Below are 54,526 nucleotides of genomic sequence, written 5' to 3' on the forward strand. Positions count from 1 at the left end.
CCCGGAGACCACCCCGCCCACCACGTATTCCGGGCGGAAGCGGCCGTCGCGCACCCACTGGTCGGCCCACGCCCACCCGTGGGCGCTGAACAGCCTGGCCAGCTCCTTGTAGGCCAGCAGCGGCGACACAGCGGGGTGGTCGACGCGTTTCAGCTCCCATGACCTGGTCGTCTTCAGCGTCACCCCCGCCGCCTTGAACGCCTTGACCAGTTGCTGCACCGAGTCGGGGTTGACCGGGTGGCCGAACGCCGCAGCCACCTCGGAGGCCAGCGCCTGCAGCTTGGCCGGCCGCATGCCGTGCACGGGCCGCGGGCCGAGCAGCTCGGTCAGCAGCTCGTCGTGCACGTCCGCACGCCACGGCATGCCGTCGTGCGCCATTTCGGCCGCGATGAGCGCCCCGGCGGACTCGGCGGCGACCAGCAGCCGGAACCTTCCTGGCTCGGGCAGCGCCGCGATGCGCCTGAGCTGGTCGGCCAGCACCTCCGCCACCGCCTCCGCGCCCGGCGGCTCGGGCGAGAACAGCGTGCCGGGCGCGCTCGGCTCGTCGTCGGGGACCGCCAGCCCGTGGAGCCTGGCGTACGCGGCCCTGGCGGAGCGCGCCTCGCCGTAGCGGCCCTCGTGCGCGAGCAGCAGCCCCTCGGTGAGCGCGATGTCGTGGCAGCGCGCGACCCGCACCCCGCGCGCCACCAGGGGCGCGTAGTCCTCACGGGCGTCGGCCCAGACCCAGCGCGGGCGCTCGGACGCCTCCAGCTCGGCGACCGCCCGCGCCGGATGGGCGGGACGGCGAGGGGCGCCACCGACCGGGAGCAGCGTCTCCCCCGCGACCACGACATGCACGTGCTCAAGAGTGCCAAACGCCTCCGACAAAGCCGGGCCCGGGCCGGTCTCACCCCAGGCTGATGCGTACCTCGTCCTCCAGCGGCGGGTCCAGCTCCTGCCCCAGGCACCCGGTGGCGGCGTAGCAGCGCAGCGTCAGCTCATCGGGCGTGACCGTGACGTGCATCAGCTGCTTGAAGAACGGCGGGGTGTCCCAGTCGGACAACTCGGACAGGTAGCGGTGGAACACCCTGTCCACGGGCAGCCGGAACGGCCACGGCCAGCCGCCGAGCAGCCGCGCCGCCCACCGCATCCTGCGGGTGAGCGCGACGGTTCCCTCGGGTGTCCTGACCGGCTGGTTCCTGACGTGCTCCGACATGACGCACGCGGCCTCGGCGGGGGTGAGGTAGAGCCATTTCATCCGCAGCCTGGTGGCGTAGAGCTGGCTGTAGAACGACAGCGAGTCGCCGCGCAGCGGGTAGCACCGGAAGTCGTCCTCGTGCACGCCGGCCACGTCGACGCGCTGGATGGTGTGCGTCGCGTGCATGAACGCGCCGCCGCCTCCCGACACGATGTACTGGATCACCCGGTCACCCACCTTGACCGGATAACGCTGGTAGTTGTGCACGTCTCCGCCGATGGCCGCGACGTACCGGTGTGCGGGGTCGCGCACGATGTCGTCGATCGTGCCGCCCTCCTCCAGCGGCGACGGTTTGTACGCGTTGGCGGTGTAGATGGGCTTGCCCGTCACGAGGACCTTGGGACGGGGGTCGAGCGAGACCCGCCGCAGCCACGCGGTCTGCCCCTTGTCGATGGTGTTCCTGATGCCGGTGTCCACCCCCACGATCAGCAGGCTGTCGCTCTCGATCACCCAGTACGGCCCCGGCTGCTCCGCCTGCTGGGACGGCCTGCCCCTCAGCTCGCGCGCCTTGGCCAGCCGCGCATCGTCGATCGGCTCCGGTCTGCGCCACAGCAGCCCCCGCAGCCCGCGGTCGGGCTTCGGCTTGAGCCGGGCGTCGCAGAAGACCCGCATGAACCCGCCGAGGCCGTCGTACCAGTCGTGGTTGCCGGGGATGGCGTAAATGGGGGCGTCATAATCCTTGTACGGACGGAAGAACTTGTCTTCGTACTCGTTGCCCGATCCCGTCGGATAGACCACATCACTCGCGATGACGGCGAACGATGTCCCCTGGCCGACTTTTAACATCCCCGGAACAACGGCGTACTGGGAGGCATCTCCCTCACCGGTATCACCGAGCAGCAAGAAACTGAAATTTCCGCCAGCGGGTGCCTTGATGCGAAATTCCGGATCTATCCCGCGCGCTTCCTGAGCCTCCACCCACTGCGCCCGCACCTGCCCGGACGGATCACCGAACAACCCGGCCAGCACCTCGTTACGCGAGCGCCACAACGTCCGTAAATTGAGCCAGCTGAATCCCCTCCTGTCCGGTCTGAGCTGCGTGAACGTCCCCACTTGCGGACACGCCCATCCGGCGCCCGCCTCCGACACCCGCGAGGAGAGCTGCTTTGCGCGTTCGGCCGCGACTTCCACCATGTCAACATCTTTACCGGGATCTACCGATCACGCATCTTGAACGCTCCGTGCAGCCAGGGACGCGGAGGGTGCACCATGGTGTACCCTCACCACCCCAAGCAAGCGGTTGGGACCGCCGAGGGGAGGCTCCCATGACCCGTAACGGCCCTGATGACGCGACCCGCAGAGGCACATCCGAAGTGGACGCTATTGAGGGTTTACTGGCTTATGCGCAGACTCGGCCCCGATGGGGTGGAGCGGCGTTCAAGAGCCTGAGCGAAGCCATCGCGAGGAGCCGGGTTCTGGTCGGGGAGTCTCCGGAGGAATACTCGGGTCTGCTGGCCAGGTGCCTGACCACGGGGGCTCGGCTGATGCTGCGGCGGGGGCGGCCCATGGAGGCGCTGCCGCTGGCGCAGGAGGCGGTGGCACTCACCCGTCCGGCGGGCGGCGCCCCGCTGGTGGCCTCGCTGCACCGGCTCGCCGCCGTGCTGGAGGCCCTCCACCGCTACAGCGAGGCCGCCGCGCTGGTGGCCGAGGCCGACCGGCTCCTCCCACCCGACTGACGGCCCCCCGACACCGGCCGGGAGGCTCAGCGGCCCCCGGCCGGGGGCACGAGCACGCCCGGGTTGAGCACGCCCGCGGGATCAAGCCGGGACTTGACCGCCTCCAGGACGCTCACGCCGACGGGACCCAGCTCGGCCGCGTACGCGTCGCGGTGGTCGCGGCCCACCCCGTGGTGGTGCGTGATGGTGCCGCCCGCCTCGACGATGGCCGTGTTCACCGCCGTCTTGGCCCGCTGCCACTGGGCGACCGGGTCGGCGTCCTGCGGGGTGACGACGGTGAAGTACAGGGAGGCGCCGGTCTCGTACACGTGGGAGATGTGGCACATCACCAGCGGTGAGCCGAGCGCCCCGAGCAGGGCGAGCCGCACGGCGTCGTAGAGGCGCGGCAGATTCGCCCAGAACCCGGCCGTCTCCAGTGTCTCGACCGTGGCGCCGGCCGCGAGCAGCGAGTCGCGCAGGTACGGCGCGGAGAACCGGCCGCGTTCCCACGCCACGCCGGGGTCCGCGCCGAGCGGCTCGCCGCCCAGCCGCGCCAGCACGGCGGCTCCGGCCGCCTGCCGATCCCCCTCCGAAGCGCCTTCGTAGCCGGCGATCAGCAGGCAGCCGGAGCCGCCCGCTCCGATGGCGTCCGGCTTCGCCGGCCCGATCATGGTCTCGGTCTCGTCGGACAACCGCAGCACGGCCGGAAGGGGCCCCTCCTGCGCCAGCGCCCGCACGGCCGCGGAGCCCGCGGCGAACGACGGGAAGCGCCATCCCTCGTAGCGGCGCTCCGCGGGCGCGCGGCGCACCCGCAGGCGCAGCGACGTGATGACCCCGAAGGCGCCTTCCGAGCCGAGGACGAGCTGCCGCAGGTCGGGCCCGGCCGCCGACCTGGGGGCGCGGCCGAGGTCGAGGGTGCCCGCCGGGGTGGCGACGGTGAAGCCCATGACCATGTCGTCGAAGCGCCCGTACCCGGCGGAGGCCTGGCCGCTCGAGCGGGCCGCCGCGAAACCGCCGAGCGTGGCGTACTCGAAGGACTGGGGGAAGTGCCCCAGCGTGAGCCCGCGCGCGGCGAGCAGCCGCTCGGCCTCGGAGGCCCGCACGCCCGGCTCGAACTCGGCCACCATCGACTCCGTGTCGACCGAGCGCAGCCGGTCGAACCTGGCCAGGTCGAGCGCGACGACCCCGGCGAACCCGGCGCGGGCGGCGGCGAGCCCGCCCACGACCGAGGTGCCGCCGCCGAAGGGCACGACCGCGATCCGCTCGGCGGAGCACAGCCGCAGCAGCTCGGCCACCTCCTCGTGCGAGCCGGGCAGCACCACGGCGTCGGGCGCGTCGGAGCCGTCTCCCGCGCGCATCCGCAGCAGGTCGGGAGTGGACTTGCCGCGCGTGTGCCGTACGCGGGCCTCGTGCGTGGTGAGGACGTGCTCCGCGCCTGTCACGCCGGCGAGGGCCTCGACCAGCGGCCCCGGCAGGGCGACCGGCGGGAGCCGCACCGACTCCAGCGAGGCGGCGGGGCCGGCGGGCGCGCGTACGCCGAGCAGGTCGCGCAGCAGCGTGCGGACCTGCTCGGGCAGCTCTCGAGCGCGGGCGGGGTCGCCCCAGCCCGACCAGGACATGGGTTCTCCAGGCATGGGTACACTGTGACACATGAAGTCGATTCGTCACAATGACGGCATTCTGGACGCCGCCCGCGACTGCGTGCTGGCCTACGGAGTGCGCAGGACGACGCTCACGGACGTGGCGCGCCGGGCGGGGGTGTCACGGATGACGCTCTACCGCCACTGGCCGGACGTGCGCACGCTGGTCGCCGACTTGATGACCAGGGAGTGGGTACGAGTGGTCGCGGAGCTTGACATGTCCGACCCTGTCCGCGCGGTCGTCGCGGGCGTGCGGGGGCTGCGCGCGCACCCGCTGTGGCGCAGGATCGTGGAGGTGGATCCCGAACTGCTGCTCCCCTACCTGCTCGACCGGCGCGGGGCGACCCACGAGGCCGTGCTGGAGGTGCTGGAGCGAGGATTCGGCGATGCGTGCAGGGCCAGAGCGGTGCTGCTGGTGGCCCAGTCGTTCCTGCTGTCGGCTCCGACCATGCTCGGCCCCGTGACCATGGACGACCTCGACACCGAACTCGCCGCCTTGCTGGAGGGATACCTTGACCGACGAGAGAGCCGCTGAACGTGCCGCCGCCGCGGTCGGCACCCGCAGCGCGGGAAAGGTGACGGGCTGATGGCCGAGCCTGCCCCGGGGAGTTCGCTGAACGCCCGCAGACGGGGCCTTGAGCTGCTCCGGGTCGCCGAGGAGCGGGTGGACGTGCTGGTGGTGGGGCTCGGCGCGACCGGCGCGGGCGCCGCGCTCGACGCCGCGTCCCGTGGGCTCCGCGTGGCCGCGATCGACGCCCACGACCTGGCGTTCGGCACGTCGAGATGGAGCTCGAAGCTCATCCACGGCGGGCTGCGCTACCTCGCCAGGGGGCAGGTCGGCGTGGCCTGCGAAAGCGCGGCCGAGCGTGGCGTCCTGCTCCGTACGACGGCTCCGCACCTGATCAAGGCGCACCCGTACGTGCTGCCGCTGACGCCCGCCGTCTCGCGGGGCCAGGAGCTCATGGCGGCGGCCGGCTACCGGCTGGGCGACGCGCTGCGGGCCGCCGCCCGCACCCCGCGACGCCTGCTGCCGGGCCCCACGCGGCTGACCGCGGCCCGCGCCCGCACCCTCGCGCCCGTGCTCGACGGCGGCGGCCTGCGCGGCGCGCTGCTGTCGTGGGACGGCCGGGTGCTCGACGACGCGCGGCTGGTGGTGGCGATCGCGAGGACCGCAGCCGCGCACGGCGCCCGCGTGCTGACCCGCTGCCGCGCGCTGCGGCTCACGCACGAGGGCGCCGACGTACGCGACGAGCTGACGGGCGAGGAGTTCGCCATCCGGGCCGGAGCGGTGATCAACGCGACGGGGGTGTGGGCGGGAACGCTGGATCCGCTGGTCAGACTGCGTCCGTCGCGCGGCACCCACGTCGTCCTGTCGCCGGGGACGCTGCCCGGGCTGATCGCGGGCATGCACGTGCCCATCCCGGGCGAGAGCAACCGGTTCGCCGTCGTGCTCCCCCAGCACGACGGCCGCATCCACGTCGGGCTCACGGACGAGCCGGTGGACGAGCCGGTGCCGGACGTGCCCGAGGCGCCCGAGGAAGACGTCAGAACGCTCCTGGAGGTGCTGAACGGCGTTCTTGAGGCTCCGGTGACCAGAGAGGCGGTCGCGGGCGCGTACGCGGGCCTCAGGCCCCTCCTGGCGGCCGACGGGCGGACGGCCGACCTGTCCCGGAGGCACGCGGTGATGTCCGAGGGCAACGTCGTCACGGTCGTGGGTGGCAAGCTCACGACATATCGGCGTATGGCCGAGGACGCGGTGGAGCGGGCGGTCTCGGCCGCGAGGCTGCCGGGCCGGCGGAGCCGTACGAGGAAGATCCCGCTCGTGGGGGCGGGCCCGCAACCGGCGGGGGTGCCGGTGCGGCTGGCCGAGCGGTACGGCAGCGAGGCGGAGGCCGTGCACGAGCTCGTCAAGGCGCACCCAGAGGAGGCCGGGCTCGGCATCACCCAGGGCGAGCTGCTGTGGTCGGTCCTGCACGAGGGCGCGCTCGACGAGAGCGACCTGCTGGACCGGCGGACCAGGATCGGCCTGGTCGAGCAGGACAGGGAACGCGCACTGGCAGCGACACGGGACGTACTGCGCGGAACACCCCACGTCCGGTAGCACCAACCCGTTAGATTAGGCTTACCTAATCTAACGGGAAGGAGAACGGGCGTTGGCGAGGGGCTGCGAGCATCCCAGCGGGTGCCACACGGGGGAGGTGCCCACCTTGGCCAGTGCCACGGTGGGGGCCAGGCTCTGGCTGCTCATCGAATACACCGGCGCCTGGCCTTCCCGCCTGGAAAACTTCGAACTTCCTGAAGAAATCTCCGAACTCGTCCGCCGGGCGCTCGAACGCGGTATCAGACCCCAGCTGATCCGCCGCCCGGGAAAGCGGACCCGCCCGCAGAATCAGGGCATCCGTGTGCTACTGGGTCACGCCGCCGGTGATCGTCCGTGGCTCGCGGGGGGCGTCGTCGCAGGTCCCGACGATCTTGACCTGGACGCTTTCGTGACCGGAGTGGTCCCGGAGTCCTGCATACTTGAAGACGAGCCGGTATTTCTGGTCTGCACGCACGCCAAGCGCAATGTGTGCTGCGCCCGCATTGGACTACCCCTCGCTCGGTCACTGGCCGAATCTTTGCCGGACAGAGTGTGGGAAACGTCACACGTTGGCGGCGATCGTTACGCCGCCAACCTCGTGTGCTTGCCACACGGAATTTTCTACGGCAGCATGTCTCAGGCTGCTGCACTGGCAGCGGCTAACGCGTACCGGTCGGGCGAGATCATTCTCGACCGCTACCGGGGACGCGCAGGCATCCCTGAGCCATTGCAAGCCGTGGAGCACTTCGCCCGAGCCCATACGGGAGAGTGCTCCGTCGGCGCGGTGGCCGTGGAATCCTCCAGGTCGGACGGCGACGTCACCGAAGCCATCGTGCGCTGCGGCGACGTCCGGTTCCAGGTTGTGGTTGAGCCATCGGCGTTCACAGCGCCGTGTGGCACGGCTTGCGCCGAGACGATCACCACCTACCGGCTGGTTTCACTGGACAGGCTCACGCCTGTGCAGTACACCACGCCTGCTCTCGCCTGACCAGGGAACATCACGGCCCTACCTTGCGTTGGAACAGTGACGCCAAAAGCGTCCAATGCGGCTCAATTCCGAAATACCTCTCACGAAGGTGGTTTTCTCATGTCTCAGGTACGTCGGCAGCTCGCCCGCCCGCGCCCCAGCTGGGGTTGGCAGGATGATGCCGCGTGCCGGGGTGAGGACCTCGTGCTCTTCTTCGGCCCTGACGGGGAGCGGCAGCCCGAGCGTGACGTACGTGAGCGGAAGGCGAAGGCGATCTGCGCCCAGTGCCCCGTCCGCACCGAGTGCCTTGACTACGCGCTGTCCCGGCCCGAGAAGTACGGCACGTGGGGCGGTCTCAACGAGGACGAGCGCGCGAGCGAGCGTCGCCGTCGTATGCGCCGCGCGGCCAGCGCCGGCATCTCCGCCGCCTGACACACCCGGCTGCGTCACCGGCATCGCGTGATCACGCAGTTGTCCCGATGAACCAGAGCCTGGCCCTCCATGCCCAGGCTCTGGCGAACCCGGTCGGGACAACTGCCTGATCAGGCACCTCACCTGGCACCATCAGCATCACCCAGCGGTCCGGCCGGGCAACGCCCGGCCGGACCCGCGGCGACCGCCGGACAACCGGCGAGCCCGCCAGAACCCGACACCCGACACCCGGCACCCGGCGCGTCTCCGCGCGGGTCCGGGCTCGCTGCGTTGGAGCACACGCAGGCCGCGGCGACTGACGTTCGCGAACGCACTCCGGCCGCAGCGCACGCCGCCCGCGCCCGCACGTCCGAAGCTCAGCGGCGGCTCACCGACCGAAAAGAATCGCCGGGCAGGCCGTAACCCGGCCCACCCGGCGACGAAACCCCGCTTCAGACGATCAGGTCGTCGAACTCTCCGTCCTTCGCTCCGAGGACGAACGCGGTGATCTCAGCCTGCGTGTAGACGAGCGCGGGCCCGTCGGGAAAACGTGAGTTGCGCATCGCTATCTCCCCCGTGGGCAGGCTGGCGACCTCGACACAGTTGCCGTTGGGGTTGCTCTGCTTGCTCTTGCGCCAGTCGACGGGAAGGCGGCCGGCGGGCGTTCCGTTCCGGAACTCGTGCATGGGGGCGGCTCCTCGCGATCTTACGGATGCACGTGCATCCGCGCTTGCGAGTTGACAATACGACAGCCTGCCGAGGCGCATATACCGGACGACCAAAATCCTGGTATGCCGTGGATCACAGGCATACCAGCAGCTCAACCGGAAATGAGCTGCTCCAGGAAACGCCGGGTCGCCTTGGGCTTTTCGGCCTGGATGCTGAGCCGGTCCATGACCTCCATGTAGTGGTCGGAGTCGGCGGGTTTGTCCAGGTAGAGGGCGCTGGTCAGCTGCTCCATGTACACCACGTCGGGCAGCTCGCGCTCCGGGAAGCGCAGGATGCTGAAGGGACCGCCGGCCGCCGCGTGCCCGCCGCGGTCGAACGGCATGAGCTGCACGGTGACGTTGCGCCCGGCCGTGACGTCGAGGAGGTGCGCGAGCTGCTCGCGCATCGTCCCGGGGCCGCCCAGCGTGCGGCGTACGACGGCCTCGTCGATCACCGCCCAGAGCGTCAGGCCGCCGTCCAGCCGCTTCTGACGGGCCATGCGCAGCGCCACCCGGCGGTCGAGCTCCGACCGCGCGGCCTTCTCGTGGGCCAGTTCGATGACGGCCCTGGCGTAGGCCGGCGTCTGGAGCAGCCCGGGGACGAACTGGTTCTCGTAGGTGCGGATGCTGGAGGCGGCGCCCTCCAGGCCGATGTAGACCTCGAACCACGACGGCAGCAGGTCGCCGTACTGGTGCCACCAGCCCGGGGCGTTGGCCTGCTCGGCCAGCGCGAGCAGCGGCTCGCGATCGGCGGGGTCGGTGACGCCGTACAGGGTGAGCAGATCGGCCACGTCACGCTTCTTGAAGCTGACCTGGCCGAGCTCCAGCCGGCTGATCTTGGCGTGAGATGCGCGAATCGAGTACCCGGCGTCCTCGCGCGAGATACCCTTCTCGGTGCGGAGCCTGCGGAGTTGGGTGCCGAGCAGGATGCGCAGCACCGTCGGGCTCCCGGGGGAATGGCTGAGCAGCCTTCCCTCCGTGCTCTGTGTGCTCACTGCACCGCTCCTAGGTCATCTGCACGTGCAGATGCGATTCGCATCCGTAAACTACGAAAAGTCTTGCATCAGTAAGCACTCCCCGTAAAGATGGGCATTGGATCACCAGACCGCGCTTCGGGGGCCTGAATGACGACTTTCGACGCTCGGCCGCAAGCCGCCATCGGTTCCCGGCCTCCGCGCTGGCTCTGGTCTGTCCTGGTGGACGGCCGCGCCGGGGAGTGCGACGCCGTCTTCCCCTTCCACCAGCGCCTCGAGCCCTCGTGCGTGGCGACCGCGCGGCGGTTCGTCGACCAGACGCTCACCGCGTGGGGCGTGGTGGAGGTGGCCTTCGACGTCCAGCTCGTCGTCTCGGAGCTGGTGACCAACGCCATGCGGCACGGCGGCGGAGTGGCCCAGCTGCGCCTGCTCTCGCACGGCGCGGAGCTGGCCTGCGTGGTGGCCGACCACAGCCACACCGTGCCGGTGGCCGCCGCGCCCGACGTCTTCTCGGAGTTCGGGCGGGGGCTGCGGCTGGTGGACGCCCTCTGCACCGCCTGGGGCTGGCTCTCCCCCGGTGACCAGCGCAAGCTCGTCTGGGCCGTGCTCGTCGGCTGAGCCCGCCTCGCGCCGCCCACCGTGACCTCGCCTCCCGTCGCCCAGCTGCGTACGCATCACCCTAAGCCCGTACCCCACAGCCCACCGGCTCGGGCCCTCGTCATGATCGCGCCTCCCGGAGCAGTTCGAGCACGTCGTCGTCGCTGAGCTGGTCGAAGCGTTCGTACCACTGGCCGACGGCCCTGAAGTCGGCCGGCGTCAGCAGCACCTCCACCTCGTCGGCCTCCTCCCGCAGGGACGCGACGGTGTCGCGGGCCCCGACCGGAACGGCCAGCGTCACCCTGGCGGGCTTGGCCGTGGCGACCGCCCGGAGCGCCGCCCGCGCGGTGCCGCCGGTCGCCAGGCCGTCGTCCACCACGATCACCTCGCGTCCCCGCAGCGTGGGCAGCAGGCGCTCACCCCGGTAGGCCCGCACCCGGCGGGCCAGCTCGCGCCGCTCCTGCGCGACCACGTCGGAGATGGACTCGGGGGTCAGGCCCAGCCTGCGCAGCAGCGTCAGGTCGAACACGGGCTCACCGCCCTCGGCTATCGCGCCGACGCCCAGCTCGGGCTGCCCCGGGTAGCCGATCTTCCTGGTCACGAGCACGTCCAGCGCGGCACCGAGCCTGCGCGCGACGGGCACGGCCACCGCCACCCCTCCACGGGGCAGCGCGAGCACCACGGGATCGTGGGCATCCCGCAGCCGTTCGGCGAGCAGCGCTCCGGCCTCGGCCCGGTCTGCGAAAAGCATCATGCCTTTCGCCTACCCGCCGACGCCGCCTCCTCGCCTCCGCACGCCCGCACCTGGGCGGCGAACGGCCGCCCCGGCGGGGACCGGCGGTACCGGGCGTACCCGCTCGGCGACCCCGGCGGGGCCCGCCGGGGTCGCCGAGCGGGTCAGCGATGAGGTGCGGCCGGTGTCAGGGGCGGTTGCGGCCCGAGCGGCGCATCTCCTTGGTGATGACCTTCCACCTGTTCTGCTGCTCCTTGCGCAGCCGCGCATCGGTCCTCGCGGCCATCCACGCCGCCTCCCGCTGCAGCTTGCGCCAGCTCTGCAGGCGCCGCTCGGGCAGCTCGCCGCTCTCCAGGGCGGCCAGCACCGCGCACCCTGGCTCCCCCGAGTGCCCGCAGTCGCCGAACCTGCACTGCTCCGCGAGCGCCTCGATGTCGGCGAAGACCAGGTCGACCCCCTCGCCGATGTCGTAGAGGCCGATCCTGCGGATGCCCGGCGTGTCGATGATCAGCCCGCCGCCGGTCAGCGGGATCAGCTCCCTGTGCACGGTGGTGTGCCTGCCGCGCCCGTCGGCGGCGCGCACCTGCTGGGTCTCCATGACCGGCTCCCCGGCCAGAGCGTTGACCAGGGTGGACTTGCCGGCGCCCGAAGGGCCGAGGATGACGGCCGTACGGGAGCCTTCGAGGTAGTCGCCGGCCAGCCGCACGCCGTCGCCGTTCAGCGAGGAGACCGCGTGCACGTCGACGCCGGGCGCGGCCACCCGCACGTCGGCGAGCAGCTGGTCGAGGCCCTGCTCGAACAGGTCGGACTTGGTGATGAGGACGACCGGCGTGCCCCCGGACTCCCAGGCCAGGGCGACGAGCCGCTCGATGCGGCCGAGGTCGGCGAAGTCGGTGGAGTGCATGGACGGCTCGGCCACGAAGACGACGTCGACGTTGGCCGCGAGCACCTGGCCCTGGCCGTCGCCTGACAGGCCGCCGACGGAGGTCCGGCTGACGCCTCCCCGGATGAACGCGGTCGTCCTCGGCAGGACCCGGTCGAGCTCGTAGCGGCCCTCGTCGAGCCAGGACAGCGCGACCCAGTCGCCGACGCACGGGAGTGCCACCGGGTCGGCGGCGGCCGCCCGGCGTACGCGGGCGGTGTATCTGGCCTGATGCTGGCCGTCGGCCGCGATCACGTCGGCGGCGCCGCGGTCGACGCGCGCGACCCGGCCGGGGACGGTGCCGGCGGGCAGCTGGGTGGCGCGCTGATCGCTCCAGCCCAGCAGAGAAAGATCGTAAGACAAGGCAGTGAACCCTTTGATGCGAGAAGGTGCCGGGCAGCTCAGACGAGGGCCCGGAGGTGGACGGACGGCATGCCGAGCAGAACGGCCCGCATAGGTCCTCACCTCCTCGATCGGTTCTCGATGCGACTCTACGCACCCCGCCCCGACGTGCGCAATCACATTGAGTATCGCGATCTGTTGAACCGTGACATGGCGGCCGGCCGTACCACCTCCCGACGGACGCGAGAAAGGGGAATGATGCGGATCAGCACGTATCCCCCGCCCTCGGCCGAGGGAGCCCTCCCGATGGGCAGGCCGCGCCTACGACACTGGCTCCGGCGGGTGCGACCGGACGACCCGGTGGGCGACCGAACCGGCGACCCGATGGGCGACGGCGTGGCGCCGCACGAGGTGCCGGACGACGAGGTGCCGGACGACGAGGTGGTCGTGTCCGCGCTCTACCGGGAATATCACCGGCCGCTGCTGGCCTTCGTGATCAGGCTCACGGCCGGCGATCGGCAGTGGGCGGAAGACGTGGTGCAGGAGACCATGATCCGTGCCTGGCGCAGTGCGGAGCGGCTCGACCCTGACGCGGTCTCGCTCATGCCCTGGCTGGCCACGGTCGCCCGGCGTATCGTGATCGACGACCGGCGGCGCAGGGACGCCCGCCCACAGGAGTCGGGCGACGGTCAGCTGGAGAGCATGTCCGTGCCCGACGGGATGGAGGGACTGCTGCACCAGGTGGTCGTGGCAGAGGCGCTGAAGGCGCTGTCGCCGGCGCATCGCGAGATCCTCAACGAGACGATCCTGCGGGATCGTTCGGTCAACGACGCCGCGCGGACGCTGGGCATCCCGGTGGGCACGGTGAAGTCCCGTGTCTACTACGCCGTCCGCGCGCTGCGGGTCGCGCTGGAGGAGCGGGGGGTGACGGCATGACCTCCCGCGTCGAGCACACCGACGTCGGCGCCTACGCCCTCGGCCTCCTGGAGGAGGACGACAGGTTCGCCTTCGAGGCCCACCTGCTCGGCTGCCCCTCGTGCCGGTCCGAGCTGGCCGACCTGGCCGGGGTGGCGAGCGTGCTGCACGGCATCGGCCACCTTCCCGAGGACCCCCGCCCGCCTTCCTCCGGCGACTTCCTCGCCCAGAGCGACGCGTCGGGCCGGCTTCGGCGCAGGAAGGCGGCGCACAGGCGGCGGCGCAAGGGGACGTTCGCCGCCGGGATGGCGGCGGCGGTCACGCTGGTCGCCGGCGGGCTGACCATCGGCACGCAGCTGAGCGCGGGCGAGCCGCCGGTCGCGCAGGGTGAGGCGGAGAACATGGGCCCGGCCGAGCAGTTCTTCGCCGGCGGCACCCCCCTGGAGGGCAAGGGCGTCGACGGGGTGACGGGCGGGCTGGTCGTGGAGGCCAAGGCCTGGGGCACCCACGCGGCGCTCAAGCTGGCCGGGGTCAAGGGGCCGCTGGAGTGCGAGCTGATCTCGATCGGCAAGAAGGGAGAACGCCGGGTGATGACCGGATGGTCCGTGCCTCCAGCCGGGTACGGCGTGCCGGGCTCGCCCGACCCCCTCTACATGCACGGCGGCAGCGCCACGCCGCTGAAGGACGTGGACCACTTCGAGGTGGTCACCTCGACCGGCAGGAAACTGCTCACCATCGAGGCCTGACCATCGCCACCGCGAACGGGGCACTCCGGCCCGCCCCGTTCGCCCCGGCGCCCCGCCGCACCCCGAGCCCGTGCGGCGGGGCGCCGCTTCACGTCAGGGCGGCCACGTCCGACACCGGGAACAGGCAGGCCGCGGTGTGACCGGAATCGTCCTGGGGCGCCAGCTGCGGGCGGGTGGCCGCGCACTCGGCGCGGGCGGCCGGGCAGCGGGTGTGGAAGCTGCACCCGGACGGCGGGTCGGCCGGCGACGGCGGGTCGCCCTTGAGCACGATGCGCCGCCGGGTCCGCTCCACCTTCGGGTCGGCCACCGGCGCGGCCGACAGCAGGCTGTGCGTGTAGGGGTGGCGCGGCGCCGTGAACAGCGTCTCGGTGCCGGCCAGCTCGACGATCCTGCCGAGGTTCATGACGGCGACGCGGGTGGCGATCTGCCGCATGATCGACAGGTCGTGGGAGACGAACAGGTACGTCAGCCCGCGCTCGGCCTGCAGCCGCTTCATCAGGTTGACGATCTGGGCCTGGATGGACACGTCGAGCGCGCTGACCGGCTCGTCGCAGATAACCAGCTTCGGCTCCAGTGCCAGGGCGCGGGCGATGCCGATCCGCTGCCGCTGGCCGCCGGAGAACTCGTGCGGGAAGCGGTCCTCGCTGCCCGCCTCCAGCCCGACGGCGTCGAGCAGCTCGGCGACGCGCTCGCGGGCGGCGGCCGAGCGGCGGCGCACCCGGCCGTGGGTGACCAGGGGCTCGGCGACGATCTCGCCGACGCGCATGCGGGGGTTCAGGCTGGCGTACGGGTCCTGCAGCACGACCTGCATGTCCTCGCGCACCGCCAGCAGCTCCTTCTGGCGCAGGCCGAGGAGTTCCCGGCCGTCGAACCAGATCTCGCCGGCACTGGCCTCGACCAGCCGCAGGACGAGCCGGGTCAGCGTGGTCTTGCCGCAACCCGACTCGCCCACCAGGCCGAGCGTCTCACCCGGGTGCACGTCGAAGGACACGTCGTCCACGGCGACCACCTTCGAGCTGAACTCCTTGCGTACGTGGCGCAGCGACAGCAGCGGCTCGGCCATCTACGGGCTCCCTTCGAGCAGGCAGGCGGCGCTGTGCCCGGGCGCGCGCTCCAGCAGCGGCGGCACCTCGGTGGCGCACTCGGGCACGGCCAGGGAGCACCGGGGATGGAACGCGCACCCGCCGGGCGGCGCGAACAGGTTCGGCGGGCTGCCGGGGATCGGGTCGAGCGGCGCCCCGCCCGGCACGTCGGAGCGGGGCATGGAGCGCAGCAACGCCTTCGTGTACGGCATGCGCGGCGCGTCGAAGAGGTCGTCCACGGCGGCCAGCTCGACCGGGCGGCCGCCGTACATGACCAGGACCTGGTCCGCGGAGCGGGCCACCACGCCGAGGTCGTGCGTGATGAGCACGATGGCCATGCCGAACCGTTCCTGCAGCGCCGCGAGCAGCTCCATGATCTGAGCCTGGACCGTCACGTCGAGCGCGGTCGTCGGCTCGTCGGCGATGAGGATCTTGGGCCGGCAGGCGAGCGCGATCGCGATCATGACACGCTGGCGCATGCCGCCGGAGAACTGGTGCGGATATTCCCCCGCCCGCTGCTCGGGGTTGGGGATGCCCACCTCGCGCAGCGCCGGCACGGCCTGGGCCCTGGCCTCGGACCTCGACATGCCCTGGTGCAGGCGGAGCGACTCGGCGATCTGCGCGCCGACGGTCTTGAGCGGGTTGAGGCTGGTCATGGGGTCCTGGAACACCATGGCGATCTCGTTGCCGCGGATCCGGCGCATCTCCCGTTCGGGCAGCTTGAGCAGGTCGCGCCCGCCCGCGAGGATCTCGCCGCCGGTGTAGTGGCAGGGAGGGGTGGGGTGCAGGCGCAGGATCGACAGGGCGGTCGCGGTCTTGCCGCTGCCCGACTCGCCGACCACGGCCAGTGTCTGGCCGGCCTCGACCGACAACGACACCCCGTTGACCGGTTCGACCGTGCCCGCGTCAAGGCGGAACTCCACGTGCAGGTCGTTGATCTCCAGCAGGCTCATCCGGCGCCTCCCCTGAAGATCCGCAGCAGCGCGGCGGGGTCGGCCTCGACCGTTCCCTGCGGCGGGAGAGCGGCCTGGGCGAGGGCGCTCGGCTGTTTGAGCGCGCCGCCGGTGACCACGCTGACCACGGTGTCGCTCTCCGACACCCAGCCCTGGGCACGGGCGCGCAGCAGCGCGGCGGTGGAGGCCGCGGCCGACGGCTCGGCCGAGATGCCCTCCTCGCCGAGCAGCCGCATCGCCTCGAACAGGTCGTTGTCGTCGACGGCGACGACCCGGCCGCCCGAGTCGTAGACGGCGCGCAACACGCGCGAGCCGCCCTGGATGGGCGCGTCGCCGGCGATGCTCTGGGCGACGGTCTTGTTGGCGTCGCCGTGGCGGCCGGCGACCGTCTTCCCCTCGGCGAAGGCTCGTACGAGCGGCGCGGACGCGGCCGGCTGCACGCCCACCATCTTCGGCAGCCGGTCGATCAGCCCGAGCCGCCTCAGCTCGCGAAAGCCCTTCCACGCGCCGTACAGCCCGCCGCCGGTGCCGACCGGGTGCACCATCACGTCGGGCGCGCGCCAGCCGAGCGCCTCGCAGATCTCGTACGCGTACGTCTTCATGCCCTCGTGGCGCACGGGGTTGATGAAGTTGACGAAGCAGTAGAACCCGGCCTCCGACAGGGCGCTCACCCCGGCGAAGATCTCCAGGCTCGACCGGTAGCGCAGGCGCAGCACGCGGGCCCCGCTGAGGCTGATGGCCGCGATCTTGGACTCGTTGGCGACGTCCTCGACGAGGACCGTGGCCTCGATCCCGGCCCTGGCCGCGTAGGCGGCGAAGGAGGCCCCGGCGTTGCCCGAGCTGTAGGTGAACGCCTGCGTCACGCCCAGCGCCCTGGCGAAGCCGACCGCGACGGAGAAGCCGCGGTCCTTGAAGCTGCCGGTGGGCATGAGCGTGTCGTTCTTGACCAGCAGGCCCGGCAGGCCGATGTGGCGGCCCAGCCGCCTGGTGCGCATCAGCGGGGTGTCACCCTCGCCGAGATGGAGGGGCTCGGCGTGCTCGGGCAGCGGCAGCAGATCCGACCAGCGCCACAACCCCAGGTGGCGGCGGCTCGCCGCGTTGTCCAGGATGTCCTGCGGCTTGGCGGGACCGAGGTCGTAGTCGATCTCGAGCAGGCCGCCGCACGCCTCGCAGAGCAGGGCGGGAGTCTTCAGCGGGAAGGTGGCGTGGCAGTCGTCGCACCTGTAGTGCGTGGCGAGGTTCATCGGGTGTATGCCTTCGGGTCGGCGACGTCGCGAAGGAGGTCGCCGGTGACGTTGATCGCGAGTGTTGTCATCATGATGGCAGCGCCGCTGAAGACCGCGATCCACCAGGCGCTGCGCAGATAGAGCTGGCCGTCGGCCAGCAGACTGCCCCACGTGGGCACGTCGGGCGGCACGCCGAGCCCCAGATAGCTGAGCGACGCCTCCGCCACGATCATCGCGGCCACCTGGAGGGTGCCGATGGTGGCCAGGGGGGCGACGATGTTGGGGACGAGGTGGCGCACCATGATCTGCGGCCCGGTGTCGCCGATGGCCCTGGCCGCGGTGACGAACTCGCGTTCCCGCAGGGAGAGCACCTCGGCGCGGACCACGCGGGCGTACGCCACCCAACCGGTCAGCCCGAGCACCAGGATCATGAAGAGCAGGCTCGGCCCGAGCACGGCGATGATGGCCAGCGCCAGCAGGATCGACGGGAACGCCAGCTGCACGTCGGCCAGGCGCATGAACGCCTGCTCCCGCCAGCCCCGGTAATAGCCGCTGACGACGCCGATCACGGCGCCGACCACGCCGGACAGCAGGGTGGCGGCCAGGCCGACGAGGAGCGAGACGCGGGTGCCGTACATGATGCGGCTGAGCACGTCGCGGCCCAGTTTGTCGGTGCCGAGCAGGTACCCGGACTCGCTGCCGCTCATCCAGAACGGCGGCCGCAGTTTCAGCTCGAGGTTCTGCAGGTTCGGGTCGTGCGGGGCGATCAGCGGCGCGAACAGGCCGACGAACACGACGAGGGCGATGACGCCCACGGCGACCTTGGCGGCGTGGTTGCGGCGCAGCGCGCGCAGGACTGCGGTCGGCATCAGCTCAGCCTCACCCGGGGGTCCAGCAGGGCGTACGACAGGTCCACGATCAGGTTCACGACGACGAACACGGCCGCCAGGAAGAGCACCGTGGCCTGCATCAGCGGATAGTCCCGGTACGTGATCGCCTCCACGGTCAGCCGCCCGATGCCCGGCCAGGAGAACACCTGTTCGGTGAGGATGGCGCCGCCGAGCAGGCTGCCGACCTCCAGGCCGACGACGGTGACGACCGGCAGCGAAGCGTTGCGCAGGCCGTGCGAGGTGACGGCCCTGAACCCGGACAGGCCCTTGGCCCGGGCGGTGCGGATGTAGTCCTCGCCGAGCACGTCGATCAGCGAGGAGCGCAGCAGCCTCGCGATCATCGCGGCCGAGTAGAGGCCGAGCGTGATCGCGGGCAGCACCAGGTGGGCGGGCGAGCCGGTGCCCGAGGCGGGCAGCCACTGCAGGTGGACCGCGAAGACGAGGATGAGCAGGATGCCCACCCAGAACGCGGGCGTGGACTGGCCGACCAGCACCGAGGCCATGACGGAGGTGTCGGTCGCGCTGCCCCGCTTGACGGCGGCGACGATCCCGGCCGGGATCGACACGGCCAGGGTGAACGCCAGCGCGGCCACGGCCAGGTCGACCGTGAGCGGCAGCCGTTCCATGATGACCTCGAACGCGGGGCGGTGGAAGAACACCGACTGGCCGAAGTCGAGGCTCAGCAGGCCCGTCATGTAGGAGACGTACTGCTCGGGCAGCGGCCGGTCGAAGCCGAGGCTCGCCCGCAGCGTGGCCTCCTGCTCGGTGGTGGCCTCCGGGGGCAGCATCTGCTGCACGGGATCGCCGGCCAGCCGGACGATGAAGAACGAGACGGTGGCCACGCAGAACAGGACGAGCAGCGTGTGGCCGATCCGCCGGGCGACGAATCCGGTCATGAGGTCGCGAGCTTGGCGTTCGCCATCGCGAGGGTGCCGTTGGCGTTGGTCTTCCACTGCACCTTGTCGCTGACCGCGTACAGGATGCTCGCCTGATAGAGGTAGAGGAACGGCGACTCCTCGATCAGGATCTTCTGCAGCTCGGTGAACGCCTCCTTGCGCACCTCCGGGTCGACCGACTGCTCCTCCTTGTCGATGAGCGCGTCGGCCTCCGGGTTGTTCCAGCGGCTCTGGCGGCGGTCGTGCCGAACGAACGACTGCAGGTTGCTGGAGGCGTCCATGGTCCAGCCGGAGTTGCCGACGAAGTACATCGCGCCGAGCGCCTTGCGGTTGTCCGAGACCAGGCGGCCCTTGAACGTGGCCGGGTCCAGCAGCGACACCTCGGCCTTGACCCCAACCTCGGCGAGCTGGCCCGCGATCGCCTGGGCGATGTCCTTGTCGGCCGTGGAGGACGAGAGCTTCAGCGAGAACCCGTCCGGGTGCCCGGCCGCGGCGAGCAGGCTCTTGGCCTTGGCCACGTCGTGCTGGTACGGCTTGATCGCGGGGTCGAAGCCGAACGCCTGGCGCGGGATGAGGGTCGGGGTTCGTTCGGCGGCGCCGTTGAGCACCGAGGTGATGAGGCCGTCCACGTCGAGCGCGTGGTTGAGCGCCCGGCGCACCCGCTTGTCCTTCAGCGGCCCCTCCTCGGTGTCGAGGGAGACGAAGAACGTGCGCACGCCCGGCGAGGTGACGATCTTGAAGCCGGGGGCGTCGCCGAGCTGCTGGGCGGCGTCGGGGGTCAGGCCGGTCACGATGTCCACCTCGCCCGACTGGAGCGCGGCCAGCGACGACGACGGGTCCGGCATGACCTTGAAGACGAGCTGCTCGACGGCGGGCTTGCCGTTCCAGTGATCGGGATTGGCCTTGAGCGTGATCTGGCTGTCGCGCTGCCACTGCTCGAACGTGAACGGGCCGGTGCCGATCGGGTGCTCGGCGAAGGCCTTCTCACCCTTCTCCTTGATGTGCTTCGGCGGCACGATCACGCCGCCGAACAACGACAGCTTGGCCGGCAGGATCGGGTCGGGATCCTTGGTGACCAGGTCGACCGTGTGCGTGTCGATCACCTTCGCGCCGGTGACCAGGCGCAGCTCGACGATGGGCGACCGGGTGGCCGGGTCGATCAGGCGTTCGATGCTGTACGCGACGGCGGCGGCGTCGCAGGGCTCGCCGTTGTGGAAGCTGACGTTCTTGCGCAGGTGGAAGCGCCAGGTCTTGTCGTCCTTCGACTCCCAGCGCTCGGCCAGGCCGCCGGAGAGCTTGTCGTCGGTGTCCCGGACGGTGAGCGTGTCGAAGACGTTGATCAGCACGTTCATGGAGGGCAGGTCGCCCTGCTTCTGCGGGTCGAGGGTGGTGGCGTCGGAGGCGAGCGAAACTCGCAGGGCGGTCCCGGCGCTTCCCTGTCCGCCGCCGGAGGGCTTCGTGCTCGCGCAGGCCCCGAGGGAGGCCGTCGCCGCGGCCAGGCCGCCGATCTTGAACAGGTCCCGGCGGGCCAGCAACGCACGGTCGAACATAAGCCCCCGCCTCCCTTTCTTGCGTTTCACATGGTGAAATGGCGTATCACGTGGTTGAATATGACCCGTTTCGGTTATGTCCGTCAACCCTTTTGGGACAGTCACCATGAATTCCGTGGAGAAGACGCTCGTCGTCTTAGGAGCGCTGGCAAGCCACGACCAACCCCGCCGCCTCGCCGACATCGCCCAGCGGACCGGCATCAACAAGACGACCGTGCACCGGATCCTGCAGATCTTCATCGCCCAGGGGTACGCCGTCTCGCACGGCGACGGCACGTACGCGTCGGGGCCTGCCGTCCTCGCGCTGGCCGGGGCGGCCCTCACCGACCGGGACATGACGACCCTCGTCCGGCCGATCCTGGAGAACCTGCAGCGCAACACCTCGCACACCGTGCACTTCGCGATCCGCAGCGGCTCGTCGGCCGTCTACCTCGCCAAGGTCGAGTCGCAGCAGCCGTACCGGATGGCCTCACGGGTCGGGACGCAGATCCCGCTGCACTGCACGGCGATCGGCAAGGCGATCCTCGCCCACCTGCCGGAGGAGGAGGTGCGCGCGGTGCTGGCGGCGACCGCGCCGCTCATCAGCAACACGCCCGCCACGATCACCGACCCCGGCCTGCTCATGACCGAGCTGGAGGCGGTACGGCAGCGCGGGTACGCGATCGACGAGGAGGAGAACGAGCCGAACGTGCGCTGCGTCGGAGCGGTGGTGCACGACGCGGCGGGGACGGCGGTGGGCGCGGTCAGCGTGGCCGGGTTGACGCTCAATCTCGATGAGGACGACGTGCCGCTGCTCGGCCCGCTGGTGGTGGCCGCCGCCGCCCGGGTCTCCGCGGCGCTGGGGAGGAACGTATGACAGCCGGCCGCATTCTGGCCAGGGCCCACGACAAGGGTGAGTTCTCGGGCGCGGCCTGGGCCTACGGCACGTCCGCCGGACCGGTCGGGCGGGACATGCTCGGCACGCTGAGCCGGGACGGAGCCCCGGTGGGCGACGACACCCTGTGGGACCTCGCCTCGGTCACCAAGCCGATCGTAGGGCTCGCCGTGATGGCGCTGGTGGAGTCGGGTGAGCTCACCCTGGACGACACCGCCGCGTCCCAGCTGCCCGGGTACGCCGGAACGGACAAGGCGGGCATCACCGTGTTCGAGCTGCTCACCCACACCTCGCGCATCCCCGGCCGGCAGCCCCTCTACCGCCGCTGCCCCACCCGGGAGTCCCTGCTCGACGCGCTCATCGGGCTGCCGCTGCGCGAGCGGCCGGGCGTCGAGTACAGCTCGCAGGGTTTCATGATCCTCGGGCTGGTCGCGGAGAGCGCCGCCGGAGTCCCGCTCGACCAGCTCGTACGCGAGCGCGTCACCGCTCCCCTGGGCCTGGACGAGACGCGCTTCCTGCTTCCCGAGCACGACCGGGCGCGGGCGGCGGCCACCGAGGACTGCCCGTGGCGGGGCCGCGTCGTGCAGGGCACCGTGCACGACGAGAACGCCGAGGTGCTCGGCGGCGTCGCCGGGCACGCGGGCATGTTCGGCACCCTGGACGACCTGGCCAGGCTGGGCCAGGCGCTGTGCAGGGGCGGCGACGGCGTCGTCGCGCCGCGCACGCTGGCCGTCATGACCGGCACCAGGATCGGCGGACGCGCGCTGGCCTGGAAGGGCCACGAGCCCCGCCTGGGCAGCGGCGGCGACCTGCTCACCCCGGCGGCCTACGGGCACGACGGATTCACGGGGACGAGCCTGTGGGTGGATCCCGAGCTGGACTTCTACGCGGTGCTCCTGACCAACCGCGTGCACCCGAGTCGTGCCTCGAACGGGATCGGCCGCATCCGCCGCACGTTCCACAACGCCGCCGTCACCAGGACCCTGCCATGATCCCGGCAGCCCTCGACACGCCCCTGCGCGTGCTGGGAGCACCGTCCTCCGCCGGCGCGGCCGGTCGCCTGACGCTGGTGAACGGCCATGCCCGCCTGACCTGGCCGGGGCAGGAGGAGGCGTCCGCGCCATGGGAGGGCGACGAGGTCGGCACGTCCCGGCCACCGGCCGGCACGGCGACCACTCCGTCGGTCCCGGTCGGCGGGACGGACGCCGCTCCGGACCTCGGCGGCGAGCTCTACATCGGTCCCGGATGGGTGGACCTGCACACCCACGTCTACGACGCGATGACGCAGATCAGCGTGGCGCCCGACCGGGCCGGTCTGGATGCGGGCGTGCACGTGGTCGCCGACGCGGGCAGCGCGGGCCAGGCCACCATCGACGGCCTCGTCCGCTACGTCATCCCGGCGGCAGGCACACAGGTGCGCGCCTGGCTCAACATCGGCTCCCACGGCCTGGTCCATCTGCGCGAGACCGCCGATCCGGCGTTCATCGACGTGGACGCCACGCTCGCCGCCATCGACCGGCACAGGGAGGTCGTCTGCGGGGTGAAGGTGCGGTCGAGCGGCGCGATCGTGGGCGCGATGGGCCTGCAGCCGCTCCAGCTCGGCCGCCTGGTGGCCAGGGAGGCGGGCCTGCCGCTGCTGGTGCACGTGGGCGAGGCCCCGCCGCTGATCGGCGACGTGCTCGACCTCCTGGACGCCGGGGACGTCGTCACCCACTGCTACCACGGCAAGACCGGCGCTCCCTGGCTCGCCGAAGGCGCCCCCGCCCCGGCCCTGGCCCGCGCCCTCGATCGCGGCGTGCTGCTGGACGTGGGGCACGGCGCGGCCAGCTTCGGTTTCGACGTGGCCGCCCGGGCGCTGGCGGCCGGCTTCCCGCCGCACACGATCAGCACCGACCTCCACGTACGCAACATCGCGGGCCCGGTGCACGACCTGGCCACCACGCTCACCAAGCTGCTGCACTGCGGCATGGAGCTGGAACGGGCGGTCGAGGCGGTCACGGTCACACCACGACGGATCCTGCGCATGGACCAGCCGTGGCTCGGCGACGACGGCGCGATCCGCCACGCCACGATCTTCCGCCTGGCCGCCGCCGCACCCCCGGACCGCGCCTACGTGGACGCGCGGGGCGACACCGCACGCCCGGATCGCCACGTGATTCCCGTCGCCACCGTCAGGGAGGGCGTCATCACGGAGTTGTGACCAGGCTGCCCACGCACCCGAAGTCCACCGCGAAGGCCGGGTTCAACGCCTACCTTGACCGGCCGGGCCCCGATCCGGTCGCGGACCGGGTGGGCTATCGGCAGGGGACGCTGTGGCTGAGCCCTGAGGAGATGGAGGAAACCGCCCATGAGTTGCAGGAGGTGTTCCGGGCGCGGACAGGAAACGGGCCCGGGCCGGAGCGCCGACCCTATGTGGTCAGCGCGATCTTCTTTCCGACGGAGGAGCGGAGCGGCTCAACCCCGGGAACGGATTCCGTCGCCGGAGGGGGCTCGGTCGTTCGACAGGCGAACCGGCCGAGCCCATGCCACGACCATGGTCAGGCGTGCGCCGTTACGGCGGCCCGCCACGTGCGGGTCAGCGGGCGTCACCCTGGAGGCCCTCAGCAGGGTGCGGCGGCAGGCGTGCCGCCGGCACCGCCGTAACGAAAAGTTCTTCGCAGATCAGAAACGGACGGGCGGCGCCCGCTCGGCTCCGCCGTCACGATCAGATCCTCGCACACCGGAAACGGCCGGGCGGCGCCCACCCGGCCCGCCGAAACGAACAGATCCCCGCGGACCAGAACGCGCGATTGGCGCCCGCTTGGCTCAGCTGTGACCGCTACAGGCCCGGCGCGGGGAACTGCGCGGTGAGCTCGCTCACCTCGTGGTGGACGCGCGTGATGACGTCGTCGGCGTCGCCCTTGGCGACGGCGGTGACGACCTCGTCCATCCAGGCGCCGATCTGCCGCATCTCCGCCTCGCCCATGCCGCGCGAGGTGATCGACGGCGTGCCGATGCGGATGCCCGACGGGTCGAACGGCTTGCGCGTGTCGAACGGCACCGTGTTGTAGTTGGTCTCCAGGCCCGCGCGGTCGAGCGCCTGCGCGGCCGGCTTGCCGCCGATGCCCTTGGGCGTCAGGTCGAGCAGGATCAGGTGGTTGTCGGTGCCGCCCGAGACGAGGTCGAAACCGCGCGAGGCCAGCTCGTCGGCCAGGGTCTTGGCGTTGGCGACGACCTGGTGGGCGTAGTCACGGAAGGCCGGCTGGGCGGCCTCGTGCAGCGCGACGGCGATGGCGGCCGTGGTGTGATTGTGCGGGCCACCCTGCAGGCCGGGGAAGACGGCCTTGTTGAGCGCCTTGGCGTGCTCTTCCGAGTCGGCCATGAGCATGGCGCCGCGCGGGCCGCGCAGCGTCTTGTGCGTGGTCGTGGAGATCACGTCGGCGTGGCCCGCCGGCGACGGGTGCGCGCCGCCCGCCACCAGGCCCGCGATGTGGGCGATGTCGGCGGCCAGCACGGCGCCGACCTCGCGGGCGATCGAGGCGAAGCCCTCGAAGTCGATGGTGCGCGGGATCGCGGTGCCGCCGCAGAAGATGAGCTTCGGCCGGTGCTCCAGGGCGAGCTGCCGCACCTCGTCGAGGTCGACGCGGCCGGTGTCCTTGCGTACGCCGTAGCGGACCGGGTTGAACCACTTGCCGGTGGCCGAGACGGACCAGCCGTGGGTGAGGTGGCCGCCGAACGGCAGGCCCATGCCCATCACGGTGTCGCCGGGCTCCAGGAACGCCATGTAGACGGCGAGGTTGGCGGGCGAGCCCGAATAGGGCTGGACGTTGGCGTGGCCGACGCCGAAGACAGCCTTGGCGCGCTCGATGGCGAGGGTCTCGATCTGGTCGATGACCTGCTGGCCCTCGTAGTAGCGCTTGCCCGCGTAGCCTTCGGAGTATTTGTTCGTCAGGACGGTGCCGGTGGCCTGGAGCACGGCCTTGGACACGTAGTTCTCGGACGCGATGAGCTTGACGGTGTCGGCCTGCCGCCGCTCCTCCGCCTGGATGAGCTCGGCGAGCTGCGGGTCGACGCTGGAAAGAGAACTCATGATTCCCCTGTCATCGGTGACGATCTGCGAAGACCCAGGCGCACGGCCTCCGCTCCTTTCGCTCCCCGGTGGTCGTTCCCACCCAATGCGCCAGTCGCGTCTCGTCTAGACGATAGCGGATGCGGCAGGCTCTCACTTCTGCGTGATCTTGACGTTCCAGGCCGACGGCCCTGACGGTGGCGCGGCGCGCTCACCGCGCCCGGCGAGGCCGGCGGGATCGGCGGGGCCGGTCGGCGGACCGGTCGGCGGATCACGCGTTGTTCGTACGGCCCACGCCTGGCCAGAGCCGGTCGACCTCGGCGTTCAGGATGGCGCCGATGAGCACGGCCAGCGCCGTGATGTACAACCACAGCAGCAGCGCGATGGGTGCGGCCAGGGAGCCGTAGACGGAGACGGGCGAGATCCACGCGGCCAGCACGGCCCGCAGCACCGCCGCGCAGACGATCCACAGGAACAGCGCGAGGATGGCGCCCGGCAGCTCGCGGTACCACTTCGTGCGCACCGGCACGCTGACGTGGTAGAGCACGGTCAGGAACAACACCGAGCCGACGATCACGACCGGCCAGTAGAGCAGGTCGATGAGGATGCCGTATTCGCCGGGCAGCGTGTCTCTCAGCAGCGTGGGGCCGATGACCAGGATCGGCATGACGATGATCCCGATGACCAGGCCGACGACATAGAGGCCGAACGACATGAGCCTGGTGCGGATGATGCCGCGCTCCTCGCCGAGTCCGTAGGCGACGGAGATGAGGTCGACGTAGACATAGAGGGCCCTGGAACCGGACCACAGGGACACCAGGAAACCCAGCGAGATGATCGACACTTTGCCGGCGTCGTCGCTGAGCACGTCGGTGATGAGCGGGTTGACGATCTTGGTGACGGCGTCGTCGGTGAACAGCAGCCCTGCCTGTGCGATCACCCACGTCTTGACCTGGGTGACCACGCTGGGCCCCAGCCAGGTGCCGAGCTTGCCGATCACACCGATCAGGCCCAGCACGAATGGCGGCAGCGACAGCAGCGCGAAGAACGCCGCCTCACCGGCGAGTCCGGTGACCCGGTAGTTGACTCCGGCGCTGGCCGACGCACGGACGATCGCCCACGACTTGGTGTCGAGCACCCAGCTCAGCCTGGCCCGGGCATTGGAGGCGAGCCCCCTTTTTGGCCGGGAAGGCGCTTCGGTGGACGTCATGGCACCCAACGGTGTTCGCAGTTACTCTTCGGCACAGCCTAGCCAATGGAAACTGCCCATCGACCCGCCGCCCTACCAGAGTGCCTGGCCGAACCCGTGGTGGCGGTTGCCCCCATTAGACGCCCCGCACCCTGCCCGTGGCTAGTCGTTGTCGACGATGCGCGCGCCCAGCGGGAGGAGGGAGACGGGGATGAGCTTGATGTTGGCCACCCCCAGCGGGATGCCGATGATGGAGATGAACAGCGGGATCGAGGTGACGACGTGGCCGATGGCCAGCCAGATCCCGGCGACCACGCACCAGATGATGTTGCCCAGCAAAGAGAACACGCCCGCGTCGGGATCGCGCACGACGGTCCTGCCGAACGGCCACAGCGCGTACGCCGCGATCCTGAACGAGGCGATGCCAAAGGGAATCGTGATGATCAGGATGCAGCAGATGACTCCGGCCAGTGCGTAGCCCATGGCCAGCCAGATCCCGGCGAACACGAGCCAGATGACGTTCAGGATTGTGCGCATGTTCACAGCATGTCACTGATCCTGCCGTTCGCGTCATCCGTTGTCGACCCTGAGATCACCCCGAGACGGGAGCGCGTCCCCTTCCTGGAGGACCCGCGAACGCCTGCGCGATCTCCATCCACTCCCTCGCCGGGCGCCCCGTCATCTCCAGCGCGGTGTCCGACAGGTGGACGCGTTGCGTGACGGCGAGGCAGAAGTCGAGCACCGGCCCGCGTACGACGCTCTCCGCGTCGCCGGGTCCGGCCGTCCACGTGGTTCCGTCCGGCATGGTGAGCTCCGCGCGCACCGGCTCGGCGGGCAGGGGCAGCCCGCGTACGGCGAAGCTGTACGGCCTGGCCCTGAAGCCGATGGAGGCCACGTGCCGGAGCCGGGCCGTGGGCGGCCTGGTGACGCCGAGCGCGTCGGCCACGTCCTGACCGTGGGCCCACGTCTCCATCAGCCGCGCGGTCACGAACGAGGCCGCGGACATGTCGGGCCCGTACCACGGCACGCGGTCGCGGGCGTCCAGCGTGGCGAACACCTCGATGCTGCGGGCCCGCGCCGTACGGAACCAGGCGAGCAGGCCGGCGGGCGTCCTCACGCGAGCCTCCCGCACCAGGCGGTCGACCCAGTCGCCGGCCGAGCCGAGGGTGGCGAGCGCGGCGCGGTGGCCGTCCGGGTCGGTGACCGCACGAACCGCCGCGTCGTCGAACCAGGCCAGGTGGCTCACCTGGTCGCGGATCGCCCACCCCTCGGCGGGCGTGGGCCGTTCCCAGTCGTCGTCGCGCAGGGGCCGCAGCAGCGTCTCGAAGGACGCGGTCTCGGCACGTAGGTCGTCGAGCAGTCCGGCCATGAGGTCCACCCGCGCCAGCCTAACCGGAACAACCTTCTAGGAGAATAATGCAGGTGTGATCTGCGAGAGCTGCAAGGACAAGCGCCACGACGACTGCCGCGGCGGATCATGGTGCGACTGCCAGCACCAGACCGCGGAGCAGGCCAAGGAGACGGACCTGGACTGGCCGCGCCAGGGCTGAACGGATCCCACACTCTGGACCCCTTCTTGGACATCCCGGACGCTCGGGGTATCTTCGTTGTATGCCAGCGGACCCCATGCTTGTCGGTCGACGCCACGTCGACCTCCTGCGTGTCCGCAGTGCCATCTGTTGCGACGCCCGCTAACCGCAATCTTTCTTTTGCCGCTGAGCGCGTCGCATCCCTTCCTGCACCCCTGCCCTCGATGACGAGGCTGGAGGACCATTGCGCGCGCCCATGAACCGAAGGACGCGCAATGAGCACTCCTGCCGGCCGCACTCCCGCCAGCCGTCATCACCGGCGCCCGCGCGGCGAAGGCCAGTGGGCTCTCGGTTACCGCGAGCCGCTCAACAAGAACGAAGAGAACAAGAAGAACGACGACGGCCTCAACGTCCGCCAGCGCATCATCGACGTCTATTCCAAGCGGGGCTTCGACTCCATCGACCCGGCCGACCTGCGCGGACGCATGCGGTGGTACGGCCTCTACACCCAGCGCAAACCCGGCATCGACGGCGGCAAGACCGCGATTCTGGAGCCGGAGGAGCTCGACGACCGCTACTTCATGCTGCGCGTGCGCATCGACGGCGGGCAGCTCGACCTGGCCCAGCTGCGCACGATCGCCGACATCGCCAACGAGTACGCCCGCGGCACCGCCGACCTGACCGACCGCCAGAACATCCAGCTCCACTGGATCGAGATCGAGTCGGTGCCCGACATCTGGGAGCGCCTGGAGGCGGTGGGCCTGTCCACCACGGAGGCGTGCGGCGACACCCCGCGCGTGATCCTGGGGTGCCCGCTGGCCGGCATCGACACCGAAGAGGTGCTGGACGCCACGGAGCAGATCCGTGAGCTGAAGGAACGTGTCGTCGGCAACCCCGCTTACTCCAACCTGCCGCGCAAGTTCAAGACGGCTCTGAGCGGCTGCCCCGCCCACTGCACGGTCCACGAGATCAACGACGTGGCGTTCGTCGGCGTGGTCAACGAGCACGGCGAGGCGGGCTACGACCTGTGGGTCGGCGGCGGCCTGTCGACCAACCCGATGCTGGCCAAGCGGCTCGGTGTGTTCGTCCGGCCCGACCGGGTGGGCGACGTGCACGAGGGCGTCACCGGGATCTTCCGCGACTACGGCTACCGGCGGCTGCGGCACAGGGCCAGGCTCAAGTTCCTGGTCAACGACTGGGGCGTGGAGAAGTTCCGCGAGGTGCTGGAGCTGGAATACCTCAAAGAGCCGCTGCCCGACGGGCCGGCCCCGGAGCCGCCGCGCGGCAGCCGCCGCGACCACGTCGGCGTCTTCCCGCAGAAGGACGGCACCTTCTATGTCGGCTTCGCCCCCAAGGTGGGCAGGGTCGACGGCGACAAGCTCCATCAGATCGCCGACATCGCCGAGCGGCACGGCTCCGGCCGGGTCCGCACGACCATCGAGCAGAAGATGGTCGTGCTCGACGTCGCGCCCGACCAGGTCGACTCCATCGTGGCCGAGCTGGAGGCCGCCGACCTGCGGGTCAGGCCGTCCACGTTCCGCCGCCAGACGATGGCCTGCACCGGCATCGAGTTCTGCAAGCTGGCCATCGTCGAGACGAAGACGAGGGCCGCCGACCTGATCGACGAGCTGGAGCGCCGGCTGCCGTCGTTCGACGAGCCGCTGACCATCAACGTCAACGGCTGCCCCAACGCGTGCGCCCGCACCCAGACCGCCGACATCGGCCTGAAGGGCCAGCTCGTGGTCGACGAGAACGGCGAGCAGGTCGAGGGATTCCAGATCCACCTGGGCGGCTCGCTGGGCGTCGACTCCGGTTTCGGCCGTAAGGTCAGAGGCCTGAAGACCACGGCCAAGGCGCTGCCCGACTACGTCGCGCGGGTCGTGTCCCACTACGACGACCAGAAGAAGGAAGGCGAGTCGTTCGCCGACTGGGTGCAGCGAGCGGACGAGGCCGACCTGAAATGACCACGCGAGCGGTTCCCTTCCACTGCCCCTACTGCGGCGACGAGGACCTCGAACCCTACGAGGGCGAGCTCGACTCCGCCGGGCACGGCACGGGCGGCAGCTGGTACTGCCGCGCGTGCGCTCGTGCTTTCAAGCTGAAGTTTCTCGGGATCGGGGTGAGGATATGACGCTGGTCGACCTCGAGGTCGCATTTAGAGATCAGCGCGGCGAGCTCGACCTGCGGGACATCGTCGAGTCCGCCGCGACCGCTCTGGAAGGCGCTCCCGCGCGTGAGATCATCCGGTGGGCGGCGGCGACCTTCGGTGAGCGCTTGTGCCTGACGTCCTCCATGAGCGACGCGCTGCTCATCGACCTGGTGAGCCGGGTCAGACCCGGCGTCGACGTGTTGTTCATCGACACCGGCTACCACTTCGCCGAGACGGTCGGCACGCGGGACGCCGTACGGCAGGTCTATGACGTCAACGTGATCGACATCAAGCCGTCGCGGACGGTCGAGGAGCAGGATCGCGACCTCGGGCCGCGCCTGTTCGGCCGCAACCCCGACCTGTGCTGCTACCTGCGCAAGGTGGAGCCGCTCAACCGGGCGCTGGAGCCCTACCTCGCGTGGATCTCCGGCATCCGCCGCGACGAGTCGCCGAGCCGGGTGGGCACCAGGGTCGTCGAGTGGGACGCCAAACGGCAGATGGTCAAGGTCAACCCGATCGCCGCCTGGACCCAGGACGACGTCGACAACTACATCGCCGACAACGGTGTGCTGATCAACCCGTTGCACTACGACAACTACCCCTCGATCGGCTGCGCGCCCTGCACGCGGCAGGTCACGGAGGGCGAGGATCCGCGCAGCGGTCGCTGGGCGGGACTGGGGAAGGTCGAATGCGGCATTCACCTGTGATCCCCGACAGGGGGCGCATCCCGTTGGCAGGCGGGACGCCCCCCGGCCGCGTGCCACTGGTGGCGGTGGCGCACGGGTCCCGCGACCCGCGCGCCGCCGCCACCGTGGCCGCGCTGCTCGACCGCGTACGCCTGGAGCGGCCCGACGTGCCCGTACGCGACGCCTATCTCGACCACTGCGCCCCCGCGCTCGGGCAGGCGCTGGCCGGGCTCGGCGAGGCGGTGGTGCTGCCGCTGCTGCTCACCGAGGCCTACCACAGCCGGGTCGACCTGCCCGCGGCGCTCAACGAGGTGAGAGCGCGCAGGCCGCGCCTGCGCGTGCACTACGGCGCCACGCTCGGGCCGCACCCGCTGCTGCTGTCCGCGCTGGAGCGGCGGCTGGGCGGGGCGGGTGTGCCCGCGGGCGATCCGGACACGGCGGTGGTGCTGGTGTCGGCCGGTTCGAGCGACGCCAGAGCCAACGCGGTGGTCGCGGGGATGGCCCGGCGGTGGCGGCGCTCCGGATGGTGGTCGGTGTCGGCCGCCTACGCCTCCGCGGCCGATCCGTCCCCTGCCGAGGCGGTCTCCGCGCTCCTGCGCGCCGGCGCGCCGCGGGTGGTCGTCGCTCCCTACCTGCTGGCGCCCGGCTACTTCGCCGACAAGGTGCGGCAGGCCACGCTGGAGGCCGGCGCGCAGGTCGTGGCCGACGTGCTCGGGCCGGCTCCCGAGCTGGTGAGCGTGCTGCTCGAACGGTACGCGGCGGCCCAGCGGCGGCCGGTGTCCGTCGCGGGCTGACGGTCACTCACCCCTGCCGGCGTCCGGCCGGGTGGCGGGGTCAGTAGCCCCGGCCGAGGTCGCGGTTCATGTCGCGCACCTGCCGGTTCAGCTCGCGGGTCTCGTGGCGGAGCTGCCTGCCCAGCTCGCGCCAGTCCTCTCCGTGCAACATCCGCCAGTGCTCCCGCCAGGCCGACAGCTTGTGCTTGATCGGCTTCGCGCGGGAGTCGCCGACCACCTTGACGTCGCCCATCACGGCGTACGCCTGTACGCGCACGACGGGCACGTTCGCCCCCGAAGCGCCCTCCAGGACGTGCACCTTCTTGTCGCCCATGATGGCCACGCCGTCGAGGTCCACGTTCACCCCGTCGGGCACGATGATCTTGACGTCGCCCATCACGGAGACGGCCATGATGTCGACCGAGCTGGTCCGCACCTCCGCCTCGCGCAGGTCGAGCACGACGTCCCCCATCACGGCGACCGCGCCGAGCTCCTGGTCGATCCGCCAGGTGCCGCGCCGCTTGGAGTCGCCCATGATGCCCACGAACCAGCGCCGCTTGCGTCCCGTGGCGGCGGGCGGCGCGGGTGCGGGGGCGACGCCCGCGGGCAGGTCCTGGGTGAGCATGGCCAGTTCGGCTTGCGTGGCCGCGGTGTACGCGGCCTCCGTGCGGTCGGTCAGCTCGGCGAGTGTGAGCCGGCCCTCCACGGAGGCGACACGGAGTTGTTCGACGACGGCCTCACGCTCGGCGTCCGACGCACGGATCTCACCCGGATCAGTCATACTCGCAACATATCGCGTCTTGTCCGGCATCGCGCTGCGAGGGAAGGAAACTGTCTCACGCACGTCGCCGTCGGCGTTGAACCTTTCCTGGCCGGTACGCGTACCACGCCATGACACGGGGCCCTGGCATGGCCCGGGGCGCGGCCGGACCAGGCTAGGGTCCCTGTCATGCATGAGGAACAGCTCTACCGCGCGGCGTTGAACGGCGATTCCGAGACCGTGGGCAAGCTGCTGGCCGGCGGCACCGACCCCAACACACCCAGCGAGGGCGAGGAGGCAGGCCTGGCGCTGTGCGCGGCCGCCGCCTGGGACCGCACGGAGGTGGCCGCGACGCTGCTGACGTCCGGGGCCGAGGTCGACGGCAGGGAGACCGGCGGCTGGACGGCGCTGCTGTGGGCCGCCGCCAACGGGCACGCCGCCACCGCCAGAGTGCTGATCGAGGCGGGCGCCGAGGTCGACGCGGCCAACGACGACGGCGACACCCCGCTGTCGCTGGCCGCCAGGCGCGGCGCGCTGGGTGTGGTGCAGGCGCTGCTGGAGGCGGGCGCCGACCCCGAGAAATACGACGGCGACGGCGACGCGCCGCTCGACATCGCGGCCGACTGGGTGGGTGTGCACTTGGAGAGCGCACTGCTCGACCAGGTCGAACAGGAGGGCTGGGAATACTCCGTGACCCGCCGGCACACCAAGGACGGCACCGAGCTGGTCACCGTGACCGGCAGTTCGGCCGACGGCTCGCAGACGGAACAGGTGCAGGCGCAGCGCGGCCACGCGGCCGTCACGACCCTGCTGGAGGACGCGACGAACGTCTACACGCCGGTCGACCGGCTCGTGGCGCGGGCCGTCGCGCACCGCGACCTCGACGAAGACGCCGAGACGTGGTGGATCGTCGCCGACTCGCTGGCCAGGCGCGGCGACGAGGAGACGTACGAAGTCCTGTCGCGGCTGTGCGTGAGCGAGGACCCCAGGGAGCGCGAGTTCGGGGTGGACGCCATCGCCCAGTTCGGCGTCTCCGAGGACGACAAGCCCTACGTCGACAGGACGCTGCCACTGCTGCAGAGGATGGTCACCACGGAGGGCCACCCGCAGGTGCTGCGCTCGGTCCTGGCGGCGCTCGGCCATCAGGGCGATCCGAGGGCGCTGCCGTACGTGCTGGACATCCTCGGGCGTCCCGGGCACACGCGGACGGCGACCGACGCGATCGCGCTGGCCGACGTGCTGCCGCCCGACGACGAGGAGGGCCTCGCGCTGCTCATCGAGATGACGCAGGACGACGTCTCCGACATCCGTGACTGGGCGACCGCCGGGCTCGCGGGCCTGCAGGCCGACACGCCCGCCGTCCGGGAGGCGCTGGCGGCCCGGCTCACCGACACGGATCTTCGTACGGTGGCCGAGGCCACGCGCGGGCTCGCGGCCCGCGGCGACGAGCGAGCGGCGCAGGGGGCGGAGCGGGTTCTGGCCGAGAGCGACGACGAGTACGCCAGAGACCTCGTCAGCCGGCCGCCCGCGGACGGGTGAGCGCGGACAGGTGAGCGCGGACAGGTGAGCGCGGACGGGTGAGTGCCGGCAGGCGGGCGCGGTCAGTCGCCGTTGAGCACGCGGGTCACCCATTCCAGGGTTCCCGTGCTCAACGCCTCCTCCGCCAGGCGCTTGCCCGTCGTGGTCGTGATCGCGGCGAGCGAGCTGTCGATCCAGCCCTGCACGTTCTGGTGCCCCTGCTCGCGGTATTCGACCGCCTGGAGGAGGCACTCCAGTTTGTCGGCGTCGCGTGCGCAGACCGCCTCGAGGCTCGCCTTCTCCTCGTACTCGGCCACCGCGTCGCCCACCATGTCCGCCACCGTCGGGGAGACGCCCCGCACCTGGTCGGCCGTGACGTCTTCGTTGGAGGCCGCCTTGAGGTAGCGCTTGCCGATGTAGGGGATGTCGGTGATGCGGGTTTCCTGGGTGTCGTGGAACAGGCTCATGAACGCGGCCCGCTCGGGGTCGCCGCCCTCCAGCCGGGCGATCATGGCCGCGATGACGGCGGCGCGGAACGAGTGCTCGGCGATGCTCTCGGGGTCGCGTACGCCGGCGACCAGCCACCCGGTCCTCTTGTAGCGCTTGAGCAACCCGAACTCGTACAGCAGCCCGGCCAGTCCCGTCACGTCTCCCATCACGTCGTCAGTCATGTGGCCCCCTCTCGTCGTGCGCGGCGGGCAGGTCCTGGATCGGCGCCGCCCGCCCGCCAAGGATTCATCAGGATGAAGGAGTTCGCCCAGATTCGCAACTTTTGACCATATTTCATTCCCTGCCCACATTTATCCTTCCTGGCGGGCCGGATAAATGAACGAATGCCGCGACCGGCCATCCGGCCACGGCATTCGTTCTTTCCCGATGGACGGCGATGAATCCGCCCGTGATGGGTGTTACTGGTCGACCGGCCACCAGTCGAAGAAGTCGAACCCGCCCTCGTTGTCGTCGTGGTGCGGCCTCTCCGTCCTCGTGGGCGTCGGGGACGGCGTGGGCGTCGGCGTCGGCGTCACCACGACGACGCGCGGACGGACCGGCTCGTCATGGTGGCGCTTGTGACGGAACTTGCGGTGGTGGCGGTGATGGTCATCGTGATGGTGGTGATGACCGCCCCACCAGGGGCCCCTGGGCCAGCGGTTGCAGTGGCGCTTGCACCCGAGCACCGGCTTCTCTCCGGCGACGACCCCGACCCCGGCCGGGACGACGGCAGCGCCTGCGCTCGCGCCGGCGATCCCCTGGCTCACGGGAAGGAGCATGACGCTGGCGGCCGCGCCGGCCAGGGCCACTGACATGATGCGCCTTTTTCTCGGCGCGCGCGGTTGCCGACTTTCTGTATTCACGTGCATCTTTCCGTTCATGGGTAGATCGACCCAGAAAATCCGGCACCCATCATGATCGAGCGTCCGGACAGAGGCAGACTTACCCAGGAACGGAATCTCGTTTAACCCCATGAACCCAAACAACACGTCAAATCAAAGGACTCTGGAGGAGGGGTGATTCAACAAGCCTTTTGCCGTTGATTGCCCGACAGGGAACACGGCGCGGGGGTGATCTACCCGCGATCCGCCGGGAGCGCGGCCCGGCTACGGCCCGGACAGCGCGGGTGCGGCGGTCAGGACGTCCCTCGCCAGAGCGAGGTCGCCGCCCAGCTCCGCGGGGAATGTCGCCGGCTCTCTCCTGCCGCCGAGCAGGAAGCAGAACGCCACCACGTCCGCCGTGATGCTCACGTCCGGAGTGCCGGGGGCGGTGTCCCCCACGCCCAGGGCGATGCGCCACTCGCCGCCGCCGTCGCCCGTCAAGGTCAGGTGCAGGGTGTGGCCCGCGCCTGTGTCCATCCCCGACAGGAGCATCGTCCAGGGCAGCAGGCGGGCGCACAGGTCGGCGGTCGGGCGGATGTGCTCCGCGACAGGGTCGGGCAGGCGGATCCTCGCCGTAGTCGCGGCGTCGGCCGTGTGGATCCAGGTCTCCAGGCCCCGGCCGAGGATGTGGTCGCCCAGCCTCGTCTCCAGGCCGTCGAGGGTGGCCGCCGTCGCCGGGTCCAGATCCGCCAGGTGGCGGCAGAGCGCGTCCGCCTGGGCCCGCCAGTCCCTGCGTGTCTGCTCGGGGCTGCGTGAGCGCTCGTACGCCTGCAGATCACGTGTACGGGCCAGCGAGTCGGTTGTGTCGATGGGCGGCCCGAGCACGGGGGCGCCGACGGAGGCGGCCAGCAGCCCGTCCTTGGCGGCCAGGTGCGCGACCAGCTCCTGCAGGGTCCAGCCCTCGACGATCACGCGCGACCAGTCGTCATCGGCGGCCTCGGCCAGCAGGGCGTCCATGGCGGCGACCCGGCCCGCGTACGGCTTCGCCCAGGCGGCGGTGGGCGCCGCGGGCCTGCGCCGGGCTCTGGCGCCGGCCAGGAGTTGGGGACGCAACGTATGGGCCGGCACCGCCGGTTCCGCCATCAGCGCGTCCAGATAGAGACGCTCGACGGGGTCCATCACACCTCTTCCTCCGCGAGCGCGTCCGCCAGGCGCCGCAGCGCCAGCCGGATGCGCGATTTCGCCGTGCCCTCGGGCATACCGAGTTCCTCGCCGACCTGCCGGTAGGTCCTGCCGCGGAAATAGGCGAGCTCGAGAGCCTCCCGCAGGCTGCCGGGTAACGCCGTCACGGCCTGGCGCACCCGCTCGGCCTCGTCGGCGGCGAGCACCGTGTCCTCCGGCCTGGCGGGTTCGCGCTCGAACAACCGCGGCCCGAGCGCCGAGACCCGGCGCCGTTCCTCCGCGCGCACGTGATCGACCGCGCGCCGGTGCGCGATCGTGGCCAGCCAGGCGCGCAGGGTGCCTCGCTCCGGGTCGTAGGCCAGCGGGCGTTCCCAGAAGACCAGGAACACCTCCTGCGTGATGTCCTCGGCGATCACCCGGTCCCTGGTGACCCGGAGGGAGAGACCGAAGATCAGCGAGGAGAGCCGGTCGTAGATCTCCCCCAGAGCGGACTCGTCGCCGCCGACCACCCGCTGGTGCAGCACGCGGTCGTCGTACGGTGCCTCCACTGGCACCACACTCCCGTTTGTTCCGGACCAAGGCGGCACGTGCGCCGCGACCCGAGCATGTCACTATTCGCCCGAAATGTAGAGCCGGATGAGGGGCAGATGTCACCGTGTGCCGGTGCGCCCTTTCCTGCGCGTGGCCTGGTGCGCGATAGGTTCGGAGATCCACGACGGAGGGAGCACCACCATGGCCACCACTCGCACCGCCACCACCCAGTGGAAGGGCGCTCTGCTCAACGGCTCGGGCAGCGTCTCGCTCGACTCCTCGGCCGCCGGCACTTTCGAGATCTCCTGGGCGTCCAGGGCCGAGACTGCGGGCGGCAAGACGTCGCCGGAGGAGCTCATCGCGGCCGCCCACTCGTCGTGCTTCTCGATGGCGCTCTCCCACGGGCTGGCCGGCGCCGGCACGCCTCCCGCGTCGCTGCAGACCAGCGCCGACGTGACGTTCCAGCCGGGCGAGGGCATCACGGGCATCGTGCTGACGGTGAAGGGTCAGGTCCCCGGCATCACGGCCGAGCAGTTCCAGCGGGCCGCCGAGACGGCCAAGGCCACCTGCCCGGTCAGCAAGGCGCTGGCGGGCACCACGATCTCGCTCGACGCCGAGCTGCTCTAGGAGCGTGCCGGCCGGCGCACACGCGCGTGGCCGGCCGGGTACGAAGGGCGATCGTCTCAGTGCGGGGCCAAGAGCGCGTCAACGTGCGACAATCAGTTCACATGCGTGAGGTCTGGCCGGGCGAGCCCTATCCACTCGGCGCCACCTGGGACGGCGTGGGCACCAGCTTCTCGGTGTTCTCAGAGGTCGCCGACCGGGTCGAGCTATGCCTTTTTCATGACGACGGCACCGAGGAGCGGGTCGACCTGCCCGAGGTCGACGGGTTCGTCTGGCACGGCTACCTGCCGGGCATCCAGCCGGGGCAGCGCTACGGCTACCGCGTGCACGGGCCCTACGACCCGTCCCAGGGCCACCGCTGCAACCCCGCCAAGCTGCTGCTCGACCCCTACGCCAAGGCCATCGACGGCGAGCTGACGTGGAACCAGGCGCTGTTCCCCTACGACTTCACCGATCCCTCCCTGCGCAACACCGAGGACAGCGGCCCTTACCTGCCGAAGAACGTCGTGATCAATCCGTTCTTCGAGTGGGGCAACGACCGGTCGCCGCGCACGCCGTACCACCAGACCGTGATCTACGAGGCCCACGTGCGCGGGCTCACCATGCGGCACCCCGGTGTGCCGCCCGACCTGCGGGGCACCTACGCGGGCGTGGGGCATCCCGCGGTCATCGAGCACCTGCTGTCGATCGGGGTGACGGCGGTCGAGCTGATGCCGGTGCACCACTACATCCCCGAGCACTTCCTGGTGGCGCGCGGGCTGACGAACTACTGGGGCTACAACACCATGGCCTACCTCGCGCCGCACGGGGGCTACTCCGGCGGCGGCACGCGGGGTGAGCAGGTCCTGGAGTTCAAGGCGATGGTGCGGGCGCTGCACGAGGCGGGCATCGAGGTCATCCTCGACGTGGTCTACAACCACACCGCCGAAGGCGACCACATGGGCCCCACCCTGGGGTTCAGGGGCATCGACAACGCCGCCTACTACCGGCTGCACGACGGCGACCGGCGCTACTACCTCGACTACACCGGCTGCGGCAACTCCCTGAACGTGCGCTCGCCGCACGCCCTGCAGCTGATCATGGACTCCCTGCGCTACTGGGTGGTGGAGATGCACGTCGACGGGTTCCGCTTCGACCTGGCCTCCGCGCTGGCCAGGGAGTTGCACGACGTCGACCGGCTGAGCGCGTTCTTCGACCTGATCCAGCAGGATCCGGTGATCTCGCAGGTCAAGCTGATCGCCGAGCCGTGGGACGTGGGGCCGGGCGGCTACCAGGTCGGCAACTTCCCGCCCCTGTGGACGGAGTGGAACGGCAAATACCGCGACATCGTGCGTGATTTCTGGAGGGGCACCCATTCCGCCCTGCCGGAATTCGCCTCCCGGCTGACCGGCTCGGCCGATCTCTACGAGTCCTCGGGCCGCCGCCCGGTCGCCTCGATCAACTTCGTCACCTGCCACGACGGCTTCACCCTCGCCGACCTGGTCTCGTACGATCACAAGCACAACGCCGACAACGGCGAGGACAACCGCGACGGCACCAACGACAACCGCTCGTGGAACTGCGGGGCGGAGGGCCCGGTCGAGGACCCGCGGATCGTCACGCTCCGCCACCGCCAGCGGCGCAACTTCCTGGCGACCCTGTTCCTGTCGCAGGGCGTGCCGATGTTGTCCCACGGCGACGAGATCGGCCGCACCCAGCGCGGCAACAACAACGCCTACTGCCAGGACAACGAGCTGGCCTGGGTCGACTGGTCGACGCTGCAGACGGAGCACGAGCTGCTCGACTTCGTCAGGGCGCTGTCCAAGCTGCGGCGTGAGCACCCGGTCTTCCAGCGCCGCCGGTTCTTCCACGGCCGCCATCCCGACAACGGCAAGCGCGACCTGGTCTGGCTCACCCCCGGCGGCCGCGAGATGACGGCGGGCGACTGGCACACCGGTTACGCCAAGTCCCTCATGGTCTACCTCAACGGCGAGGCGATCACCGAGCCGGGGCCGCGCGGCGAGCGGATCATGGACGACTCGTTCCTGCTACTGATCAACGCTCACCACGAGAACATGCCGTTCACGCTGCCCGGCGAGGAGTTCGGCGGCAGCTGGGCGCCGGTCCTCGACACCAACCACGACACGGTGGAGGACACCTTCGCCGACGAGTGGCGGGCAGGCGACCTGGTGGCGGTCACCGCGCGTTCGCTGCAGGTGCTCCGCCAGCCGCGCCGGCACGCCTGACGAGGGCGGAAGGCTCCGTGAGCCGGTTGTCGGTGGGGTGTGCCAAGGTAGAGGAGTGCGGCGCATCTATCCCGACATACAGGACAACCCGGACATCGCGCAGGCGTACGCCTACCCCGGCGACCGGCCGTGGCTGCGCGTCAACATGGTCGCCAGCACCGACGGCGCGGCCTGGCTGAAAGGCCGCTCGCGGGGGCTGTCGAGCAAGGGCGACCGGCGGATCTTCCAGACCCTGCGCGGGCTGTCCGACGTGATCGTCGCCGGCGCGGCGACCGTCCGCACCGAGGGCTACGGCCCCGTGCCGCCCCGCGACTGGTGGGCCGAGCTGCGCGAGGGCCGGCCCGAGGTGCCGCCGATCGCCGTCGTCACCCGCAGCCTCGGCTTCGACCTCGACGCCGAGCTGTTCACCGACGCTCCCAGCCGCACCATCGTGATCACCTGTGAGTCCGCGCCCCACGAGCGTCGCAAGGCGGCGGCCAGGCACTGCGACCTGATCGTCGCCGGCGACGACGAGGTCGACCTTCCGCTGGCCATGGCGGAGCTGCACCAGCGCGGGCTGACCAAGGTGTTGTGCGAGGGCGGCCCCCGCGTCAACGCGCAGTTGTCGGCCTGCCGGCTGATCGACGAGCTGTGCCTGTCGATCAGCCCGATGCTCGTCGGGGGCGGCGCCGCGCGCATTCTCAACGGCGAGCCCGCCCGGGTTTCACTCGATCTCAGCCAGGTGCTGGAGGAGGAGGGCGTCCTCTTCTGCACATACACGAGGGAGCAGAGCAGATGAGCGAACCCGTCATCGCGGCCGAGGAGGAGCCGGAGCCGGTGCCCAACCTGCCGGTGCGCCCGCCGGTGCCACCGATGCTGGCCAAACCGGTCAAGACCATGCCGAAGCAGAACGGCACGCTTTTCTACGAGCCGAAGTGGGATGGCTTCCGCTGCATCATCTTCCGCGACGGCGACGAGGTCTATCTGGGCAGCCGCAAGGAGCGGCCGTTCACCCGCTACTTCCCCGAGCTGGTCGAGGCGGCCAGGGCCGAGCTGCCCGACGGGTGCGTGGTCGACGGCGAGATCGTGTTGCCGATGGGCTCCCAGCTCGACTTCGACGCGTTGCAGCAGCGCATCCATCCCGCCAAGTCGCGGGTGACGATGTTGTCGGAGCGCACGCCGGCCCAGTTCATCGCCTTCGACCTGCTGGCACTGGGCGACGAGTCGCTGATGGAGGCGCCGTTCTCCGAACGCCGTGCCCGGCTGGAGACTCTCTTCCCCGCCAGGGGCGGGTCCATCCGGCTGACGCCGGTCACGACGAGCGACGAGCAGGCGCACGAGTGGTTCGAGACGTTCGAGGGCGCGGGGCTCGACGGCGTCATCGTCAAACCGGGCGACCAGCCCTACATCCCCGACAAGCGCACCATGTTCAAGGTCAAGCACGAGCGCACGGCCGACGTCGTCATCTGCGGCTACCGCGAGCACAAGTCGGGGCCGATCGTGGGGTCGCTGCTGCTCGGCCTCTACGCCGACGACGGCCGGCTGCACCACGTGGGCGTCGCGGCGTCCTTCCCCATGGCCCGAAGGGCCGAGCTGGTCGAGGAGCTCAGGCCCTACCACGCGGAGCTGAGCGAGCACCCGTGGGGCCACTGGGCCGAGCAGGCGGCTGCCAACATCGGCGAGCCGGCCGCCGGGCCCGCGAGGGGCGGGCAGCGGGTGCCCGGCGCGGTGTCACGGTGGAACGCCAAGAAGGACCTGTCCTTCATCCCGTTGCGGCCGGAGCTGGTGATCGAGGTGGCCTACGACCAGATGGAGGGTGACCGGTTCCGGCACACCGCGCAGTGGCGGCGGTGGCGACCCGATCGCACGCCCGAATCGTGCACGTACGAGCAGCTTGAGCGTCCAGTTAGTTACAACCTCGACGACATCCTTGCCCGCTAACCGAATATCCCGTTATATCTCGATACATGAGTACTGGCGATGAGCTGAAGGCAGCCATGTCCGCCCGCCGCGATCTCGGGCCCGACTTCGAAGACGCCGTCGTGGAGTCCTTCCTCGACAAGATGGGCCAGGAGATCGACCGGCGGGTGGACGAGCGCCTGGCCGCGTCGCCGCAGGGCCGGCAGGCGGCCCGTTCCGGCCCCAATGACGCACAACGACTGGCCCTGGCCATCGTCTCCCTCAGCCTGGGCACGGTGATCACTCTGGTGCTCGTGCTGGCCGGAGCCGGCGGGTCCTACCTGATCCCGATCTGGCTCGGCATCATCATCGTGAACGCCATCTTCAACGGCTCCCGGGGCAAGGGCTAGCGCGGCTGTGGGGCCATGCCGCCGCAGGTCTTGAGGCACTGATCGCTCACGCCGACGCCGGCGCTAGGCCAGCCAGATGAGCCCGGCGAACCTGCCTCCCGGCTGTTCCCGGCGGTGGGAGTAGAGCTCCTCCGACTCGATCGTGCAGCGCGCGTCATGGCGCACGTCCGACAGCCCCGCCGCCCGCAGCTGGGCCTCGATCCCCGCACGCAGGTCGAGCGCGGGCGTCTGCCACGACGTCGTCGACCAGGTCTGCGGCATCCTGGCCGCCACCCGCTCACGCAGGTCGGCCGGCACTTCGTAGCAGCGGCCGCAGGCCCCGGGCCCGATCAGGGCGACCATCCGCCCCGGGTCGGCGCCCTTGCCGGTCATCGCCTCCACCAGGGCGGTCGCGATGCCCGCTTCGGTGCCCGGACGGCCCGAATGCGCGGCGCCGACCATACGCGCCGTGGGGTCGGCCAGCAGCACCGCCGGGCAGTCGGCCCCGAGCGAGGCCAGCGCCAGCCCAGGCTCGGTGGTGAACACGCCGTCGAGCGCCGGCGGCTCGTCGCCGAACGGCTCGCTCACGAAGGCGACGTCGGCGCTGTGAACCTGGCGCATGTAGACCACGGCGCGCACCTGCAGCTCGGCCGCCAGGGCCGCGCGGTTGGCCCGCACGGCCGCCGGGTCGTCGCCGACCATCCCACCGAGATTGCGCGAACCGTAGGGCGGGGCGCTGACCCCTCCGTGCCGATCGGTGATGGCGACATGCACTCCAGGGGCCAGCAGCATGCCTCCGATCCTAGAGGCAGGGCCGGACGATCCATCGCGGAGGCAGGGCCGGACGACCCGTCCTGGAGGCAGGGCCGGGTTGTGGGAGGCTCCCGCTGCTCGGCCGGTGGGTGAGCTACGGTGGCAGTGATCTGCGGCACGACCCGCCTCCGCGCCGCTGGGCGTGTGACGACCAGGGCGGCGCCGGCCGGCGCGCAGCCACGCGGAAGGAGACCTCGATGACCAGCCTTGCCGACCTGCACGCGCTGATGGCCCGGCTCGGGCATCCGGTGGCGCAGGCCGCCGTTCCTTCGGTGTCCCGGTTCGCGGACGGCCCACCTTACCGGTTCGAGATTCCCAGCGTTGAGGGGCCCGAGGTGCTGGAGGCGGTGGTCGCCGAGGCCGACAGGCTGAACGTGCCGGTCGCCAGGACGTCGCAGGGCAGCGGCGTGATGATGCTGACCGATGCCGAGATCACGCAGATGGCGCGCATCGGCGCCGAACGCGGCATCGAGGTGAACCTGTTCCTCGGTCCGCGGGCTGCCTGGGACACGGGCGGGCAGGCCAAGCTGACGCAGGCCGTGGCCGCGGCGGCGCGCGGGAACACCATGGTGGCGGCGTGCGTGGCCGACGCCCTGCGGGCCTGCTCGCTGGGCATCCGCAGCCTGCTCGTCGGCGACCTCGGCGTCCTGGACGTGCTGCGGCGGCTCAAGGAGGACGGCACGTTGCCGGCCGGTCTGGTGCTGAAGACGTCCGTGCTGATGCCGCTCACGAACGCGCCCACCGCGGCGGTCTACGAGCGGCTGGGCGCGACCACGGTCAACGTCGGCACCGACCTGACCGTGCCCCACCTGGCCGAGGTCAGGGCCGCCACCAGGCTGCCGATCGACCTCTACCTGGAGGTGCCCGACGACCAGGGCGGGTTCGTACGCTTCTACGAGGCGGTCGAGATCATCCGCGCCGCGGCCCCCGTCTACCTCAAGATGGGGCTGCGCAACGCCCCGAACATCTACCCGTCGGGTGGGCACCTCGGCGTGATCCCGAAGGACCTGGGCCGCGAGCGGGTGCGCCGGGCGGCTCTGGTGCAGCGGCTGATCGAGCAGCTCGACCCCGAGCTGAAGCGTCCGGACGGCGGGCCCGCGGCCGACCTGGGCGTACCGGTGATCTGAGCGGATCGCGACCGGGCGCGCGTCCGGGCCGGGGTTCAGCGGTGGCTGCTCGGCGGGGCGGTCAGGTGTCGAACCGGTGGACCGTGAGCGGGCCGCCGCCCCAGCGGCCGATCGCCTCCTCGTCGGCGAAGGCCAGCACGCGCATCATGTTGCCCCCGTCGCTGAGCTCCACGTTGCGGCGCAGTCTGCGGCGCAGGTCCTCCGGCAGGGCGGTGGTGCCCGCCTCGATCGTGTCACCGTAGTGCGGGGCGAAGGCCACTCCCGCGAAGCCGGTGCGGCGCAGCAGCGTGGGCACGGTCTCGGACGAGTAGAACATCAGGTGGTTCTTGGTGAAGCCGCTCCACTCGCTCCCATACGCCTTGAGCAGCAGTGACCGCGCGTTCACCGTCAGGATGAGCAGCACCCCACCGGGCGCGAGCAGGCTGCGGAACTTCGCGAAATCGTCCAGCGGCCTGGGCAGGTGGGCGAGCACCGACCATAGCGTGATCACGTCGAACCCGCCGGCGGCGATCTCCGGTACGTCCTCGGGCGCGCCGTGGAAGGTCCTGGCCTTGCTCAGCCGTTCGTTCGCCTGGGCGACGGACTCGGGTGACAGGTCCACCCCGAAGGACTCGAACCCGCGCTGCTCGGCCAGTTCCAGGAAAAGGCCGACACCCGAGCCGAAGTCGAGCAGCCGGCGTTCCTTGCCCTCGTCGAAGACCGGCGAGAACGCCTTCATGGTCAGGTCGTAGCGGCGTTGCCGATTGGCGGCGTACTTGCCGGTCAGGAAGGAGTTGTAGCCGGTGGCGTACAGGTCGCCGAGGCGTTCGGGGCGCACGTTCGGGTTGCGGTAGAGGAAGCCGCAGGAGGGGCAGCGTACGACGTGGTAGCGCCAGCCGTTGCCGCCGGTGGGCTCGAAAAGCGGCTGCTGGCGAGACTCCCCGCACATCATGCAGCTCAGGAACTCCTCGATCTCGCCCAGGGGCCTGCTGCGCTCGTAGTCGGCCAGCGCCATGACGGGCGCGCTTCTGATCAGCCGCTTCCACTGCGCCTCTCTGATCAGCCGTTCCCCGGGCCGGACGTAGACGCGCTGCCCCCAGGGAACGCGGTTGTAGCGCTTGCCGTACATCAGCCGGCCCAGCAATCTTTTCGTCATCTCCACCACCCTGCGGGCGTTCTGCCCTCACAGAGACGACGTAATGCATCCAGTTTCGCGCGCTTTACGGGATCTTTGGCGTACGTACCTTCCGTCCGATGCGCTGGCCCCCGTATCCAAGCAAGCATATGCTTGGGCTCGTGGCTGACTTCCGTAACCTCATCGGCGGCGAGCTGGTGGCCGCCACCCGGACGATCGACTCGGTGAACCCGGCCACCGGCGAGGTCTGGGCCCGCGTCCCGGCCGGCGGCGCCGCCGAGGCGCAGGCCGCCGTGACCACGGCCACGCAGGCGTTCCCCTCCTGGTCCGGCCGACCCGCGGCGGCCAGGGCGCGCGTCCTGCGCAAGGTCTCCGAGGTGTTCGGCCGTCACGCCGAGGAACTGGCCCGGCTGGAGACCCGCGACAACGGCAGGATCCTGCGCGACACGCTCAAACGGGACCTGCCGGGCATGGCGTACCTGTGGCAGCTCGCCGCCGGGCAGTGCCTCGACGCGGTCAAGGGCGACACCGTCATCCTCGGCCCCGACACGCTCGGGCTGACCCGGCGGGAGCCGTACGGCGTGGTGGTCTGCATCATCCCGTGGAACTCCCCCATCTCGACCTTCTCGGCCAAGGCCGCGTACGCGCTGGCGGCCGGCAACACGGTGATCGTCAAACCCGCCGAGCAGGCCGCCGCGTCCGTGCTGCGGCTCGGCGAGCTGCTGGCGGACGTGTTCCCGCCCGGCGTGCTGAACATCGTCAGCGGCCTCGGCGAGGACGTCGGCGACGCCCTGGTACGCCACCGCGGCGTCGGCAAGGTCAGCCTCACCGGCTCGACGGCCACCGGCCAGGCGATCACGCGGGCATCGGCCGACTCGCTGAAGCCGCTGACGTTCGAGCTGGGCGGCAAGTCGCCCAACATCGTCTTCCCCGACGCCGACCTGGACGCGGCGGCGAAGGGCGTGACGGTCGACTCGGTGTACACCGGCAACGCCGGCCAGGTGTGCGTGGCCGGCTCGCGCATCCTCGTCCACCACTCGATCTGGGACGAGATGCTCGGCCGCATCCAGCACATCTGCGCGGACCTCGTCCTGGACGACCCGCTCGACCTGCGGACCACGATGGGGCCGATCGTCTCCGCCGGCCAGTACGAGCGCGTGACGTCGTACCTCGAACTGGCCGCGAAGGAAGGCGCCGAGCTCGTCTTCGGCGGCCGGACGGGCGCCGACGTGGTGCCCGGGCTGCCCGGCGGCTACTGGGTCGAGCCCACCCTCTACACCACCACGGACAACTCGCTGCGTGTCTGCCAGGAGGAGGTCTTCGGGCCGGTGGCGGTGGCCATCCCGTTCGGTTCCGACGAGGAGGCGCTGGCCATCGCGAACGACTCACCGTACGGGCTGGCGGCCGGCGTGTGGACCCGCGACCTGGGCCGCGCCCACCGCTTCGTCCGCGATCTGCGCAGCGGCACCGTCTGGGTGAACACCTTCCGCCAGATGCCTCCGGGGCTCCCGTTCGGCGGCGTGAAGGACAGCGGGTACGGCCACGACGCGGTGCTCGAGTTCACCCGCGAGAAGGCGGCCATTATCCAGATCTAGTTGGATAGATTTACCTCCCATGAGCGAGGGGATCAAGGAACAGTCCAGGCTGTCGGAGGCGGCGGCGCAGTCGCGCGCGGCGGTGCTGCGCAGCCGCGCGGAGTCGTACATCGCACTGTCGCGGCACGACGCCGCGATCGCGGACCTGACGGAGTCGATCGCGCTGGTGCCGGACAACGCGCGCGCGTGGCGGCTGCGCGGCGAGAGTCACCGCGTCACCGAACGGTACGAGGCCGCGCTGGAGGACTTCGACGAGGCGCTGAAGCTCGAACCGGACAGCGCGTACGCCCTGGGCTCGCGCGGCCAGACCTACGCGGCGCTCGCCCGCCTCGACGAGGCCATGGCCGACTTCGAGCACGCGCTGACCCTCACCCCCGACTCGTTGTGGATCCTGGAGGCGAAGGCGGACGTCCTGGTGGACCTGGACCGGCTCGACGAGGCGCTGGCCGAGCACGCCAAGATCATCTCCTTGGACGAGGACCTGGCGTACTCGTGGGTGGCCCGCGGCGACCTCTACCAGCGCATGCAGCTGTACACCGAGGCCATCGACGACTACACGAAGGCGCTGGAGGCCGACCCCGCCTACGTACGGGCGCTGAGCAGGAGGGGCGAGGCGTACCGCATGACCGACCAGTATGACGAGGCGCTGGCCGACCTGAACCGCGCGCTCGAACTGGACCCGGGCAACGACCGCGCCTACGGCAGCCGCGGCGCGGTGCTGAGCGAGATGGGCAACGACGAGGCGGCGCTCGAGGACCTGGACCGGGCGATCGAGCTGGACGCCGGCTACATCTGGGCGTACCGCGTGCGCGGGGAGATCCTCCAGGAACTGGACCGCCATGAGGAGGCCGTCGCCGACTTCTCCCAGGCCCTGCACCTGGAGTTCGGCGACTGAGTTCGGCGACCGGTTCGGTCAGCGCGGGTCGCGGCGCAGCGGATGGCCGGGCGGCACCTGCACCAGCACGATGCGGTGGCCGTCGGGGTCGGCGACCCACGCCTCGATGAGCCCCCACGGCTCGGTGCGCGCCTCGCGCAGGACGTCCACCCCCGCCTGCCGCAGCCGCTCCTGCTCGACGGCGACGTCACGCACCTGCAACCAGAGCGAAGCCCCCGCGCCCGCGCCGTCGCCCGCGCCGCCGGAGAGCTCCAGGAACCCCTGGCCGAGGAAGAACACGACCCCCGGATGGTCGGGCGGGCCGAACTCGCGGTAGACGGCCAGGCCGAGCGTCTCGGCGTAGAAACGGCGGCTGCGGTCGAACTCGGTCGGCCGCAGCAGGATCCGGCTGCTCAGCACCTCCACGCCCGGCCTCTACCCACTCCGGCCGAGCGCACGCAGGGCCTCCGCACGAGTGGTGTACGGAGGCCCTGATCGCGACCCGTCAGAGGGCCAGCAGGGCGCTGACCGGCAGGCGGGTGTCGTACAGCGGGCGGATGGCGATGCGCAGCAGCGCCAGCGCGTTGTCGTCACCCGCGATGCGGTTGGCGCTCAGCTCACCGCAGGACCGGCAGAGATGGATGATCAGCCACTCACCGTCCTGCCGCACGCTGACGCTGAGCGCCGCCATCCGGCCCCGGCAGGCGGCCCGCCTGTCTCCGGGGATCCGGTGGTCGACGTGCAGGCTCGTCAGGCAGTGCGGGCAGTGGTTGCGGTGCGCGGTGCCCGGGGCGGTCATCGGCACGTCAAGGCGGCACCCGACGCAGCGGAACGCGTCGCCCCGGGCCTGATGGTGTGCCTTGCGCCGTTGCGGGCGTACCCGCTCCGCTTTCCTGCGCGGCATCACAGGTCGCCGAACGCTTCGAGCGGGAACGGCGGCTGCGCCAGCGGGCGTACGGCCATGCGCATGAGAATGAGCTGGTTGTCGTCCCCGCAGATGGGGTTGGACGTCAGCTCGCCGCAGCGGGTGCAGCGGTGGATGAGCATCCACTCCCCCGTACGCAGGACGGCGATCGAGATGGGGACCATCCGCGACCCGCACTCCGACGGGCCGCCGTCCACGTGGTCGAGCACGTGCTGCGAGTGCAGGCAGCTCGGGCAGTGGTTGCGGCGGGTGCCGTCGGGCGCGCTCGCGGTCACGGTCAGCCCGCAGCGCACGCACGGGAACGTCTCAGTGGTGGTGATGGAACGGTGGATGGACAACCTGGGTACTCCTTGCCGAACGGATCATGAAAGAGCAGCAAGGGTGCGCCGAGCGAGCCTCGCGGGCACGCGGCTGGTACGGCAGGCGGTCCGGCGGGTCAGGAGCTGACCTCAGAGGCGGAAGCCGCCCATGCCGTGGCGAGGCGCGCAAGGCGCGATGGCAGGCATTCGTCCCTCCACTTCCTGGGCCACAACGGCCCTGCAGACGTCGCTGTCCGGACGGAGCGAGCGTAACGAGCGTGAGGGGCGTTGGCGAATGGTTTTCGCCGGCCTGGATCCGTACGCACGGGCATCGGGCCGACCGAGGAACACCAGGCGCTCGGCGGCTCCCTACGGAGGTGCACCGAGGGGCTCGCGCCGCCCCCTGATCAGCTACCGGGACGGTACGGCGCCGCCAGGTGCGCGTACACGATCGTGTTGTCCTCATAGCTGTGCGCCCGCCGGTCGAACGCGCCGCCGCAGGTCACCAGCCGCAACCCCGGGTAGGGGAGCTTGGCGTAGACCTTCTTCGCGGGGAAGCGGCGCTTCGGGGTGTGCTCGACCCTGTCGACGACGAAGACGGCCACCGAACGGTCGGCGCGCAGCACCTGCACCTGGTCGCCGCGCTTGACGTCCTTGAGGCGCGCGAAGACGGCGGGGCCGGTCCTGGTGTCGAGGTGCCCGGTGATCACTGCCGCGCCGCGCCCGCCGGGGACGGGTCCGTAGCGGTACCAGCCGGCCTGGTTCGGTGGGTCGAACGGCGGGTTCTCGATGGCTCCGGCGGCGTCGAGGCCCAGCTCGATGAGCGGGGCGGCCACTCCGATGGACGGGATGTAGACGGCCGTGGGCCGGACGGCTCGCATGGGCTTGGCCACCTGGGACAGCGGCACGTCGGACAGCGGCACGTCCTTGAACGGCGCGCCGCCGGACGGGGCCGGCGGCTCCCGGCGTACGGTGGCGGCGGGCTCCGGGGTCATGATGCCGCTGAGCCCGAGGCCGATGAGCAGCACTCCCGCCAGCGACACCACGGTCGCCACCAGCACGATGGTGCGCTGTCCCGGCGCCCGGCCCCCCGTGGGTCCGGCCACCCTAGGCGACACCCTTGCGGCGGCGCACCGCGAGCCCGGCGAGCCCGGCTCCGGCGAGCAGCGCCGTCCCGCCGAGGGCGAACGGCCACACCGGCTCGCCGGACGCGAGCCCCCCGCCGCCGGTCTCCGGATGCCCCTTCGGCACGCGGTGCTCGTGTTCACTGGCCGGGCGCCAGGGTTCCCCTGATTCCACCGTCCTGGGCCAGGAGCCGCCCGGTTCGGGCTCGTGCGACCAGGAGGTGTCAGGCTCGTGATCGCCCGGCCGAGGCTCGGGCGCGGGTTCCTCGGGGGCCTCGTCGCACAGGATCGGCAGCGGGAGCAGGCAGGTGGGCAGCTCGACCGGCACCAGGTCGTCGGACGAGGCGGCGGCGGGGCCGAGGCCCATCGCCAGGCTCGCGCCCGCGACCGCGAAGGCGGTCATCGCGCCGGCCACGAGACGTCGCGCTCTTGCCATGGAAAGGCTCCAAGATCGGTTGGACGTCCCCCGATACACAAGAGAGCCTTGCGAACTATTAGATCCTGAGTCAAGTTATGTGATCGAAGTGAAACCGACCGGACACAGAGGGTTTGGGCTCGTCTTCAGGTGGCAGAAGAGAAGGCCGCACAGGGACGAAGGTCAGGGGTGAGCCGCCGTGAAGGGCAGCCTGCAGTTCATCGGCAACGCGACCGTGCTGATCCGCTACAACGGCTTCACGCTGCTGACGGATCCCAACTTCCTGCACCGGGGACAGTTCGCCTACCTGGGCTACGGCCTGGTCTCACGCCGCCTCTCCGACCCTGCCGTCCCGATCGAGGAGCTGCCGCCGCTCGACGCGGTGGTGCTGTCCCACATGCACGGCGACCACTGGGACCGGGTGGCGCGCAGGGGACTGGACAGGGCGACGCCGATCGTCACGACGAGAGCGGCGGCCGGCCGGCTGCGACGCGGCGGCTTCCGGGCGAGCGTGGGGCTGGAGGAATGGCAGCAGCACGAGCTGCACGGCCCCGGCGGCACGGTGCGACTCACCGCACTGCCCGCCAGGCACGCGCCGGGCCCGGCCGAGGCGCTGCTGCCGCCCGTGATCGGCACGATGCTGGAGTTCTGCAACCAGGACGAGCGCGTGGAGCTGACCATGCACATCAGCGGCGACACCCTGCTCGACCGCCGCCTCGACGCGATCCCGCGCCGCTTCCCCGACATCGACCTGGCCGTCGTGCACCTGGGCGGCACGAAGCTGCTCGGCACGCTGCTGGTCACCATGGACGGCGAGCAGGGGGCCGCGTGGGTGGACCTGATCCACCCGCACACGGTAGTGCCCGTGCACTACGACGACTACACCGTCTTCTCGTCCCCGCTCGACGACTTCCGCCACCACATCGAGCGGGCCGGGCTGTCGGACAAGGTCGTCTACCTGGGCAGGGGCGAGGTGCGCGAGCTGGCCCCGCACCAGCTCCTGCGCTGACCCGTCGCCACGCGCCCGCACGACTGCACGCGGTGGACGCCGTCCGCGCCCCCCGGACAACGCGCCCGCGTCTACTCCTCCTTGCCGGACCTGGCCCGGCTCGGCTGCACCCGCATCGGCTCGCCCGGCATCTTCGGGTAGTTGGGCGGGTAGGGCATGTCGCCGCGGTCGTCCTCGGCGAACAGGTCGAGCAGCGGCTCGATGGAGTGGGCGCGGTCCTCGACGGCCGCGTGCACGTCGCCCAGCTCGGCGAAGCGGGCCGGCACCGTGCGCAGGTCGAAGTCGCGCGGGTCGGCGTCGGCCAGCTCGTCCCAGGTGAGCGGCGTCGAGACGGGCGCGTGCGGCTTGGCCCTGACGGAGTAGGCGCTGACCACCGTACGGTCTCTGGCGTTCTGGTTGTAGTCGATGAAGACCCGCTCGCCGCGCTCCTCCTTCCACCACGCCGTGGTCACCAGGCCGGGGTCGCGCTCCTCCACGGCCCTGGCCAGGGCGATGCCGGCGTGGCGCACCTGGATGAAGTCCCAGCGCGGCTCGATGCGCACGGCGATGTGCGCGCCGCGGTTGCCCGACGTCTTGACGAACCCGTCCATCCCCAGGCCGGCCAGCACCTCGCGGGTGAGGAAGGCCGCCTTGCGCGCCGCGTCGAACTCGAGCCCAGGCTGTGGGTCGAGGTCGATGCGCAGCTCGTCGGGGTGCTCCACGTCGTCGGCGCGCACCTGCCACGGGTGGAAGTCGATGGTGCCGAGATTGGCGCAGTAGGCGATGGCGGCCACCTCGGTCACCAGCAGCGACTGGGCGGTGCGCCCGCTCGGGAAGGTCACCGTCACCGACCGGAGCCAGTCGGGATGCCGGGGCGGCATGCGCTTCTGGTAGATCGCGTCGGTCTGCACGCCGTCGGGGTGGCGCTTCAGGTTGGTCGGCCGGTCCTGGAGCGCCCTCAGCGCTCCCTCGCCGACGCTCACGTAATATTCCACCAGCTCCCGCTTGGTGGCGCCGATCCCAGGAAAATAGACCTTGTCTGGGTTGGTGACCTTGACGGTCCGCTCCCCCACCTCGAGTTCTATGTACGGCGATGCCATGCCACAGAACCTACTCCCCTCCTCCGACAAGGCGGGGTGGGCCCGTCCCGGAGCCTCCTCGGTGGCGGGACCGAGGGCTCGACGGGACGGACCGCCAGACCGTCCGCCGCCGTTCCGGGCGCTGGCGCGCCACCCGGCCGGCCGTGTCGATCCTCCGGCGGCGCCAGCACGGGCGTGGGCTGTGCCGCTCGGCGGGATCCGCGGACGATCTCACCCCTTGGCAGGAGGCGATGAACACCCCCTTGCCGACAAAGACGCGAATTCGCACCAGAATGGATGCTTCCCCGGCGGAGATCTCTTTTTGCCGGAAGTCGTACTCTGGAGACATGGACAAGGTCGTCAAGAGCGAGGCCGAGTGGCGGGCACAGTTGTCACCCGAGGAGTACCAGGTCCTCAGGGAGGCCGGGACCGAGCGCCCGTTCACGGGGGAATACGTCGACACCAAGACCGAAGGGGTCTATTCGTGCCGCGCCTGCGGTGCGGAGCTCTTCCGGTCCGACACCAAGTTCGAGTCGCACTGTGGCTGGCCGAGCTTCTTCGAGCCGTCCGACTCGGATGCGGTGAAGCTCATCGAGGACCGCAGCCTCGGGATGGTGCGTACGGAGGTACGCTGCGCCCAATGTGACTCGCATCTGGGGCATGTGTTCCACGGCGAGGGTTATGCGACGCCGACAGATGACCGGTACTGCATCAACTCGATCTCCCTTACCCTTGTACCCAAGGGGTGATCGGATCACGACAGTGCGTGCCGATCGCCTCCACGGGGTAGGAGAATCGTGTGCGTCTTGTCCATCTTCGCCACCGCTGGGTGACGATCGAGACCATCGGACGCGTGGTGACGCAGCGGTGCGAACGGTGCGCCAAGACCCGGGTGCGGGTCCGCTAGCCCGGCGCCCGCTCAGCCCGGGGCCGGATAGGTGATCCGGCAGCTGGTGTCGGAGGGTCCCAGGATGTTGGCCAGCACCGGGTTGCCGTTCTCCCCGAACTCCGCCTGCACGAACACCACGGGGCGGTCCACCCCCCGGGCGCGCAGGTAGGCGAGGCCGCGCTCGCAGAGCGTAAGGGCGGTGGCGGAGTTCCCCGCCGACTCCGGCAGATCCGTGTAGATCCGCAAATATCCGCCGACCATGCGGATGTCCTTGAGCCGCTTCAGCGCCTTGTCGTCCGCGCCCCAACGCGTACGGAAGAACTCCGCCGCCTCGCGGTCCGTGTGCCGCGACGGCCCGTCGGCGCGGTGCCCCGCGGTGTCACCCGTCTCCGGGTCGCCCGCCACGTCGGCGCCCGCCACGTCAGGGTCGCCCGTGCCCGCCACCAGCCCCGGCTCGGCAGCCTCCGGGCTCGCGGCTCCCGCTTCGCGACCGGCGGCGCCGGTGGCCCTGGGCCGCGCGGGCGTGCGTACCTCACGTGAGGTGACCCGCGCGCCGGCCTCCGCGGTCGCGCTCGCCCCCGCGCCGGACCGGCCGGGCGACGAGCCGCTTCCCCGTTCCACGGTCGTCCGCGTGGATGGTGGCGTGGGGCCGTCCGCGGCGGTGGACGGCCCGGCGGAAATGGCGGTCAGCGCGCCGCCGAAGGCCTGGTTGACAGCGAGCAGCGCGGCGGCCCCCAGCGTGATCGCGCCCGCCAGCAGCCCGCGCCTGTGGGTGCGGCGCCGGTGGCGCAGTCCGCGCCTGCGGACCGCCCGGTGCCCGGGTCGACTCCAAGCGTGTCGGCTCCGGGCGTGCGCCGCCGCGTGACGGCCGGCCGCGCGCCGCCGGCCGGACCTGCCCGACTCGTCCACCCCGCCTCCCTGCCCGGACCCGCACGGATCCGCCGATGGGACGTACCGGCCCCGCGCACGCCCGACGAACTGGGGTTTTCCCTGATTGTGACAAGGCGGCCCGTGCAAAACAGGTGGATCGCCGACTCGGGTCTTGATCTTTTCCGGCGGGCGCGTTCAGGGAAGGGCGGCGACGAGCTCCTGCACC

The 54,526-nt window shown here is 71.0% G+C and carries 59 protein-coding genes, 1 pseudogene and 1 riboswitch (1 of these 61 cut by a window edge); of the genes and pseudogenes, 28 read left to right on the top strand and 32 right to left on the bottom strand.

Features of this window, described 5'->3' with window-relative positions; translation table 11 throughout:
* Together E1267_RS00785 and E1267_RS00790 are read right to left on the bottom strand one after the other, a co-directional pair.
* Positions 1-837: pseudogene (locus E1267_RS00785) on the bottom strand (bifunctional 3'-5' exonuclease/DNA polymerase); the annotation flags it as partial.
* Between the two features lie 49 nt (positions 838-886).
* A complete protein-coding gene (locus tag E1267_RS00790) occupies positions 887-2,326 on the bottom strand; it encodes a metallophosphoesterase family protein (protein ID WP_425465058.1) in 1,440 nt (479 codons plus the stop codon).
* A gap of 224 nt (positions 2,327-2,550) precedes the next feature.
* Here E1267_RS00790 and E1267_RS00795 point away from each other — a divergent pair, with 224 nt between their 5' ends.
* Positions 2,551-2,913 carry a hypothetical protein gene (locus E1267_RS00795; RefSeq protein ID WP_132328592.1) on the top strand — a complete coding sequence of 121 codons (363 nt, stop codon included), beginning with the start codon at positions 2,551-2,553 and terminating at the stop codon, positions 2,911-2,913.
* Positions 2,914-2,939: 26 nt separating this feature from the next.
* Here E1267_RS00795 and E1267_RS00800 read toward each other — a convergent pair whose 3' ends face one another.
* Positions 2,940-4,511, bottom strand: a complete 1,572-nt coding sequence (locus E1267_RS00800) for an FAD-binding oxidoreductase (protein WP_132328779.1) — start codon at positions 4,509-4,511, stop codon at positions 2,940-2,942.
* Positions 4,512-4,542: 31 nt separating this feature from the next.
* Here E1267_RS00800 and E1267_RS00805 point away from each other — a divergent pair, with 31 nt between their 5' ends.
* From E1267_RS00805 to E1267_RS00820, 4 genes are all read left to right on the top strand, one after another.
* Positions 4,543-5,067: a TetR/AcrR family transcriptional regulator gene (locus E1267_RS00805; RefSeq protein WP_132328594.1), complete on the top strand. Its 525-nt coding sequence runs from the start codon at positions 4,543-4,545 to the stop codon at positions 5,065-5,067.
* Positions 5,068-5,118: 51 nt separating this feature from the next.
* Positions 5,119-6,633: a glycerol-3-phosphate dehydrogenase/oxidase gene (locus E1267_RS00810; RefSeq protein ID WP_132328596.1), complete on the top strand. Its 1,515-nt coding sequence runs from the start codon at positions 5,119-5,121 to the stop codon at positions 6,631-6,633.
* Between the two features lie 97 nt (positions 6,634-6,730).
* Positions 6,731-7,600, top strand: coding sequence for a sucrase ferredoxin (locus E1267_RS00815; RefSeq protein ID WP_246063315.1), 870 nt, complete (start codon positions 6,731-6,733; stop codon positions 7,598-7,600).
* Between the two features lie 99 nt (positions 7,601-7,699).
* Positions 7,700-8,011 carry a WhiB family transcriptional regulator gene (locus E1267_RS00820; RefSeq protein ID WP_101784355.1) on the top strand — a complete coding sequence of 104 codons (312 nt, stop codon included), beginning with the start codon at positions 7,700-7,702 and terminating at the stop codon, positions 8,009-8,011.
* 431 nt (positions 8,012-8,442) lie between these two features.
* On the opposite strand, the gene E1267_RS00825 is transcribed toward E1267_RS00820, so the two are convergent.
* Complete coding sequence (locus tag E1267_RS00825) at positions 8,443-8,676, bottom strand: DUF397 domain-containing protein (RefSeq protein ID WP_132328600.1); 234 nt, start codon at positions 8,674-8,676, stop codon at positions 8,443-8,445.
* Between the two features lie 134 nt (positions 8,677-8,810).
* On the bottom strand, positions 8,811-9,692 hold the full coding sequence (locus tag E1267_RS00830; protein WP_132328602.1) for a helix-turn-helix domain-containing protein: 882 nt from the start codon (positions 9,690-9,692) through the stop codon (positions 8,811-8,813).
* A 129-nt stretch (positions 9,693-9,821) separates the two neighbouring features.
* Between E1267_RS00830 and E1267_RS00835 the strand changes: the two genes are divergently transcribed.
* Positions 9,822-10,289, top strand: a complete 468-nt coding sequence (locus E1267_RS00835; RefSeq protein ID WP_132328604.1) for an ATP-binding protein — start codon at positions 9,822-9,824, stop codon at positions 10,287-10,289.
* A gap of 100 nt (positions 10,290-10,389) precedes the next feature.
* Here E1267_RS00835 and E1267_RS00840 read toward each other — a convergent pair whose 3' ends face one another.
* On the bottom strand, positions 10,390-11,022 hold the full coding sequence (locus E1267_RS00840) for a phosphoribosyltransferase (protein WP_132328606.1): 633 nt from the start codon (positions 11,020-11,022) through the stop codon (positions 10,390-10,392).
* 166 nt (positions 11,023-11,188) lie between these two features.
* Positions 11,189-12,286: a ribosome small subunit-dependent GTPase A gene (gene rsgA, locus E1267_RS00845; RefSeq protein WP_132328608.1), complete on the bottom strand. Its 1,098-nt coding sequence runs from the start codon at positions 12,284-12,286 to the stop codon at positions 11,189-11,191.
* Positions 12,287-12,571: 285 nt separating this feature from the next.
* On the opposite strand from rsgA, the gene E1267_RS00850 reads away from it, so the two are divergent.
* Together E1267_RS00850 and E1267_RS00855 are read left to right on the top strand one after the other, a co-directional pair.
* The gene (locus E1267_RS00850) at positions 12,572-13,201 is read left to right on the top strand and encodes a sigma-70 family RNA polymerase sigma factor (RefSeq protein WP_246063316.1); all 630 of its coding nucleotides are present in this window, start codon (positions 12,572-12,574) and stop codon (positions 13,199-13,201) included.
* Positions 13,198-13,926: an anti-sigma factor family protein gene (locus E1267_RS00855; protein WP_132328610.1), complete on the top strand. Its 729-nt coding sequence runs from the start codon at positions 13,198-13,200 to the stop codon at positions 13,924-13,926. Before E1267_RS00850 ends, E1267_RS00855 begins: the two co-directional genes overlap by 4 nt.
* Before the next feature lie 88 nt (positions 13,927-14,014).
* On the opposite strand, the gene E1267_RS00860 is transcribed toward E1267_RS00855, so the two are convergent.
* The 6 genes from E1267_RS00860 to E1267_RS00885 are packed head-to-tail and all read right to left on the bottom strand — an operon-like array spanning position 14,015 to position 20,523.
* Positions 14,015-14,989, bottom strand: coding sequence for an ABC transporter ATP-binding protein (locus tag E1267_RS00860; protein ID WP_132328612.1), 975 nt, complete (start codon positions 14,987-14,989; stop codon positions 14,015-14,017).
* Positions 14,990-15,961 carry an ABC transporter ATP-binding protein gene (locus E1267_RS00865; protein ID WP_132328614.1) on the bottom strand — a complete coding sequence of 324 codons (972 nt, stop codon included), beginning with the start codon at positions 15,959-15,961 and terminating at the stop codon, positions 14,990-14,992.
* Positions 15,958-17,205: a threonine synthase gene (locus tag E1267_RS00870; protein WP_132328616.1), complete on the bottom strand. Its 1,248-nt coding sequence runs from the start codon at positions 17,203-17,205 to the stop codon at positions 15,958-15,960. The genes E1267_RS00865 and E1267_RS00870 overlap by 4 nt, the downstream gene beginning before the upstream one ends.
* A complete protein-coding gene (locus tag E1267_RS00875; RefSeq protein ID WP_132328618.1) occupies positions 17,202-18,056 on the bottom strand; it encodes an ABC transporter permease in 855 nt (284 codons plus the stop codon). Before E1267_RS00875 ends, E1267_RS00870 begins: the two co-directional genes overlap by 4 nt.
* Positions 18,056-18,973, bottom strand: a complete 918-nt coding sequence (locus E1267_RS00880) for an ABC transporter permease (protein ID WP_132328620.1) — start codon at positions 18,971-18,973, stop codon at positions 18,056-18,058. Before E1267_RS00880 ends, E1267_RS00875 begins: the two co-directional genes overlap by 1 nt.
* Positions 18,970-20,523, bottom strand: coding sequence for an ABC transporter substrate-binding protein (locus tag E1267_RS00885; RefSeq protein WP_132328622.1), 1,554 nt, complete (start codon positions 20,521-20,523; stop codon positions 18,970-18,972). Before E1267_RS00885 ends, E1267_RS00880 begins: the two co-directional genes overlap by 4 nt.
* Before the next feature lie 115 nt (positions 20,524-20,638).
* Here E1267_RS00885 and E1267_RS00890 point away from each other — a divergent pair, with 115 nt between their 5' ends.
* From E1267_RS00890 to E1267_RS00900, 3 genes are read left to right on the top strand one after another with little or no spacing between them, the layout of a single operon-like run.
* Positions 20,639-21,379 (top strand): IclR family transcriptional regulator, encoded by a 741-nt coding sequence (locus E1267_RS00890; RefSeq protein WP_132328624.1) that lies wholly within the window; start codon positions 20,639-20,641, stop codon positions 21,377-21,379.
* On the top strand, positions 21,376-22,389 hold the full coding sequence (locus tag E1267_RS00895) for a serine hydrolase domain-containing protein (RefSeq protein WP_132328626.1): 1,014 nt from the start codon (positions 21,376-21,378) through the stop codon (positions 22,387-22,389). The genes E1267_RS00890 and E1267_RS00895 overlap by 4 nt, the downstream gene beginning before the upstream one ends.
* The gene (locus E1267_RS00900) at positions 22,386-23,597 is read left to right on the top strand and encodes an amidohydrolase family protein (protein ID WP_132328628.1); all 1,212 of its coding nucleotides are present in this window, start codon (positions 22,386-22,388) and stop codon (positions 23,595-23,597) included. Before E1267_RS00895 ends, E1267_RS00900 begins: the two co-directional genes overlap by 4 nt.
* 618 nt (positions 23,598-24,215) lie before the next feature.
* Here the strand turns inward: E1267_RS00900 and glyA are convergent.
* The 4 genes from glyA to E1267_RS00920 all read right to left on the bottom strand — a co-directional run bounded on the left by glyA (position 24,216) and on the right by E1267_RS00920 (position 28,003).
* On the bottom strand, positions 24,216-25,466 hold the full coding sequence (gene glyA / locus E1267_RS00905; protein ID WP_132328630.1) for a serine hydroxymethyltransferase: 1,251 nt from the start codon (positions 25,464-25,466) through the stop codon (positions 24,216-24,218).
* Positions 25,467-25,491: 25 nt separating this feature from the next.
* A riboswitch (ZMP/ZTP riboswitch) is annotated at positions 25,492-25,574 on the bottom strand.
* A gap of 142 nt (positions 25,575-25,716) precedes the next feature.
* A complete protein-coding gene (locus tag E1267_RS00910) occupies positions 25,717-26,655 on the bottom strand; it encodes a YihY/virulence factor BrkB family protein (protein WP_246063318.1) in 939 nt (312 codons plus the stop codon).
* A gap of 141 nt (positions 26,656-26,796) precedes the next feature.
* Positions 26,797-27,171, bottom strand: a complete 375-nt coding sequence (locus E1267_RS00915; protein WP_132328632.1) for a YccF domain-containing protein — start codon at positions 27,169-27,171, stop codon at positions 26,797-26,799.
* A gap of 55 nt (positions 27,172-27,226) precedes the next feature.
* Entirely contained in the window at positions 27,227-28,003 is a 777-nt protein-coding gene (locus E1267_RS00920; protein ID WP_165959413.1) for a TIGR03084 family metal-binding protein, read from the bottom strand.
* Between the two features lie 55 nt (positions 28,004-28,058).
* On the opposite strand from E1267_RS00920, the gene E1267_RS47065 reads away from it, so the two are divergent.
* The 6 genes from E1267_RS47065 to E1267_RS00940 all read left to right on the top strand — a co-directional run bounded on the left by E1267_RS47065 (position 28,059) and on the right by E1267_RS00940 (position 31,792).
* Positions 28,059-28,184: a hypothetical protein gene (locus tag E1267_RS47065; protein ID WP_269128705.1), complete on the top strand. Its 126-nt coding sequence runs from the start codon at positions 28,059-28,061 to the stop codon at positions 28,182-28,184.
* Positions 28,185-28,245: 61 nt separating this feature from the next.
* Positions 28,246-28,329: a putative leader peptide gene (locus E1267_RS47755; RefSeq protein ID WP_354532976.1), complete on the top strand. Its 84-nt coding sequence runs from the start codon at positions 28,246-28,248 to the stop codon at positions 28,327-28,329.
* A gap of 109 nt (positions 28,330-28,438) precedes the next feature.
* The gene (locus E1267_RS00925; protein WP_132328636.1) at positions 28,439-30,127 is read left to right on the top strand and encodes a nitrite/sulfite reductase; all 1,689 of its coding nucleotides are present in this window, start codon (positions 28,439-28,441) and stop codon (positions 30,125-30,127) included.
* Entirely contained in the window at positions 30,124-30,294 is a 171-nt protein-coding gene (locus E1267_RS00930; RefSeq protein WP_132328638.1) for an Insertion element protein, read from the top strand. Before E1267_RS00925 ends, E1267_RS00930 begins: the two co-directional genes overlap by 4 nt.
* Positions 30,291-31,019, top strand: a complete 729-nt coding sequence (locus E1267_RS00935; protein WP_132328640.1) for a phosphoadenylyl-sulfate reductase — start codon at positions 30,291-30,293, stop codon at positions 31,017-31,019. Before E1267_RS00930 ends, E1267_RS00935 begins: the two co-directional genes overlap by 4 nt.
* Positions 31,001-31,792: a sirohydrochlorin chelatase gene (locus tag E1267_RS00940; RefSeq protein WP_132328642.1), complete on the top strand. Its 792-nt coding sequence runs from the start codon at positions 31,001-31,003 to the stop codon at positions 31,790-31,792. Before E1267_RS00935 ends, E1267_RS00940 begins: the two co-directional genes overlap by 19 nt.
* A gap of 40 nt (positions 31,793-31,832) precedes the next feature.
* Here E1267_RS00940 and E1267_RS00945 read toward each other — a convergent pair whose 3' ends face one another.
* Positions 31,833-32,552 (bottom strand): DUF1707 SHOCT-like domain-containing protein, encoded by a 720-nt coding sequence (locus tag E1267_RS00945; RefSeq protein ID WP_132328644.1) that lies wholly within the window; start codon positions 32,550-32,552, stop codon positions 31,833-31,835.
* A 168-nt stretch (positions 32,553-32,720) separates the two neighbouring features.
* On the opposite strand from E1267_RS00945, the gene E1267_RS00950 reads away from it, so the two are divergent.
* Positions 32,721-34,070 (top strand): ankyrin repeat domain-containing protein, encoded by a 1,350-nt coding sequence (locus E1267_RS00950; RefSeq protein WP_246063320.1) that lies wholly within the window; start codon positions 32,721-32,723, stop codon positions 34,068-34,070.
* A gap of 62 nt (positions 34,071-34,132) precedes the next feature.
* On the opposite strand, the gene E1267_RS00955 is transcribed toward E1267_RS00950, so the two are convergent.
* The 4 genes from E1267_RS00955 to E1267_RS00970 all read right to left on the bottom strand — a co-directional run bounded on the left by E1267_RS00955 (position 34,133) and on the right by E1267_RS00970 (position 37,095).
* A complete protein-coding gene (locus E1267_RS00955; RefSeq protein ID WP_181957726.1) occupies positions 34,133-34,720 on the bottom strand; it encodes an HD domain-containing protein in 588 nt (195 codons plus the stop codon).
* 237 nt (positions 34,721-34,957) lie between these two features.
* Positions 34,958-35,353, bottom strand: a complete 396-nt coding sequence (locus tag E1267_RS00960; RefSeq protein WP_132328646.1) for a hypothetical protein — start codon at positions 35,351-35,353, stop codon at positions 34,958-34,960.
* Between the two features lie 291 nt (positions 35,354-35,644).
* The gene (locus E1267_RS00965) at positions 35,645-36,538 is read right to left on the bottom strand and encodes a maleylpyruvate isomerase family mycothiol-dependent enzyme (protein WP_132328648.1); all 894 of its coding nucleotides are present in this window, start codon (positions 36,536-36,538) and stop codon (positions 35,645-35,647) included.
* Positions 36,538-37,095 (bottom strand): sigma-70 family RNA polymerase sigma factor, encoded by a 558-nt coding sequence (locus E1267_RS00970; RefSeq protein ID WP_201760515.1) that lies wholly within the window; start codon positions 37,093-37,095, stop codon positions 36,538-36,540. Before E1267_RS00970 ends, E1267_RS00965 begins: the two co-directional genes overlap by 1 nt.
* A gap of 178 nt (positions 37,096-37,273) precedes the next feature.
* On the opposite strand from E1267_RS00970, the gene E1267_RS00975 reads away from it, so the two are divergent.
* The 5 genes from E1267_RS00975 (at position 37,274) to E1267_RS00995 (ending at position 42,209) form a co-directional block, all read left to right on the top strand.
* Complete coding sequence (locus tag E1267_RS00975) at positions 37,274-37,699, top strand: OsmC family peroxiredoxin (RefSeq protein ID WP_132328652.1); 426 nt, start codon at positions 37,274-37,276, stop codon at positions 37,697-37,699.
* Positions 37,700-37,800: 101 nt separating this feature from the next.
* Complete coding sequence (glgX, locus tag E1267_RS00980) at positions 37,801-39,921, top strand: glycogen debranching protein GlgX (protein ID WP_132328654.1); 2,121 nt, start codon at positions 37,801-37,803, stop codon at positions 39,919-39,921.
* A 55-nt stretch (positions 39,922-39,976) separates the two neighbouring features.
* Positions 39,977-40,699 carry a pyrimidine reductase family protein gene (locus E1267_RS00985; protein ID WP_132328656.1) on the top strand — a complete coding sequence of 241 codons (723 nt, stop codon included), beginning with the start codon at positions 39,977-39,979 and terminating at the stop codon, positions 40,697-40,699.
* Positions 40,696-41,841 carry an ATP-dependent DNA ligase gene (locus E1267_RS00990; protein ID WP_132328658.1) on the top strand — a complete coding sequence of 382 codons (1,146 nt, stop codon included), beginning with the start codon at positions 40,696-40,698 and terminating at the stop codon, positions 41,839-41,841. Before E1267_RS00985 ends, E1267_RS00990 begins: the two co-directional genes overlap by 4 nt.
* Before the next feature lie 26 nt (positions 41,842-41,867).
* Positions 41,868-42,209 (top strand): hypothetical protein, encoded by a 342-nt coding sequence (locus tag E1267_RS00995; protein WP_132328660.1) that lies wholly within the window; start codon positions 41,868-41,870, stop codon positions 42,207-42,209.
* Between the two features lie 63 nt (positions 42,210-42,272).
* Here E1267_RS00995 and pgeF read toward each other — a convergent pair whose 3' ends face one another.
* Positions 42,273-42,980 carry a peptidoglycan editing factor PgeF gene (gene pgeF, locus E1267_RS01000; RefSeq protein WP_165959409.1) on the bottom strand — a complete coding sequence of 236 codons (708 nt, stop codon included), beginning with the start codon at positions 42,978-42,980 and terminating at the stop codon, positions 42,273-42,275.
* 218 nt (positions 42,981-43,198) lie between these two features.
* On the opposite strand from pgeF, the gene E1267_RS01005 reads away from it, so the two are divergent.
* Positions 43,199-44,128, top strand: a complete 930-nt coding sequence (locus E1267_RS01005) for a U32 family peptidase (protein WP_220449291.1) — start codon at positions 43,199-43,201, stop codon at positions 44,126-44,128.
* Positions 44,129-44,189: 61 nt separating this feature from the next.
* Here E1267_RS01005 and E1267_RS01010 read toward each other — a convergent pair whose 3' ends face one another.
* Positions 44,190-45,263, bottom strand: coding sequence for a class I SAM-dependent methyltransferase (locus E1267_RS01010; RefSeq protein WP_132328662.1), 1,074 nt, complete (start codon positions 45,261-45,263; stop codon positions 44,190-44,192).
* Positions 45,264-45,403: 140 nt separating this feature from the next.
* Here E1267_RS01010 and E1267_RS01015 point away from each other — a divergent pair, with 140 nt between their 5' ends.
* A complete protein-coding gene (locus E1267_RS01015; protein WP_132328664.1) occupies positions 45,404-46,837 on the top strand; it encodes an aldehyde dehydrogenase family protein in 1,434 nt (477 codons plus the stop codon).
* A 19-nt stretch (positions 46,838-46,856) separates the two neighbouring features.
* Positions 46,857-47,732: a tetratricopeptide repeat protein gene (locus tag E1267_RS01020; protein WP_132328666.1), complete on the top strand. Its 876-nt coding sequence runs from the start codon at positions 46,857-46,859 to the stop codon at positions 47,730-47,732.
* 18 nt (positions 47,733-47,750) lie between these two features.
* On the opposite strand, the gene E1267_RS01025 is transcribed toward E1267_RS01020, so the two are convergent.
* The 5 genes from E1267_RS01025 to E1267_RS01045 form a co-directional block, all read right to left on the bottom strand.
* Positions 47,751-48,137, bottom strand: a complete 387-nt coding sequence (locus tag E1267_RS01025; RefSeq protein WP_132328668.1) for a VOC family protein — start codon at positions 48,135-48,137, stop codon at positions 47,751-47,753.
* 79 nt (positions 48,138-48,216) lie between these two features.
* The gene (locus E1267_RS01030; protein WP_132328670.1) at positions 48,217-48,615 is read right to left on the bottom strand and encodes an RNHCP domain-containing protein; all 399 of its coding nucleotides are present in this window, start codon (positions 48,613-48,615) and stop codon (positions 48,217-48,219) included.
* Positions 48,615-48,974, bottom strand: coding sequence for an RNHCP domain-containing protein (locus E1267_RS01035; RefSeq protein WP_132328672.1), 360 nt, complete (start codon positions 48,972-48,974; stop codon positions 48,615-48,617). Before E1267_RS01035 ends, E1267_RS01030 begins: the two co-directional genes overlap by 1 nt.
* 368 nt (positions 48,975-49,342) lie before the next feature.
* Positions 49,343-50,041 (bottom strand): class F sortase, encoded by a 699-nt coding sequence (locus tag E1267_RS01040; RefSeq protein WP_132328674.1) that lies wholly within the window; start codon positions 50,039-50,041, stop codon positions 49,343-49,345.
* Between the two features lies 1 nt (position 50,042).
* Positions 50,043-50,495, bottom strand: a complete 453-nt coding sequence (locus E1267_RS01045) for a hypothetical protein (protein WP_132328676.1) — start codon at positions 50,493-50,495, stop codon at positions 50,043-50,045.
* Positions 50,496-50,673: 178 nt separating this feature from the next.
* Between E1267_RS01045 and E1267_RS01050 the strand changes: the two genes are divergently transcribed.
* On the top strand, positions 50,674-51,483 hold the full coding sequence (locus tag E1267_RS01050) for an MBL fold metallo-hydrolase (protein WP_132328678.1): 810 nt from the start codon (positions 50,674-50,676) through the stop codon (positions 51,481-51,483).
* A 71-nt stretch (positions 51,484-51,554) separates the two neighbouring features.
* Here the strand turns inward: E1267_RS01050 and ligD are convergent, their stop codons facing one another.
* Entirely contained in the window at positions 51,555-52,562 is a 1,008-nt protein-coding gene (gene ligD / locus E1267_RS01055) for a non-homologous end-joining DNA ligase (protein ID WP_132328680.1), read from the bottom strand.
* A 326-nt stretch (positions 52,563-52,888) separates the two neighbouring features.
* On the opposite strand from ligD, the gene msrB reads away from it, so the two are divergent.
* Complete coding sequence (msrB, locus tag E1267_RS01060) at positions 52,889-53,290, top strand: peptide-methionine (R)-S-oxide reductase MsrB (RefSeq protein ID WP_132328682.1); 402 nt, start codon at positions 52,889-52,891, stop codon at positions 53,288-53,290.
* Positions 53,291-53,460: 170 nt separating this feature from the next.
* On the opposite strand, the gene E1267_RS01065 is transcribed toward msrB, so the two are convergent.
* Both E1267_RS01065 and hemQ read right to left on the bottom strand, forming a co-directional pair.
* Complete coding sequence (locus E1267_RS01065) at positions 53,461-54,339, bottom strand: hypothetical protein (protein WP_132328684.1); 879 nt, start codon at positions 54,337-54,339, stop codon at positions 53,461-53,463.
* Positions 54,340-54,495: 156 nt separating this feature from the next.
* Positions 54,496-54,526, bottom strand: the final stretch of a protein-coding gene (gene hemQ, locus E1267_RS01070; protein WP_132328686.1) for a hydrogen peroxide-dependent heme synthase. It continues 680 nt past the right edge of the window; the window shows 31 of its 711 coding nt (coding positions 681-711); the start codon falls outside the window, past its right edge — the gene reads right to left on this strand; the stop codon is at positions 54,496-54,498.

This window comes from Nonomuraea longispora, assembly GCF_004348345.1.
Classification (GTDB): domain Bacteria; phylum Actinomycetota; class Actinomycetes; order Streptosporangiales; family Streptosporangiaceae; genus Nonomuraea; species Nonomuraea longispora.

What these genes read in the sequence shown, in the direction of transcription:
- E1267_RS00800 (WP_132328779.1), bottom strand. Translation starts at nt 4,511, where the DNA reads ATGTCCTGGTCGGGCTGGGGCGACCCCGCCCGCGCTCGAGAGCTGCCC.
- E1267_RS00805 (WP_132328594.1), top strand. Translation starts at nt 4,543, where the DNA reads ATGAAGTCGATTCGTCACAATGACGGCATTCTGGACGCCGCCCGCGAC.
- E1267_RS00810 (WP_132328596.1), top strand. Translation starts at nt 5,119, where the DNA reads ATGGCCGAGCCTGCCCCGGGGAGTTCGCTGAACGCCCGCAGACGGGGC.
- E1267_RS00820 (WP_101784355.1), top strand. Translation starts at nt 7,700, where the DNA reads ATGTCTCAGGTACGTCGGCAGCTCGCCCGCCCGCGCCCCAGCTGGGGT.
- E1267_RS00825 (WP_132328600.1), bottom strand. Translation starts at nt 8,676, where the DNA reads ATGCACGAGTTCCGGAACGGAACGCCCGCCGGCCGCCTTCCCGTCGAC.
- E1267_RS00835 (WP_132328604.1), top strand. Translation starts at nt 9,822, where the DNA reads ATGACGACTTTCGACGCTCGGCCGCAAGCCGCCATCGGTTCCCGGCCT.
- E1267_RS00840 (WP_132328606.1), bottom strand. Translation starts at nt 11,022, where the DNA reads ATGATGCTTTTCGCAGACCGGGCCGAGGCCGGAGCGCTGCTCGCCGAA.
- E1267_RS00850 (WP_246063316.1), top strand. Translation starts at nt 12,572, where the DNA reads ATGGGCAGGCCGCGCCTACGACACTGGCTCCGGCGGGTGCGACCGGAC.
- E1267_RS00855 (WP_132328610.1), top strand. Translation starts at nt 13,198, where the DNA reads ATGACCTCCCGCGTCGAGCACACCGACGTCGGCGCCTACGCCCTCGGC.
- E1267_RS00860 (WP_132328612.1), bottom strand. Translation starts at nt 14,989, where the DNA reads ATGGCCGAGCCGCTGCTGTCGCTGCGCCACGTACGCAAGGAGTTCAGC.
- E1267_RS00865 (WP_132328614.1), bottom strand. Translation starts at nt 15,961, where the DNA reads ATGAGCCTGCTGGAGATCAACGACCTGCACGTGGAGTTCCGCCTTGAC.
- E1267_RS00870 (WP_132328616.1), bottom strand. Translation starts at nt 17,205, where the DNA reads ATGAACCTCGCCACGCACTACAGGTGCGACGACTGCCACGCCACCTTC.
- E1267_RS00875 (WP_132328618.1), bottom strand. Translation starts at nt 18,056, where the DNA reads ATGCCGACCGCAGTCCTGCGCGCGCTGCGCCGCAACCACGCCGCCAAG.
- E1267_RS00880 (WP_132328620.1), bottom strand. Translation starts at nt 18,973, where the DNA reads ATGACCGGATTCGTCGCCCGGCGGATCGGCCACACGCTGCTCGTCCTG.
- E1267_RS00885 (WP_132328622.1), bottom strand. Translation starts at nt 20,523, where the DNA reads ATGTTCGACCGTGCGTTGCTGGCCCGCCGGGACCTGTTCAAGATCGGC.
- E1267_RS00895 (WP_132328626.1), top strand. Translation starts at nt 21,376, where the DNA reads ATGACAGCCGGCCGCATTCTGGCCAGGGCCCACGACAAGGGTGAGTTC.
- E1267_RS00900 (WP_132328628.1), top strand. Translation starts at nt 22,386, where the DNA reads ATGATCCCGGCAGCCCTCGACACGCCCCTGCGCGTGCTGGGAGCACCG.
- glyA (WP_132328630.1), bottom strand. Translation starts at nt 25,466, where the DNA reads ATGAGTTCTCTTTCCAGCGTCGACCCGCAGCTCGCCGAGCTCATCCAG.
- E1267_RS00910 (WP_246063318.1), bottom strand. Translation starts at nt 26,655, where the DNA reads ATGACGTCCACCGAAGCGCCTTCCCGGCCAAAAAGGGGGCTCGCCTCC.
- E1267_RS00915 (WP_132328632.1), bottom strand. Translation starts at nt 27,171, where the DNA reads ATGCGCACAATCCTGAACGTCATCTGGCTCGTGTTCGCCGGGATCTGG.
- E1267_RS00920 (WP_165959413.1), bottom strand. Translation starts at nt 28,003, where the DNA reads ATGGCCGGACTGCTCGACGACCTACGTGCCGAGACCGCGTCCTTCGAG.
- E1267_RS47755 (WP_354532976.1), top strand. Translation starts at nt 28,246, where the DNA reads ATGCCAGCGGACCCCATGCTTGTCGGTCGACGCCACGTCGACCTCCTG.
- E1267_RS00925 (WP_132328636.1), top strand. Translation starts at nt 28,439, where the DNA reads ATGAGCACTCCTGCCGGCCGCACTCCCGCCAGCCGTCATCACCGGCGC.
- E1267_RS00930 (WP_132328638.1), top strand. Translation starts at nt 30,124, where the DNA reads ATGACCACGCGAGCGGTTCCCTTCCACTGCCCCTACTGCGGCGACGAG.
- E1267_RS00935 (WP_132328640.1), top strand. Translation starts at nt 30,291, where the DNA reads ATGACGCTGGTCGACCTCGAGGTCGCATTTAGAGATCAGCGCGGCGAG.
- E1267_RS00940 (WP_132328642.1), top strand. Translation starts at nt 31,001, where the DNA reads ATGCGGCATTCACCTGTGATCCCCGACAGGGGGCGCATCCCGTTGGCA.
- E1267_RS00945 (WP_132328644.1), bottom strand. Translation starts at nt 32,552, where the DNA reads ATGACTGATCCGGGTGAGATCCGTGCGTCGGACGCCGAGCGTGAGGCC.
- E1267_RS00950 (WP_246063320.1), top strand. Translation starts at nt 32,721, where the DNA reads ATGCATGAGGAACAGCTCTACCGCGCGGCGTTGAACGGCGATTCCGAG.
- E1267_RS00955 (WP_181957726.1), bottom strand. Translation starts at nt 34,720, where the DNA reads ATGACTGACGACGTGATGGGAGACGTGACGGGACTGGCCGGGCTGCTG.
- E1267_RS00960 (WP_132328646.1), bottom strand. Translation starts at nt 35,353, where the DNA reads ATGTCAGTGGCCCTGGCCGGCGCGGCCGCCAGCGTCATGCTCCTTCCC.
- E1267_RS00965 (WP_132328648.1), bottom strand. Translation starts at nt 36,538, where the DNA reads ATGGACCCCGTCGAGCGTCTCTATCTGGACGCGCTGATGGCGGAACCG.
- E1267_RS00975 (WP_132328652.1), top strand. Translation starts at nt 37,274, where the DNA reads ATGGCCACCACTCGCACCGCCACCACCCAGTGGAAGGGCGCTCTGCTC.
- glgX (WP_132328654.1), top strand. Translation starts at nt 37,801, where the DNA reads ATGCGTGAGGTCTGGCCGGGCGAGCCCTATCCACTCGGCGCCACCTGG.
- E1267_RS00990 (WP_132328658.1), top strand. Translation starts at nt 40,696, where the DNA reads ATGAGCGAACCCGTCATCGCGGCCGAGGAGGAGCCGGAGCCGGTGCCC.
- E1267_RS00995 (WP_132328660.1), top strand. Translation starts at nt 41,868, where the DNA reads ATGAGTACTGGCGATGAGCTGAAGGCAGCCATGTCCGCCCGCCGCGAT.
- pgeF (WP_165959409.1), bottom strand. Translation starts at nt 42,980, where the DNA reads ATGCTGCTGGCCCCTGGAGTGCATGTCGCCATCACCGATCGGCACGGA.
- E1267_RS01005 (WP_220449291.1), top strand. Translation starts at nt 43,199, where the DNA reads ATGACCAGCCTTGCCGACCTGCACGCGCTGATGGCCCGGCTCGGGCAT.
- E1267_RS01010 (WP_132328662.1), bottom strand. Translation starts at nt 45,263, where the DNA reads ATGACGAAAAGATTGCTGGGCCGGCTGATGTACGGCAAGCGCTACAAC.
- E1267_RS01020 (WP_132328666.1), top strand. Translation starts at nt 46,857, where the DNA reads ATGAGCGAGGGGATCAAGGAACAGTCCAGGCTGTCGGAGGCGGCGGCG.
- E1267_RS01030 (WP_132328670.1), bottom strand. Translation starts at nt 48,615, where the DNA reads ATGCCGCGCAGGAAAGCGGAGCGGGTACGCCCGCAACGGCGCAAGGCA.
- E1267_RS01045 (WP_132328676.1), bottom strand. Translation starts at nt 50,495, where the DNA reads ATGGCAAGAGCGCGACGTCTCGTGGCCGGCGCGATGACCGCCTTCGCG.
- ligD (WP_132328680.1), bottom strand. Translation starts at nt 52,562, where the DNA reads ATGGCATCGCCGTACATAGAACTCGAGGTGGGGGAGCGGACCGTCAAG.
- msrB (WP_132328682.1), top strand. Translation starts at nt 52,889, where the DNA reads ATGGACAAGGTCGTCAAGAGCGAGGCCGAGTGGCGGGCACAGTTGTCA.